The organism is Blastocatellia bacterium, assembly GCA_025055075.1.
Taxonomy (GTDB): Bacteria; Acidobacteriota; Blastocatellia; order HR10; family HR10; genus HR10.
In genome coordinates this window covers 57,672-115,342 of the sequence record JANWYV010000013.1, presented here as the reverse complement: position 1 = coordinate 115,342, position 57,671 = coordinate 57,672, and the positions used below count along the sequence as shown (strand labels likewise).

The window sequence follows — 57,671 nt, the reverse complement described above, 5'->3', positions numbered from 1 at the left end:
CGCAGAATCTCCTCTGGGCTGAGCCGCACGGCTTCGGCTCGCTCGCCGATCGCCGCAAGTCTGTCCGACCGTCCCCCATCGGAAGACGCGCGCTCGCTCCCTCCGGCCACCGAAGGCACGATGGTGATCTCATCCCCTTCTCTCACCGGCGTCTCCAGCTCCTGCAAATACCGCACGTCTTCATCGTTGACGTACACGTTGACGAAGTGGCGTAGCCGCCCGTCTTCGGTGAAGAGATGCAGCCGCAAGTCGGGATACTGTTCGACCAACTGGGCGAGCGCTTCCCCCACGGTCCGCCCCTCGATCTGAAGCACATCGCTCTCAGCAGCATATCGCCGCAAAGCAGTCGGCAGTGAAATCTTGACCGGCATCGTCTCCTCCTTTCTGCGAGGACGCCATGCGCCCTCGCGCGAGATCATCCGATGAGAATCTCCTCCTGCTCGAACCGCGAACGATCCTCGCGCAATACCCAAGAGTGCACGCTCTCAGAGGCCGCCGCTCGAACCGAGACGATGAGGTAGGAGTACCATGGCCACGCATGTTCAAGATCATAGGCGGACGGGCGCGCCTCAGCATCCGGATGCGAATGGAAGAAGCCGAGGACTTCGCGCCCACGAGCACGCGCCTCGCGTTCGAGCCGCAGCAGTTCTTCCGGGGCGATGGCATAGCGGTTGCGCGGTGAATCCCGTCGCGCATTGGGCGTCAGGCGAATTTCCTCGACGACCTTCGCCTCTCCCTCAACATGTCCGAGCAACACGCCGCAGCCCTCCTCGGGATAGGCGTGCTCCCCATGCCGCTTGATCACCTCCAGTTGTTCGATCGTGAGTCGAATCATAGCTCCTCCCAAAAGCGCTCGCTCAAGTACTTGTCCCCACTGTCGGGGAAGACCGTGACGATAACGCCTCGTCGAAGCGTCCGCGCGATGCGAAGCACACCGGCCAGAGCCGCTCCCGAAGAGACGCCCACCAACATCCCTTCTTCGCGCGCCAAGCGCCGCACCATCGCATATGCCTCTTCGGTCGCCACCTCCAGATTCACGTCCGCCAACGTCTTATCGTAAATGCCCGGTCGAATGGCCGTCGGCATATGCTTCAAGCCCTCGATCCCATGAAACGGCCCATTCGGTTGCACCGATACGAGCGTGATCCCAGGGCACAGCTCGCGCAGACGACGTCCGGCTCCCACGAATGTCCCGCTCGTACCCAAGCCAGCGACAAAATGCGTGATCCGTCCTTCCGTTTGCTCGAAGATCTCCACGCCCGTCGTCTCGTAATGCGCGCGCCAATTGGCCGGATTGTTGTACTGATCGGCGTAGAAGTATCGCTCTGGATGCTCGGCTGCCAAACGCCGCGCCATACGGATCGCTCCATCAGATCCCTCCCGAGGATCGGTGAAGATCAGCTCAGCTCCTAAAGCGCTCAAAATACGCTTTCGCTCCGGCGTCACGTTGGCCGGAATGGCCAGCGTCACCCGATACCCCTTCACCCGCGCGATCCACGCATAGGCGATGCCTGTGTTGCCCGAAGTCGCATCGAGGATGATCTTCTCCGGGGTCAACTGTCCCGTGGCCTCCGCTTCCCGAATGATCCAAAGTCCCGCCCGATCTTTCACCGATCCCCCGGGGTTGTACCACTCCGCTTTGGCGTAAATCTCCACGCCGGAGAATTCACTCGCGATCCGCGACAACCGAAGAAGCGGCGTCCGCCCAACTAGCGACAGCAGATCGGTCGGCCGCTCCCATTCGCGCCAGATCGCCCGATGGCCCTCCAACGCTTTCGAGGCTTCACTCGCTTTCCTTATGGGCGATCCTCGCCACATGTTCGTTCGATGCCCATAAAAAAACCCACCGCCGGAATCTCTCCGGCAGTGGGTTCTTTCAATCCCGATACGGTGTCGCGTCCGGCTCAGCTCACGAACGCCACCGCCGGAGAGCCACTCCTCGGCCAAGGACAACAACACATGACCATCCGGCGGTCATTCCACTCCTTCCTTTGCGAGCTAAGCCTACGCATGCGCCTCATCCCACAGGCCGCGCGAATCGCAAGGCTCAGAATTTTTCACAAGCTCCACCTCTCTGTCAAGCCCCCTCGCGACTTCCATTGAGCCCAGCGGATCAAAGGGACTCCTTCGCGCTCGCTCGCGCGCAAGGAGTCCACTCCCTCACTGAGGGACATTCACGCGCTCGCGCGGCGGCGCGTTTTTGACGTACTTCTCGAACCAGGCGAGCATCTCGTAGATGACGTGCTCGACCGATTCGCGCGCAACATAGCCGTGCGATTCGTACGGGAGCATGACCAAGCGAACTGTCCCCCCGTTGCCGCGAACGGCGTGATACAGGCGCTCGGATTGGATCGGGAACGTCCCGGGATTGTTATCCGCCTCTCCGTGGATGAGCAGCAGAGGCTCGTTGATCTTGTGCGCGGACATGAGCGGCGAGACCTTGATGTAGAGATCGGGCGCTTCCCAAAGCGTGCGCCGTTCGTTTTGGAAGCCGAAAGGCGTCAGCGTGCGATTGTACGCTCCGCTGCGAGCGATACCCGCGCGAAACAGATCTGAATGCGCGAGTAAGTTCGCCGTCATGAAGCCCCCGTAGCTGTGACCGGCGACGCCCACGCGATCGGGATCAGTCACGCCCATCTCGACAGCTTTGCGAATCGCCGCGCGCGCATTCATGACGATTTGATCGAGGAACGTATTGTTGACCGTCTCCGGATCGCCGACCACGGGCATGGCCGCGTTATCCAGCACGGCATACCCGGCCAAGACGAAGAACAGATGCGACGCCCCTTGAATCGTCAAGAACCGATGGGGCGAACCAGCGACCTGGCTGGCGACCGTCGGATCGGTGAACTCGATGGGATACGCCCAGACGACTGTCGGCAAGCGCGTCCCCTCTTTGTAGTCGGGCGGCAGATAGAGGGTGAACGAGAGCTGCACCCCATCTTCGCGCTGGTAGGTGACCAATTGCTTTTTGATCTTCCGAAGCTGCGGCGTCGGATCTGGAAAGCGCGTGAGCGCTCGGAGTGCGACCGTTCCTCCCGCGCGCAGCGTGCGGACGTAATAGTTCGGTGGATCGGTGGACGTCTCCCGGCGCGTGAGTACTTCCGTGCCATCATCCCGCAGCACGGCGATGACCATCTCGTAACTCTGCTCATCGCACCGGAAGAGGCGCTCGGTCGCGAGCGTCTTCAAATTGAACCGATCCAGGAAGGGCCGTTCGCCCTCGGGCGAAGCTCCAGCACCAATCAGGAAGATCCAATCGCCATCCTGTTGAATCACGCGCTGGCCATTAGGCAGCGTGCGAAGAACGGGGGTTCCAGGATCGTTGTACCGATCCTGCACATTGAGGCTCCAGATCAAGCGCGGTACCGCTGTCCGATCATCAGGCGTGATCAGGAAGGTGCGCCGCCACCGGCGATTGCGATCGTAATCGCGCACGAAGGCCCATCCGCCCTTCTCTCCCCATTGAATGCCGGCGAACCGATGTTCGAGCTTCAGCACCTCGATCGGAGGATTGGTGAACGGCGCGCTGAGCATCATCAAGCGATCCCGATGTGGGACGCGCTTGCGCGGATCGCCTTCATCGAGGGCTTCGACCCATACAAGCGTCGCCGGCTCAGTCGGTCGCCAGGCATACTCGCGCGGGCCGGTCGGCACGCCCTCGATCGGCACGTGCTCTTGCAGCGGCAGACTCGCCAGTCTATAGACCATTCGGCCCGAGCGATCCCAGACTTCGACCTCTTTCGGGAACGCCGTATGCGGCACCAAATACGAATAGGGCCGACGCACGCGCGCAACAAGGAGATATTGCCCATTGGGAGAAGGCTCGACCGTTTGAAAGATATCGGGCGAGCCAATGCGCGCAAGGCGCCCAGTATCGCTTTCTACCAGGGCGAGCTGTGCTCTAGCGTAATATTCGAAGAGCACCTCATCATGCGGCGTCCGCAGCAAGTCTTGATAGGTGCGCACCGGGGTGGGACGCCCGGCTCCCTCTTGAACGTTCGGCCCGAGAGGAACAGCAGGCGGCTCCGGCGGCCGTCCTCGCCCCTCCGGGATGAGTTGAATGAGTAACGTGCGACCATCGGGCATCCACTGGAACGGTTCTCCATAGGCGGCGTTGATCTTCGCCTCGACGAGCCGACGAATCCGTCCCGTCGCCGTCTCACCTATCCACAACTCGATCCCATTCTCCAACGTATTCAGGAAGGCGAAGTGTCGTCCATCCGGGCTCCAGCGCGGAATGCTCGGACGCGCGCCCGAGGGGAGCGCGACCTTCATGCTCGTTCCATCAGCGATCTTGACGATCGTGAGCGAGGCGATGTACGGATCGCGATGCGGCCCATTCGTCTTGGGATTGATTCGAAGGCCGGCCAGGCGCAACATCGGCTGCGCCAGATCCGCAATCGGCGGATATCGCACGCCCTCGATAAGCATCATGAAGTCGCGCGTCGGGCTGACGGAGACCTGTGGCGTGACCGGCGCATGAAGCACCTCCAAGATCTCCGGCGGCGGTTTCTTGTACGTCTCCGGCGTCTGCCCGCGCGCAACGCCGAGGAGCCAGAGGCTCAGGCTCACCAACAGCGACAGCACGATCCCCATCACTCGACGATGGGCGAATTGGTTCTTCCACATCATGGCTCACCCCTCCAAGTTTAAAGTCTGCTTGCGCGCTAGGCTCTTTCGAGCCCCATGATTGTATGTTCCCCGATTTCCGAAAGGCAAGGCAGAGCGATAAGGTCTGCTTGTTCGAGCCGCGCCGTCGGCGATCCCACCTCCGCTACGCGCGCGGTGATCTCATCACCGCTTACGACGGCTCCTCGAGCCGCTGGAAAAGCCCCCCCTCTAACTCCTGCTGCATCCACGTCGCATGGGCCGCCCTTCGATCGGCTGCGCGATTCAGGATCCATCCAAGCAGCAGAATGAGCCCGAGAGCCACGATCAACCACTTCGGATGCTTGGAGAGCACATACAGGATGGTGAGGAACACGCCGAAAATCGGCATGGAGAGGAACGCGAGCGTCACCTGCCGCGTCTGGGTCATCTTCGCCGGTTCCTGCGAGAACGGGAACCCACCTCGATAAAACAGGAACGCGATGCCGAGGAAGATGTAGCTGAGCGCAAATCCCAGCACCGCATACAAGAAGGCATGCCACGGTTTCCAGAACCAAGCGAAGGAGGCGCCGATGAGAAGGAAAAGCGGCAAGAGGAGAAAGATGAGAAACGCCTTCCGGACGCCAGCGAAAAAGCGCACGAGGTCTCGCACGGGCGTCACGCGAAAGAGCCACGCCGCCGCATGCTCCTGCGAATAGGGCAAAAGGGCCTGAAAATTCATGATGAGAAGCGGACCAACAAGCAGCGTGAAGAACGCCGTCGAGGGGAATCTCTTGCTCGGAAGGAAGGGATCGGTCAGGCTCTTCTCCGCGATGCCGAGCGCGATGAAGGCGATGGGAAAGCCGAGCGCCGGGTACAGGCGCAGCTTCAGCGCGCGATCCCGTCTGAGCATCCGCCGGATGAGATAGAAGGCAGCACGCTCTTCAGGACTCCTCGCCACGAGCCGTTCGAGAGCGCGCGCGATCCGCCGACGAATCGGGGAACGAGCACGCCATCGTTCGGCCGTCGCCGCGCGCAATCGCGCCAGATGGAACGAATACTCCAAGGAGAAACTCCGCAGGCCCGCGCCGACGAGGACGCCCGTCATGAGCATGCCCCATCCCGCCCAGAGCATATAGTCGCGCTCCCACTGCCCTAGCCCGATCTGCACTAAGCTCGCAAACCATCCCGGCGGCGTCAGAAGGATCGCCCGGCGACTTTCGGCAAGTCCCTCTTGTTCCCAATACGGCATCGCGCGCAGGATCACCTGATAACCGAAGATGACGACGAACGAGAAGACAATCTGCACGTAAACGAGCACGTCCTTGAATCGCTCGTAATTGATGACGCGCAAGAGGGCGCCATACAGGAGCACGATGAGCATCGCCGAGAAGAGGCTGGCTAAAAGCGCTACCGGAAAATACGCGAATGGGAAAGACCGCTTCTCGGCGTCCGAGAACGCACCCAGCAACGCCGGAAAGACATTGAGCGCCGAGCCGATCAGCAGGACGTAAAACAGGAGATTGCTCAATTTCGCCGCGAAATACGTTCGAGAGCTGATCGGCCGATGCCCCAGAATCTCGTAGTCGTCAGGACTGACGATCGTCGCCCCGAATTCGGAGAGGACGATGAAGGCGACCATCAGCATCGAATAGGCGAGGAAGATGAGCGAATAGTGAAACAGCTCGAGCGTTCGAAAGGTGAAGAGCGCGAAGATCAGGCTGAAGATCCCATAGATCAAGCAGGTCATCAGCAAAGGAGAGCGCATGTCCTGACCAGCGGACAAGGCGCTCTGGCGCCGAAAGTCCAAGATCAACGAGACGTGCAACAGATGCCAATACTGGTGGGGATCAATCCCCAAACGGCGCGCCAGCCGCTCCAACCACGCGATCAGCCGAGGACTCATTTTTCCATCCCCAGGACGCTTCGAGCGAACGCTTCCGCCACTTCTTCGATATCCGAACTGTAGGTCAATTGCTTGAAGATATCTTCGAGCGTCCCCTGACGCGTCAGCTCCTTGAGCTGCTCGACCGTCCCATCGGCGACGATCCGCCCCTTGTGAATGATGATCACTCGCGTGCACGTCCGCTCGACGACATCCAAGATGTGCGAACAGTAGAAGATCGTCTTTCCCTCAGCGGCCAAACGCCGAAGCAATTCTTTCAAGAGCAAGGCGCTGTGTGCATCCAGTCCCGTGAGTGGCTCATCGAGAAAGAGCACCTTCGGATTGTGAAGGAGCGCGGCCGAAATGAGCACCTTCTGCTTCATCCCCTTCGAGTAACTGGAGAGCCGTTCGTGCATGAAGGACTCCAGTCCGAACAGTTTCAAGAACTCCTCGATTCGATAATCGAGGACCTCCTCCGAGAGGTGATACAAACGCCCGACAAGTTGCAGGTACTCGTAGGCCGTCAAACTCTCGTATACTCCACCCGTCTCCGGAACATATCCAATGCGCCGCTTCACTTCGATCGGATCCTTCAACAGATCGAGACCGTCAATGACGATCGTGCCATCGGTCGGTCGCAAGATGCCCGTGAGCATTTTCACCGTCGTGCTCTTGCCCGCTCCATTGGGGCCGAGATACCCGACGATCTCTCCCCGGGCGATCGTGAAGGAGATCCGATCCACGGCCAGCACGCCATCGTATCGCTTCGTCAAATCAACGACCTCGATCATCGGTCCGCTCATCTCTCCATGCCTCCCGCAGAGCCCTCGCGCCTTGCCATTCTACCACGTTCGCTCGGAGAGCCAATGGGAGTTCCTCCACGCGACTTTCTGGGTCGCGTCCGATCGCATGCCCGCTGATTCAGAGGAGTCGCATCGGCATGACGACGTAGAGATACCGTCCCTCTTCCCCGAGCGGGCAAAGCCGCGCAGGACTTTGCCCATCCCGAAGGGCGATCTCCACCTCCCCACTCACGACACTCAAGAAATCCAACAGATACTCGACATTGAATGCCACATCTATTGGCTCCCCATCGTATGCGCACAACAATTCTTCCGTAGCTTCCTCGTCCTCGGAGGCCGACCGCGCCGTGAGTACCAGACGCCCTTGGGAGAAACTGAGCCGCACTCCTCGGCTGCGTTCGTCCGCCAAAATAGCCACCCGACGACAGGCTTCGCGAAGACTCTCCGCCGAAACGACAGCTCGCGCTGCTGCTTCCTTCGGGATCACTAATTCGTAATTCGGGAATTGTCCGGTCAGCAACCGAGACACCAACTCCCGTCCTGCCACCCGAAAGTACACGTGGTTCGTATCCGCTGCGAACTCAACGGACGCCTCTTCTTCCGCATGCTCAATAAGCCGACTCAGCTCGCGCATCGTCTTCTTCGGAATTAGGCACGTGTTCCGCGACATCGGTGGCTCAGCCGTCTCCCATAACGCCAACCGGTGTCCATCGGTCGCCACCAACCGCACTCCACCATCCCACCACTCCGTTTGCACTCCCGACAACGCATATCGCATCTCCTCCATCGTCGTCGCGAAGATCACGCGCTCGATCCCCTGTATCCACTTTCCAGCCGAAAGCGCGCGACCTTCCTTCGGGAAAGTCGGGACATCGGGAAAATTCTCCGCCGCGAGTCCAGAGAGCCGAAACCGCGCTCGCCCGCACGTGAGCGTCACGCGCTCCTCCGTCCCTGAAAGCTCGATCGGTTCCTCAGGCAATGCCCGCACGATGTCAAAGAGTTTCCGTGCCGGCAGGCATACAACTCCATCCTCTCCCACTTCCGCCTCGCACTCCAACTGCATGCTCACGTCCAAATCCGTTCCCGTGAGTCGTACCTTTCCTTCCCGCGTTTCCAATCGGACGTATGCCAAGATAGGAATCGTATGCCTTCGCTCAACCACCGTTTGCACGAGTCCAAGCTCCCTCTGAAAGGCCGATTTAACGAGCTGTATGTGCATGGCTGCTTCTCCCTTTCTCTAGAGATCTTTAGAGATCTTTTTAAAAAAAGAAAAGATAGATCCAGTAGTCGTAGTAGGCGCTGTGGAAATGTGGATGACTTTCGGTAAGTCCATTGAATTATTGCGCTTACATGATTTTTGGCTTGTGGAAAATGCTGTGGAAGAACTGTGGACGCCTGTGGAAGAATGCCCACTCCAAGGAGTTTCCACAAATTTCCACAAGCCATCCACAGGTGGGGGATGTGGAAAACCATAGCAAGTCTATTTCAATCTATCAATTAGGCTGTTGATAATCCTGTGGAAATCTTCTCGCTGCTCGTACAGCTCGCTGATCTTGTTGATGCTGTGCAGTACGGTCGTATGATGCTTCCCGCCGAATTCCCGACCGATCTCCGGAAGGCTCGCCTTGGTTAAGCGCTTGCACAGGTACATGGCGATTTGCCTGGGCTCAGCGACCGAGCGCGAATTATTCTTCGATTTCAGATCGGAAACTCTCAGGCCGAAGTAGTCAGCCACCGTCCTTTGAATCAATTCGATCGTGATCGTCTTTTCTTCCTCTTCCTCTACGAGCCCACGAAGTGTCTCTTGAGCAAGCCCGAGGGTGATGGGACGCCCGGTCAGTGACGAATACGCGATCAGGCGAATCAGGGCGCCTTCCAGCTCGCGAATGTTCGATTTGATCTTGCTCGCGATGAAGAGTGCCACATTGTCCGGAAGGGTGATCTTCTCCTGCTCGGCTTTTCGCTTCAGGATCGCGACCTTGGTCTCCAGATCGGGAGGCTGAATATCGGCGATCAGACCCCACTCGAACCGGGAGTGGAGTCGCTCTTCGAGCGTGGGGATCTCGCGTGGGGGACAATCGCTAGTGATGACGATCTGTTTCTGCGCGTCGTAGAGCGCGTTGAACGTATGGAAGAATTCTTCCTGCGTGCGCTCCTTCCCGGCGAGGAATTGGATGTCGTCAATGAGCAACACGTCTATGTTCCGATACCGCTCGCGAAAGGCCAGGGTCTTATCGTAGCGAATAGCGTTGATCAGCTCGTTCATGAAGCGCTCCGAGGAGACATAGGTGAGGCGCAGGTGTTTGTTCTTGGCCCGAATGGCATGGCCAATGGCATGCATGAGATGCGTTTTCCCCAATCCCACGCCGCCATAGATGTAAAGAGGATTATAGGCTCGCGAAGGCGCTTCGGCTACGGCCAAAGCCGCGGCATGTGCAAATTGGTTCGAGGAACCGACGACGAAGGTGTCGAATGTATACCGAGGATTCAACGGCAACTCGACCGGCTCCAGGTCCACAAATCGCGTCGCTGGAGGGACGATCAGATCGCTCTCCTCTCCTTCAAAGAGCGAGAGCCCGACGTGATTCTTCGAGACGTCGTCTTTTGGCGTCCATTCTGGGACTTCTTCTTCTCCCCTGACGAGGAACCTGATCGAGTGATTCTCCAGGCGAAGCTCGGCAAGCGCCTCCTCGATCACATCCATGTAGTTGTCCGTGATCCAGTCTCGGAACATCGCATTGGGCGCTTCGACGATTATCGAGTTCTCTTTCGCCTCGCGAAAAACCAACGGCAAAAACCAGGTGCTGAAGCTATGGTGATTGACCCTCTTCTCTATGGCCGAAAGCAGCGCATCCCAGATCTGGCGTGACATAGGCTCCACTCCTTGTCGAAGTTTTCGCTCCAGCTTTGCGCAGCAAGAGAGAAATCTTGGGGTCGGGCCGACCGCCTCGACCCAATTGAAGGACCGCGAGTAATTTGATTTTTCCACAATTTTTCCACAACCCCAGAAATCGCAGCCTCAAATTCGACTTTAATCATATAAGTGCCTCTATTCTCAATAACTTACCCTGTTGAAAACCCGCCAAAGAGTAGCACAAAATCGCTCGTTTGGCAAGAAAAATCCACAGGTCGCCCAAAAATTTTCTTGACCTGGGAAGGCAGGCCCTATGGCCTTCGTAGCAGCACTTGGCAAAAATCTAGGAGACCGTACGGGAGAAGCGGCCTTCTCCTAGGGGGGGAGAGCATCACGGGCTTGGCCGATAGGCCTGAAGGATTCGGCGTCCTTCCTCACTTTTCGGATCAATCGTGCGCAGATGCTTTCTCCCTTTCATAACCCAAATCGCGGCGATCTCGCCATCTTTCTCGACGGCGTGATAGGTGATCTCCTCGTCTTGGGTCGCCATTGTTTCCTGCTCGTGCCTCTCTTCCATGGCTCATTCCCTCCTTTCGAATCCTCACATTGTGAGCGGGATGGCGTCCTGCGTCAAGCCGCTATCGTGCGGCTTCGACCTCTCCGGCGGCATGGGCCATATGCTCGGGGGACTTCTCTTGCACCTCCGCGAGAGTCGTGATGCTCCCTTCCCACTCGGCGCCTTCGTCCACGCGAAGGATTGGCGTCGAGACATCGCCACGGATGCGCGCCGTATTCAGAAAGTGCACCTTTTTTTTGGCGATGACGTTACCGATGAGCGTTCCGCCGAGAGTGAGGATACCGACTTCGACATCTCCCTCGATGACGCCCTTTTGGCCGACGACCAGCTCTCCGTCGGAGACCACTCTTCCTTTAATCCGTCCATGGAGGTGCAGGACGTCAGAGAATCTCAGATCGCCGATGACCTCCGTCCCTTCGTCGAGGAATCCGCGGACTTCCACAGCGGGCTCTCTTCGGAATCTCATGATGGAGCATCTCCTTTCCGAAGGATGAGCGTGTAGAGACGTTCGAGATCGGTAGCTGAGTAGTATTCGATCTCGATCTTCCCACCGGTAGCCCCGGGGATGATCCGCACCTTTGTTCCCAAGTATCGGCTGAGCCGTTCGGCGGCTGCACGAAGATGCGGATCCAAGGGCGCACGCTCTCTCCGCGCGCGAACCGGCGGCGCTGCGTTCAAACGTCGCACGAGGGCCTCGGTCTCGCGCACGGAGAGTCCTCGAGCGACGATCTCATGAGCCAGCTGCTTTTGGAGTTCGCTCGAAGAAAGCCCGAGAAGGGCTTTCGCATGTCCGAAGGAGATCTTCCCTTCCTCGATCAAAGCTTGGATGTCGCTCGGAAGGCGGAGCAATCGCAACGAATTGGCGATCGAGGTGCGATCGCGGCCAACGCGCCGAGCAAGCTCTTCCTGCGTCAGACCCAGCTGTTCAATGAGCCGCTGATAGGCTTGCGCCTCTTCGATGGGATTGAGGTCTTCGCGTTGAATGTTCTCGATGAGCGAGAGCTCCAGCACCTGCTCCTCGGGGACATCTCGAACGACGGCCGGGACTTTCAGCAGTCCTGCCAACTGAGCTGCTCGCCATCGGCGTTCTCCAGCGATGATCTCATAGCGAAGCCCACGGCGGCGCACGAGGATCGGTTGTACAAGGCCATGAGCGCGGATCGAGTCCGCTAGCTCGCGCAGGCGATCTTCGTTATAGCGCGTGCGGGGTTGGTGCGGGTTCGGATCAATGAGGTCAATGTCCAACTCGGTGATCTGCTCCGTCGTCGCTGTCTCACCAAGGAGCGCTTCAAGTCCCCTGCCGAGTGCCTTTCGCGTCATGATTGAGAACCTCCAGAGCGAGATTTCGATAACTCTCCGCTCCACGGGAGCGATCGTCATAGAGGATGATGGGTTTGCCGTGACTCGGGGCTTCGGCCAAGCGCACATTGCGCGGGATGACCGTTTGAAAGACCTGCGAGCCGAGAAAATCCCTGAGATCGGCCATGACTTGATGGGAGAGGTTTGTCCGCTCGTCGTGCATCGTGAGGAGGAACCCCTCGATTTGAAGGCGGGGATTGAACTGCCGTCGGATGCGGACAAGCGTATCCCACAATTCCGAGACGCCTTCCAATGCGTAATATTCGCACTGGATGGGCACGAGCACCGAATCGGCGGCGGTCAAGGCATTGAGCGTGAGGAGTCCGAGCGAGGGCGGGCAGTCAATGAAGATGAAGTCGTACTGATCTCGGATGGGATCTAGAGCGTCGCGAAGACGGTATTCGCGTCGCTCTAAGTCCACAAGCTCGACTTCGGCGCCGGTGAGATTGCGTTCCGATGGCACGAGCCAAAGCGTAGGGATTTCCGTCGGATGGATGAGGTTGGCGATGGGCTCGCCGAAGATAAGGGCATGATAGACCGATTTCCGGATGGTACCTCGTCGAAGTCCGAGCCCGGATGTGGCATTGGCCTGGGGGTCGAAATCCACAAGCAGCACGCGCCGTTCCAAGGCAGCTAGGGCAGCCGAGAGATTAACGGCCGTCGTGGTCTTGCCCACGCCTCCCTTTTGATTCGCGATGGCGATCGTGCGACCCATCGTCGCGTCGGCGTGAAGATAGCACAAAATAGCGAGGTTGAAAAGCCGAATTTTCTGTTCCACGTGGAACCGTGCGCGGCTGGCGTTCCACGTGAAACCCCTCAAGGAGTCGACTGTTCAAGGAGAAGCATGCGCCGTTTGTGAGCATAGGGGATGGGGAGAGAGCGCCAGGTCCATCTGGGACCAGCATGACGCCTGACGGTTCGCTCCAAATCGCTCCCCCCAAGGAGGAGGACCTGCCGACATGCTTCAGCGAAAGCCAGAAGTTCCGGGACTCGCTCCGCCATACGCTCAAGCGCTCGACAAAGGAGCGCGTCGAAATCCCGACGCTCATAAGCCTGGAATCGTTCGCAAACGACCTCGACGTTCTCCAGACCGAGTCGGCGGATTGCTTCCGAGAGGAAGATGGCGCGCCGTCGGTCCTTCTCAATCAAAATCACCTCCATGTCTGGCCGCACCACCGCCAAGGGAATCCCAGGAAATCCCCCTCCCGATCCCACGTCGGCGATCCGCCGAACCGAAGGGAGTAGGAATTCCCCTACGTACAGCGACTCCACATAGTGAAATCGAGCCGCTTCCTCGGGCTCGGTGATCCGCGTGAGATTGATCCGCTCGTTCCAATGAAGCAAGAGTTCGTAGTGCTCGCCAAGCTTGTGACAGAGCGCTGCTGAGAGGGAGAGACCAAATCGCTCCGCCCACGCGAGCGCGTGAGCGCAAAACTCTTCCCGTTTACGCCCGGGCTTGCTCACGCCGTGATCGCAGCTCAAGATAGATGTTCAAGAGCGTCAAAGCCGCAGGCGTCATGCCCGGAATTCGACGCGCTTGTCCGAGCGTCCGAGGCCGAATCCGCGTCAGCTTCTCCACAACCTCCCGCGAGAGCCCCGAGATCTGACTGAAATCCAAGTCTTCAGGGATCACCCGCGTCTCCATCCGCTCGAGCTTCTCCGCCAACTGATACTGGCTCTCGATGTATCCGGCATATTTCAAATCGTTCACTGCCACTCGAAGCGCTTCTCGATCTGTGTGCTCCCGCAATCCTTCGGACAAAAGAATCGCGACGTGTTCGGCTTCGACCTCGGGACGACAGACGAGCTTCGCCAAAAGCGTCGGTTCATTCAGCCGAATTCCCGTTACCTCACTGAAACGTTGGAAACCCGGTGTCTCACTCTTGATCTTCGTATTCCAGAAGTATCGCTTCAGCGTTTCTATGCTCTCCCGCTTTTTCGAAAATTCGATATAGCGATCTCCGCTTATCATGCCTATGCGATAGCCAATTTCTGTGAGTCTCATATCGGCATTGTCGTGTCGAAGAAGCAGGCGCAATTCCGCTCGCGATGTGAACATGCGGTATGGCTCGTCTACTCCTTTCGTCACCAGATCATCAATGAGGATGCCGATATAGGCCTGGGAACGGCTGAGCACCAGAGGGTCTTCGCCGCGGACGCGCAATGCGGCATTGATTCCAGCCATAATGCCTTGAGCAGCAGCCTCTTCATATCCGGTCGTCCCGTTGATCTGGCCGGCATGGAAGAGGCCGCGAATGCGCTTGGTCTCCAGCCAAGGATGAAGTTCGGTCGGATCCACAAAGTCGTACTCGATGGCGTAAGCCGGGCGGATGAACTTCGCGCGTTCTAGTCCGGGGATCGTTCGCACGAATTCTAGTTGCACTTCGACGGGCATGCTGGAGGAGATGCCGTTTGGATAGATCTCGTCGGTGTAATAGCCTTCGGGCTCGAGGAAGATCTGATGCCGCTCCTTATCGGGGAACTTCACGATCTTGTCCTCGATGGAGGGACAGTAGCGGGGACCGATGCCGTGGATTTGTCCGCTGTAGAGGGCCGACTTCTCGAGATTCCGGCGAATGACCTCGTGGGATTTCGGGGTCGTGTAGACGATGAAGCAGTCAATGAGCGGTTGCGTGATGGCGCGCGTGGTGAAGGAGAACGGCTGCGGAGGATCATCGCTCGGTTGGCGTTCGGCTTGGGAGAAGTCGATCGTCCGACCGTCGAGGCGTGGTGGGGTGCCTGTCTTCAAGCGCCCGATGCGGAAGCCGATTCGGCGCAGGGTCTCGGCCAGCTGCAGCGAGGGCTTTTCGCTCAAGCGTCCGGCGGGAAAAGTCAATCGCCCGATGTGGATGAGGCCGCGCAAGAACGTCCCGGTTGTGAGGACGACGGCGCGAGCTGCTAGGGCGCGTCCGTCGGCTAAGAGGACGCCGTAGATTTCTCGACCATCGGTGAGCAAGTCGGCGACTTCACCCTCGATGATCGAAAGGCCTGGGGTTTGGCGCAGTTGCCGTTGCATTTCCTGACGGTATACGGTCCGATCGCATTGAGCGCGGGGGGATTGGACGGCTGGGCCGCGGCTACGGTTGAGGACGCGGAAATGGATACCGATGCGATCGGTGACCACGCCCATGAGGCCCCCGAGGGCATCAATCTCGCGCACGAGGTGGCCTTTGGCGATACCGCCAATAGCTGGGTTGCAGGACATTTGAGCGATCAACTCCGTCGAGAGCGTGACGAGAGCGGTTCGGCACCCCATGCGAGCGGCCGCGTGAGCGGCTTCGCAGCCAGCATGTCCGCCGCCGACGACGATCACATCGAAGCGATCGGTGAAGTTCACGGCCTTCATTTCCCAATGCAAAAAGTCGAGAAGATTTGATCGAGGATATCTTCGATCGTCACCTCGCCCGTGATCTCCCCCAAATGGCGCAACGCGTCGTGCAATCCCACGAGCGCGACCTCTTCCGAGTATCCCTCCTCGAGCGCGCGGTGCGCCTCTCGCAGGCGCTCGCACGCTGCGACGATCAACCGGTGATGGCGCGCATTAGTGAGTATAACATCCTCGGGCTGAAACGCGCTACCGGACGTGATGATCTCCAGGATCCGCTGTCGCAACTCGTCCAGTCTTTGACCCGTCAGCGCAGAGACGCGGCAGAGCGGAGCAGTGGCCTCGAGCGCTCGAACCGATTGGGGATCCAGCCGTTCGGGAAGATCGCATTTGTTGATGGCGATGAGTCGTGGGACCGATGCGGTCGCCTCCAGGACTGCGCGATCATCCGCATCGAGGGGTTGCGAGCCATCTAGGACGACGAGCACGAGATCGGCGTCGGCGATAGCCTGTCGGCTGCGTTCGATCCCCAATCGCTCCACTCGATCGCTCGCCTCGCGCAAGCCCGCCGTGTCTACTAGGTGCACGGGGACGCCCGCGATCGAGGCCGTCTCAATGAGCATGTCGCGCGTCGTGCCTGGGATCTCGGTCACGATGGCGCGCTCGCGTTCCAAGAGGCGGTTGAAGAGGCTCGATTTCCCGACGTTCGGCTTTCCCACGATGGCCACATGGATGCCTTCGCGGACGATGCGTCCGGTGCGGTATTGAGCGGCGATAGCGTCCAGTTCGGCGATCGCGCCCTCGAGCCGCGCCATGAGAGCGGAGCGGCTCTCAGTCATAACGTCGTCCTCGACGAATTCGACGGCCGTCTCCATCTGCACGATCGCGTCCACGAGGGCTTGTCGAATGGGATGGAGGCGTCGGGAGAGGCTCCCCTGCATCTGCCGCAAAGCGACGCGGGCTTGGGTGATGGTTTGCGCTTCGATGAGATCGCGGATCGCTTCAGCTTGGACGAGGTCGAGGCGCCCATTGAGGAACGCGCGGAGGGTGAACTCTCCCGGTCCAGCAGCGCGCGCCCCGCGTTCGAGCACGAGCTCCAGGACGCGTCGCAGCACGACGGGGCTTCCGTGACAACTCAGCTCGACGAGGTCTTCTCCCGTGTAACTGTGCGGTCCTGGAAAGAAGGTGACGATGGCCTCATCCACGAGGTCGCCCGTATGGGGATCGCGAATCTCGCCGAAGGTCGCCCGGCGCGGCGAGAGGTCTGCGCTCTCGCTCTTGGGATGAAAGATCATTCGCGCGATCTCTCGCGCCGCGGGACCGCTCAAGCGGATGACGCCGATGCCGCTGCGTCCGGGCGGCGTCGAGATCGCGGCGATTGTGTCCTCAGATGGGTACATAGGCCTTCTCCTCACGCGCCCGTAAGGATATTTTGTCCTCGGGCAGGGAAGACACGCAAAACGTCACTTGCGCCCCCCACGCTCGGAAGGGGGCGGGCTTTATAATGACGCAGACGCGCTGAGGGCAATTCGACGAAAGGGATCAGCTTTTGGTCGCGACCTGAGGCTTCTTATCTCGCCGTGTCGTCTCGGCAGCTTCAGTGGGGGGTGGGAGTGCGCCGAGTGCCCGATTGATGAGAAGCTGCTGGCCGATGCCCACCAAGTTGCTGAACATCCAGTAAAGAACGAGTCCGCTCGGCGCTCGCCAGAAGAAGAGGTAGGTGAGCAGGATGGGCATCAGGTAGGCCATCATGAAGCGTTGGACGCGCTGCGCGGGATCGTTGCTCGGCATGGGCGTCAGAAGCGTCGAGGCGATCATCGAGACGCACATGAGGATCGGCAGAATGTGCCACCGATCGGGCGAGGAGAGATCATCAATCCATCCCACGAAGCGCGCCTGGCGCACATCGAGGCTAACCGTCAGCAAGACGAACATCGCCCAGAAGATCGGCAGTTGCAGCAGCAGCGGCAGACATCCGGCCAGAGGATTCGCCTCCTTCATGAGCCGCAGTTGTTCCATCTGCAGCTCCTGGAGGCGAGGATCATTCTTCTTCAAGCCCTTCATCTTCTCCTGCAATTCGCGCATCTTGGGCTGTAGCGCGCTCGCCTTCCGCATGCGAATGGTGGAGGATCGGCGCAAGGGATAGAAGAAGAGGTTGAGCACGATCGTCACGACGATGATGCCGACGCCGTAGTTGCCCGTGAGCCGATGTACGCCCTGCAGCGCCGGAAGCAGAATCCAGGTGATGAGGGGCTTTACGACCGAGGAGAAGAACCCGTAGTTGATGACCTCTTCGAGCGCTACGCCGCCCAACTGCGCATCGAGCGCCTCCAGGACCTTCGGATCCTTCGGCCCGGCGAACACCGTGTACTCCTGCGGTCCGCTCACCGGAAGCGACAAGGCGACGAACCGACGCGTGATCTCTTCCTCCTCGATTGTCTCCTTTCGCTCGTGCGTGGAGAAACTCACCCCTGCAGCGGGAGTCTTGGGGATAGCGACCAAAGCGAAGTAGTTGTCCTCAACGCCGGCCCAAGTGATCGGGCCTTGAGGGGATTCCTTAGACGCTTTCTCAGCCGGGACGCGCACGGTCTCTTCGCGCGCGCGCACGATAGCGATCGGCGGGGTCTTCGTGTAGGTATCGCTCCGCTTAATGCTCTGATCGCCGAAGTTCGGCCCGAGGACGAGAGAAAGATCAAGCGGGCGTCCCTCGCGGTACGCCGAGATTGAGAGGCGAAAATCATATCGGTCGCCGAAAAACGTGAATGCTTTCTGGACTCGAAGCCCACGCCCCGGATCCTCATAAGTGAAGGTGAGCGCGCGCGTCTCGCCTTTTCCAATGCGGAGCACGGTCTCTTCGGACGAGAGGGCGTAGGTGGCCTCTTGCAATTGGCGATCGAGCGCAGCCTCTTGGCTTCGCAGGGCGAACGGGCGGCCCAGTTTCTCAACGACATCGCGCTCTTGAGGGATCAACTCGAGCGGCCGCCGATCGTCGCCGAGCAGAGGTTGTCCATTTGGTCGGTGATGAATGTTCCAGCTTCGCGCGACGGCGCCTCGATTCGTGAAGATGGCCGTCCAAAAGGGCGTCTCAATGCGAATCTCTCGTTCCGGAATGTTCGCGATCGGCGCGGCGGCCGGAGGTTCTGTCGGCACCGCACGCTTTTCTTCCACGCGTGCCGGCGGTTGCGGTTTCTTCTCGGGCATCGTCGGTTGCGGCGGCGGTGGCGCGAAGAAGTAGTACCAGATGGCCAAGATCGCCGTCGAGAGGACAAACGCTAACAGCACGCGCTTTTCCATCGAAGCTCACCTCGAGTGGGACAGGAGTTCCCTCGTCTCGCGCGACCAGTGGGGGACCGGATCATAGCCCCCCGGATGGAAGGGATGGCAGCGGAGCAGTCGTCGGAATCCCATCCAGGCCCCGCGCCAGAAACCAAAGCGCGCGATGGCTTCAGCCGTGTACTCCGAACACGTCGGGATGAAGCGGCACGCGGGGGGCAGCATCGGCGAGATGCCGAATTTGTAGGCCTTGAGCAAGAAAATGGCGATCCATTTCATAGCGCGATCGGCGAGGGAGCAAGCGTGACCTCGGCATATCGTGAGCGAAGGGACTCACGTCCCAGCTCTGCGCAGGAAGACGTTTCCGGCGGGGGCATCGCCCTCGGACTCGGCGTTTCGCTCCTGCGCTCGCGCAGGTTTCGGGTCACGCGCTCGATGAATCGGAGAAACTCGGCTTCGACGGCCCAATAGTCGGCTTCGCGAATGGCCTCCTTCACATTCACCACGAGGTCGAGTGGGCAGGGGAGTCGTCCTTTGTTCTTGCGGAAGACCTCCCGAATCAGGCGCTTGGCTCGATTCCGACGCACGGCCTTGCCGATCTTTCGCGAGACGGCGATGCCCAATCGAGATCGCGGCTCTTCGCTCATACGCGCGAAGATGGTGAATAGCGGTGAGCTGTAGCGCTTGCCTTCAGTATAGACCTTCAGGAAATCCCGTCGCCTCTGCAAACGCTCCGACTTTCGGAATCGCTCATCCGGCATGCGCTCCCTATCCTCGACCAAGGGTCGCGTCACGGCGCGAGCGCTCTCCCTTCAATAATGCTCCGGCGTGAGTCGGTATCGTCCCTTTCGCCGCCGCCGTTGCAAGACCTTTCGCCCGGCTTTCGTGCTCATTCGCGCTCGGAATCCATGGGTCTTAGCTCGGCGCCGATTGTTCGGTTGGTACGTGCGCTTCATCGCGTGTTTTCCCCCTCAGGACCATCGCATCGCCAAGTCTCCAAAGTCCAAGAGAATACTCGAATTCCGGCGGAGTGTCAACCGAGCGCGCCGATCGGCGCGCTCTTTCCCGAAGGACGTGTTGGTGCGCTCCGGCAGCAGGATATGTCGTCCTCGTGCGCATCGTCTTCAAAGCGCGCTCCGATTCGCGAGGCGAGAGGGAGGGGGAAGATTGATTTCGCGCGCGGGACTAGCATACAATAGCCGAGCGATTTTCCACGCGATGAGTGAGGAGGAGGAGATGAGAAACGCAGCGTCTGGCCTCTTGCCGCGCTTGCGGTGGGGGTCGTCGTGAATGGAGAAACTCGACCGCCTCAGGTGGGAGGCCGGGCTAGCGATTGAAGCATTCGGCGTACGCGTGGGCATTCGCGCAAACCATGCGCGCGCGTTGGAATGTGTCCGGTCACTTTTGCCTCCGGGGTGGAAGCTGGCGCGCACGCCAGTGGTGGAGCATTTGTATTCGCTCATTCTGCAAGAGGCGCAGGCGGAGGGGCGCGTGCGTCGGTATCATCTCGTCTATTCGGGAATAACGCGTTTGGCGCGGACGTTCGATTTGGAAGAAGCGCTGCGCTTCTTTGAATTGGACCTGCATTTCTACATCGCCGAAGCCGCGCCGCGGCATATCTTTGTGCATGCGGGAGTGATCGGATGGCGAGGCCGAGCGCTCCTTTTGCCGGGGCCGCGAGGGAGCGGAAAGAGTCATCTGGTCGCGGCGCTTGTGCGGGCTGGAGCGAGCTATCTATCCGATCGCTTCGCCGTGCTCGACCGGCGCGGGCGCGTGCATCCCTATCCGGTCCCAATCGAGTTGGCGCGCTCGACCGATGGGAAGCTGGAGAAACATGCGGCGGAGGACCTAGGAGGAGAGACGGCACGTCGTCCACTTCCGATCGGACTCATTGTCTTCACGCGATATCGAGCCGGGGCGCGATGGCGACCGCGCGAGCTTTCACCCGGAGAAGCGGGGGTGGAGTTGCTGCGACATGTGTTCTCCACAGCGTGGATGCCGCAGTTCGTGCTCGGGACGCTCGGCGCGCTCGTCGAGCGCGTTCCCGTCATGAAGAGCGCGCGAGGGGAAGCCGAAGAAGTGGCACACGCGCTGTTGGCTCTTTTGGAGGAAGTGCGATGAAGGAGCGACCCAAAGCGCGGCGCCAGGATTTGATCCAACAAGAGGTGGGGGAGGAACTGCTCATTTACGATCAAAGGCGGCATCGCGCCTTTTGTTTGAATCCGATGGCCGCGCTGGTCTGGCGGCGCGCCAACGGGCGACGCACGATCGCTGCTTTGAGTCGCATCGTCGAGCGCACCTTCAAGGTGCCCGAAGGCGAGTCGATCGTGCGCTTGGCGGTGAACCGGTTGGCGCGAGCGCGCCTTCTGGAGAACTGGCAGCCTTTTCTGAACGACCCGCGCTCGCCATCCCGGCGAGAGGTGATGCGCCAGATCGGACGATGGGGGCTTTCGGCAGGCCTCGCCCTCTTGCTTCCCACGGTCAAAGCCATTCTCGCTCCGACGGCGGCTCAGGCGGCAACGTGCGTCACCCCGGCAGATTGCTCGCGACGGCGTCCAGGACAATGCGGGCAGTTCCCATCCCTGTGCTGTGGAACGCCAGGTTGGAGGTGTCAGCTTAGTATTCTCGATCTCCCTAACCCTCGTCCGATATGTGTATGCTTACCGCCCTTTGGGCCATAGGAGCCACGGCTCACCAGAAGCGCCTAGGGACGAAGACGGTATCGTTGGGCTTGAGTTCTACATCGGGACTGTGGCCGCGGATGATCTTATCGAGGTCGGCGCGCAGGATCTCGACGCTGCCATCGGCCCGTCGGCGTTTGATCTGAATCTTACTCCGCTTGGCGAATTCGCTCGGGCCGCCAGCGTGAATGATGGCCTGTGAGAGCGTGAGTCCAGGGGTATACTCGATGGCTTGCGGCGTTCGGACTTCGCCCGTGAGGAAGACGTATTCTCGAGGCGATTGGACTTCGAGGATGTCGCCGGGCGCGACAAGCGTCGTGTACTTCTCGAGCGTCGTGAGATCCACGGTGAGGGTCGTTGGACGCCCTTCGCTCCACCGCGTGAGCGTGACGCGGCGCGCCGTCGGACGCACGCCCGCGCGCGCTAGGACTTCGATGAGTGGGACGCGCTCGCGCCTGAGGATGAATGGTCCCACCGCTCCCACGTCCCCGAGCAGATAGATAACGTGGCTGCGATACTCCTTGACGGCCACCGTCAGCTCGGGGTTTTCAAAATATCCGTTTCGCAAGAGTCGCCGCAGCTCTTCCTCAATTTCCGCCGTCGTCTTCCCCGCGACCGAGACGCTCCCCAAGTAAGGGAAGAAGATGTGCCCACCCGAGGAGACGCGATACTCGCGCGGCAGTTCGGGATCATTCGCGAGCGTGATCTCCAGCACATCTTCCGGCCCCACGAGATAGATCTCCGTGAGCCGTGACTCGGACGCGTCCATCGGTACGGAGATCGGCTTTCGCGAAGCGGCCTCCTGGTGCCATGGTGCGCTGAAGGTGTGCGGAGAGGAGAAGAGAAGCGCACCGAGCGAGGCGAGCACCCATTGGCGGAGCCTTCTCTCAAGTCGTCGTGCGCGCATGGTCGTTCAAAATCGTCTCGCTGCCGTCCCAGGGATCCATCGGCCCAGGACCACCCCCATTTTAAACCGACTCCGCTCGAAGGAGAAGGGGGTGATCGTCGAACCCCGCTCGTAAAAGATATAGCCGACTTGCACGGCCAGAAGCTCGTGCAGGCGAAACGTGATCTCGGCGCGCGTTCCCACCAACCGATCCGTGCGTCGCACGCCGACGAATTCCCAGAGAGGCACTCCGCCGAAGCTTGAATCGAGGCCGATGGGGACGGGGAAGCTCAGGCGCTGCGCCTCCGCTCCGATCGCCCACGTGAGCCGCGGCCCGATGCGCTGCGTGAGAGTGGCCGAGAGGCCGGCGGTCAGCGCGAAGGCGTTCCCCTCTTCGGGATTGAAGGCCGAGAGTACGGTCGTGCGCATACCGCTTATGGAGAGCGTTAGCCGATGGCCGAATTCGCGTTCCAGAGCGACTGCCAGATATGGACCGAAGAAGTTACGAGCCGCGCGGGGGAAGCGATGGCGGCGCGCGGCCACTTGTACCTCGGCGCGCAGCGTGGGCATTAGGCGACTCCGCAAGGTCGCGCCCACTTGCAGCAATCGTGCGTCGTTCAATCGTGGATCGCGCGCATTCTCGGCCCGACGGGAGTGAGTGCGCCCGATCTCCACGTCGAATTGAAGCGTGTGGCGCGGACGCCAGCGGCGCGCGTACGCGAGGGCGACCGTCAGCGTCGTGTAGTCGAAGAAGAGGTCATCGGGACGAGGGGGACCGGAGAGCTCCACGCGGTTGAGGCCGATGTGGGCGCTCAGGCGATCGCGTTCGGTCACCGCATATTCCGCGCGCACGGCGAGATCGTTCCGCCAGAAGGGCTTCGCGTTGAAGAAGATTTCGCGCCCGGGATCGAATTCGAGCGTGTCGAAGGTCGCCTTCGTCCAATGGTCGCGAACGGCGAGCGTCACCGCTGGCCCCAAGCGCGTCGTGAAATCAACGTCGAGCCGATGCGCCACATTCGACGAGGGCAGCTCTGCGATGCGAAGCACGCGGATGAGCGGAGCGTAAGTCAGGCGGAATCCGCTGCGCAGTGCGGGGACTTCCAGATCCACTCCGGGAGCGATGGCGAAGATGCCGTTTCGCGCGCCGCGCGTCTCCGCGAGGGTGAGGAAATTGCTGTCGCCTTCCAGCCCCACCTCCAACGTGGGACGCAAGAGCGCTCGGCCGAGCACGATCCCCCCGCGCAGATAATCGCGCGCGATGGAGCGGCCGGGCGCGAAGACCGTCACATCGCTTCCCGGCGCCGTCACAGGCAGTGGCTCCAGTTCTTGAGCGGGCTTCTTCGATTCCGGCCGCGTGGCTGAAGGGCTCGATGGCGTTTGCGCGAACGGAGATCCGAGGCGGACCAGGAGAAGGACGACACCAGCGATGGCGAGCTTTCGCATCATACCGTACTCAGGTCGAGCGGGAGCTCTGGTCGCGCTCCGATTCCGAAGCGCTCATGGGAGGCGCTTGACCAACCTGCTCCGAAAAGAGGCGGATCTCCACGAAGCTCGTGCGACGGGGCACGACCATGAGGATCGTCGTCACGGCGATGATCGCAGCGACCTGCCCAAGAGCCAGGAGCGTCAGCATCGGCGTCGCATCTCGAAGCAAGAGGGCGCTCGCGCCCAAACAGAACGTCAGGAGATAGATCGTTCCGACGGCCTCCCGCTCGCTCATCCCCAGCTCCACGAGCCGATGGGACAGATGCGAACGATCGCCTCGATAGATCGGCCGTCCTTCGCGCCATCGAATCCAGATCACCGAAGCCATATCGTAGAGGGGGAGTCCGAGCACGATCACGGGCATGAAGGGGGCGAACCATTCATTGCGGATCTTCTCCTCGGGGGCGACGTAGGAGGCCAGGACCGTGATGACACCGAGGACATATCCGATCAACAAGCTCCCAGCATCCCCGAGGAAGATGCGCGCGGGGGGGAAATTATGTGCGAGGAAGCCCGCCAGCGCGCCGATGAGCGCCGAGAGGAAGAGGCCGATGTAGAATTCCCCAAGCGCTGTTGTGATGAGCCAAAGCAAAAGACTGCAGATGAGAGCGACGCCCGTGGCCAGCCCATCCATGTTGTCGAGCAGATTGAAGGCATTGGTGATGCCGACGATCCACACGAGCGTCGCCAGTGCCGCCAACCATGGATAGGCCTCCAAGAGCGAGACGCGCACGCCCGCCGCCACGATCAATGCTGCGGCTATCGTTTGACCGATCAGCTTCGCCCACGCCGGAAAACGTGGACCAGAGAGGTCATCGGCCAATCCCGTGATGAGGACGACGACCGATCCGGCCAAGATCACCCAGAGCGTCGGGAGCACGAGCGCAAGCGTGTCGAACTTGGCGAGCACTTCAGGAAAGAGCCGACGCGCGAATTCCTGCTGACGCAGCAGCGGCAGAGCGGCGAGATGCCCACCGATCACCGCGAGCAGGGCCAGGAACACGGCGACTCCACCCAGAAGCGGCTTCGGTTCCCGATGCTGCTTATGCGCGCCCGGATAGTCCAAAATGCCGATCGCGAGCGCCACCTTGCGGATCGCCAGGATCAACCCGTTCGAGAGAATGAAGGCGACTCCCACGATGTAGCCATAGGCGAGAAGCTGCTCTCGACTCATGTTGGCCAGCGCATCCTAGCTGGGCTCTGCCCGAAGGCGAAAGCGGCCTCACGACCCGCGCGCGCCGTGTGCAGAGCGCGATCCCGACGAGCTGGTGCGATCACCCGATTCGCGGCGCGGCAGATCGAGAAACAGCGCGATTGGCCGGCTGTAGGCCGGCGTTTTCAATTCTACGCCCAGAAGCGCGGCGAGCGTCGGCGCGATGTCCGTCATATTGACGACCGGAGCGCGAGCGCCCCGTCGCACGCCTCGTCCCCAGAGGATGAGCGAAGCGAACATTTGCGGGCGGTCGGGCAAGTATCCGTGCGTGCCGCGATAATTCGGACGCGCGGGACGAAGGGCTTCACCGCGATAATCTCCTCCCAAGGCGCAGAAATCGGCTCCCTCTAAAAAGAACGCGGCCGTGGGCGCCGCGCCGAGTCGCTCCAGCTCTGCGGCTTCGATCACCCGCAGAAGCGGCGAGCCTGGCCGTTGCACCCATTCCTGGAAAACCCGCCGTATGGTCTCGCGCGCGGCCTCATCCGAAGGATCGCGCAAGATGATCGCAGCCGATCCGCCGTTCGGCCATACGGCTGCGCGCCATTCGACGATGCGCCCCTCCGAATCGAATTTCACCAAGCCCGCTTGCGCGAGCACCACGCCCGGATGAAATTCCCGCTCCACGGGCATGAAGCCGTGATCGGAGACGATCACCACGGTCGTGTTCGCTTCCATCCCCGCGCGTCGAATCGCGTCTAAGATTCGTCCAACGCGCGCATCCTGCTTCTCCAGCTCGGCATACGCCTCTTTCGAATGCGGGCCCGTGCGATGCTGCACGCTGTCCAATTGGATGAGGTGCAACAACAGCAGATGCGGCCGATAGCGCGTGAGCAAATGCACGGCGGCTTCTACGCGCAGATCGTCATCTTCCAAAGCATCGGGCTTCCCCACCGCGCGCAAGATCTCTTCCACGATGCCCGCCGGTCGCGAATGCTGCGCGACGAGCGCCCATGCGGGCGGTCCACCTTGAGCCGCTCGAGGATCGAAGATCTCCGGGATATTGTGATCAATCTCCGCTTCCACTGTGACGGGCCAACTGATAGCCGCCGTGCGACGCCCGGCGCGACGGGCGGCCACCCATAGCGGCTCGCTCCGAATCGCCGAGGCCCACCAATACCACCGACCCGTTTGCGGCGCCGTCGGCTCCTCGAAGATGCGATTGAAGTAGATGCCATGATCGCGCGGACGCGCTCCCGTCACCATCGCCGTGTGCGATGGATACGTCACCGTGGGATACACGCCGATTACGGCGTCGGCAAACGCTCCTTCGTTGCGCAGCCGACGCAGCGTCGGGATCTTCAACCCATAGCGATCCGGATTTCGGTAGTAATCGGGCACCAGGCCGTCAATCGAGATCATGACGACATGGGCTTCCGCAGATTCGGAGGCGACGGATCGCGGCCTGTGGAGAGGAAGCCCGCACACGAGCAGAAGCATGAGCCCGATCGCGAGCGCTCGCCCAAGCCCGCGCTTCCTCCAAAGCCGCGGGAAGAACCACACCCTCGTGCTCTCAAGCGCGGCGTTCGCTCGAGCGCTGATATACGGCTGATGCTGTTTCATCGCGTCCTCCTCTTTCGCTCTCGCGTGATGCGTCGTGCTCCCGGCGACATTCCTACGCCCGTCCTATTTCACCGCAAAAAGGGAGCGGGAGGCAAGCGCGAGGGATCGTCCTTGGGACGCTCATTGCTCATTGGGGGAGGGAAGCGCGACATCCACCCAAATCGGGCGATGATCAGATGCCGTGACTTCTTGAGCGACCCCATGGCCGAGCACGCGCAAATTCTGCACGTAGATCCAATCGAGCGTCATGCGGATGAGCAATCGCTGATACGTCCATGCAGATCCGGGGAGCGCCGGAGAGAATCCGGCGTGTCGCAGCGCGCGATCCAGCGCGCGCCGGTCTCCTCGCGTGAGCGTGTTGAAGTCGCCGAGGATGAGGCGATGAGGCGTCGCCTGTCGAAGTGCGCTTTGAAGAGCGGCCTCGACTTGTCGCACCTTCAGCTCGACGGGCACGAGTGCTTGAACGTGCAAATTGTACAGACGAAGACGCGTGGCGCCGATCGCAATCGTAGCTCCAAGAGCAATGCGGGGCAGGTCATCAGGGCGTCGCTCTTGTGGCAGCACGATGCGCTCGACATCCAGGATAGGATACCGACTGAGGAGAGCGAGCCCGATCTCCCGATCGCCTCTCTTCTTACCGGGGAGATAGACGTAGTTCAGCTCCAGACGTTCGGCCAGAACGCGCGCTTGGCTTGTGCGCGGATCGCGCACGACCTCCTGCAGAGCGAGCACGTCAGCGCGCGAGAGTTCCGGGTGGCTGCGAAAGGTCGCGAGGATCTGCTCCAACTTTCGGCCCAAATGGATGTTGTAGCTGACGATTCGAATCGTCGCGGGCGCCTCGCCCGACCAGCGACTGAATTGCCCGTGCTCTTCGAGCGAAGGGGAGACGCGCCCTTGTCTCCCTCCCTGAGCGACTTCTGCGCTCAGCCAGGTCGGCGGGAGCGACGGGGAAACTGTCGCTTGTCCCCAGAGAAGAATGACGAGCAGCGCCCATCTGCGCATAAGGTCCCCTCGAACCATCCCCTTCATCGAAGCACGGCGGGAAGCGCCGATTCCGTGCGCTTCGTCAGCACTGCGCGGCAATGATAGGGATCCTCCTCCTCTGAGAGCAAGAGCGCGTGATTGGCTAAAATATACTGCCGGCAATTCCCAAAGGGAGGGCACGAAGATGTGGGAGCGAGCACTCCGAGCGGCTCTCGCACTTGGACTCGGTGCGGCCATGGTCCTCGGAGCCCCTATCGCCCGCACATGGAGCACGACATCGTCCGCGCCTCAAGCGTTCGAGAAAGCACCGCAGCGCGGCTTGCGCTGGTGGGGGCGCGTGGATGGACGCGACATCCTCTGCATTCGACGAGGGACCGTATGGGTCATCCATGAAGAGGGCGAGCCGATCGTGGACACCGATTTCCGATTAGAGCGACCGCTGCCGGCCGAACCAGTGACCGTGAGCGTGCGAAAGATCCGAGGGCGCGGGCGCGTCGAAGTTCTCGAGCAACCCTCGCGAGAGAATAATTTCACGGCTCGCATCCTCATCGAAGACAAGAAGAGCGGATCGGATCGGTACGAGATCGAGGTCTTCTGGTGAGATCAGCGGCCTCCAACACGCGCTCGCAAAGCGCGCGAATGTCCTCGACCGAGGGATCACCTTGCACGATGGTGGCGGGTCCGCGAGGCCCCCAGCGCCTCGGGTCCGTGGCGATGAAGAGGGCGATCACAGGAGTCCCGACCGAGGCCGCCAGATGCGTGACTCCGGAATCGTGGCCGACGAAGAGATGGCTGCGCGCGAGGACAGCAGCCAGCTGAGGCAGCGGCGCATTCGTCACTCGAACCAGACGCGGCGATATCCCCGCGCGATCTCCCGCAGCATGAAGTGTCCAAAGTGGCTCGACGACATCGCGATCGGCCGGCCCTTCGATGAGGAGGAACGCGCGATCTGACCGATCGAGGGCTTGAAGGAGCCGAGCGAACCGATCCACCGGCCAACACTTCCGCCGACTGCCGCTCCCAGGGTGAATCGCGATGAGCTGAAGGGAATCGTCGGTCGCTTCGATCCCGAAAGCCCGAAGCATTCGCTCGGCGGCTTCGTGATCCTCCTTCAAAAGGGCGAGGCGCGGGGTGCGATCTTCGGCGGCGATCCCAAGAGGGGCGAGCGTGCTCAGCAGATGATCCACAGCATGCTCGGAACCTTCGGCAGGCGGTCGGCTGCTCGCGATGATCAAACGCGGCGCGCATTCGCCGTGGCCAAGACGGGTGAGCGCTCGCCGGTACGCCTCATCGTTGTGGCCGAACCAGGAGATGATCACGTCGAAACGGCGCAAGTAGGTAGCGAGATCTTCGGGAAGCTCTCCGGTGAAGGCGCGATAGAGACCGAGGGCTTCAATCGAGACTACGCGGCTGATGGGACTGCGTCGTTCGAGCAAGCCGTGAGGGACAAGCGATCCGGCCAATTCCATGTACGCTCCGGGAAAGCGCTGGGCGAGCGCAGCGAGCGCCGGAAGCGTGAACAGGCAATCGCCCAAGGCGCCGACATGGATGATGAGGATTCGCATTCGGCTCCCCGATTGGACCGATCAACGTGCCGCGTAGACGATCTTCCCCCCCGCGATCGTGTAGAGGACTTCGACCTGAGCGATCTCATCCGGTGGAATGGTGAAGATATCGCGAGAGAGGACGACCACATCAGCGAACTTACCGACCTCAATTGATCCCTTCACGGTCTCGGCGAATTCCGCGTAAGCTCCCCAGACGGTGTAGGCTCGGACGGCTTCTTCGACCGTGATCTTCTGCTCGGGGAACCACCCGTTCGGATTCTTCCCATCCAGAGTCTTTCGCGTCACGGCCGCGTAAATGCCCAGCAGGGGATTCAAGGGGGCAACTGGCCAATCCGATCCGAACGTCACGCGCACGCCGGCGTCCAGAAGCGATCGAAAGGCATACGTCGTCTTGCAGCGCTCGCGCCCGATGCGCTTTTCGGCCCAACGGCCATCGTCAATAGCGTGATAGGGCTGCATGGAGGCGATGACGCCGAGTCGCGCCATGCGCGGGATGTCTTGCGGGCGGAGATGTTGCGCGTGCTCGATGCGAAAGCGCCGATCGCGCGGACCGTTCTCGCGGATGACCTCTTCGAAGATGTCGAGCAATAGGGCATTGGCCTTGTCGCCAATAGCGTGAATCGAACATTGGAATCCGGCCCGATCAGCCGCCGCGATCCGCTGCTTCATGATGCCTTCCGGGAACATCTGGCCATGGAGCAAGCCGCTCGTCTGCGGAGCGTCCGTATACGGCTCGAAGAAAAGCGCCGTCGTCGAGCCGAGCGAACCATCAACGAAACCTTTGAAGCCACCGAATCGCAGCCACTCATCGCCAGGGCCTTCGCGAGCGATCACCTCGCGCTGTCGCTCCCATTCCGGAATCGGCGTTCGCGCGTACACGCGCACGGTCAGCTCTCCCCGTTGGCGCGCGCGCCGATACACGGGCCAATGCGCCCATTCGGTGATGTCCTGGATCGAAGTGACGCCGACGCGAGCCGCTTCGCGAAGCGCGGCGCGAAGGGCTTCGTCATATTCGCTGTCGCTCGGCTCCGGGATCACGCGATATACAAGCTCCATGGCCGCATCCTTCAAAATGCCCGTCGGCTCGCCAGTTTGCGGATCGCGCACGATCGTCCCTCCTGGCGGATCCGGCGTCTCGCGCATGATGCCTGCTCGGCGCAGGGCCAGGCTGTTTGCTAATCCCATGTGGCCATCCAATCGCGTGACGAAGACCGGCGTGTTGGGCGTGTGCGGATCAATCCATTCCTTGCGCGGCAGCGGAGCCCCCGGCCACAGCTCGTGATCCCAATTGCCGCCGGTGATCCATCGTCCCGGCGGAAGCGCCTTCGCGCGCTCGGCGATTCGGCGAGCGAACTCCTGCGGATCGCGCGCATCGCGCAGATCCACGCTCAGCAATTGGAATCCGCCGTTCACAAAGTGCGTGTGGTTGTCTATGAATCCGGGAAGCACGAGCCGTCCTCGCACGTCCAAGACATGCGTGCGCGAACCGATCCAGGCGCGCACCGCTTCCGCTGAGCCGACGGCCAGAATGCGCCCTCGACCGATCGCCACGGCCTCCGCGTGCGGTTGCTGGGGATCGCCCGTCCACACCCGCCCTCCCAGCAGGACGAGTTCCGCTTCTTCTCGAAACGCTCCGATATCGGCCATGAGAAGCATCGTAAGCAGCATCATCACAAAGCTCCGCATCAATCCTTCCTCCTCACTCGCTCGGTAGTGTACCCGGAAGGCCCGCGGAGGAACAAGCGCGGACGTTTCGCTGGCGACATCTGTCGCCGAAGGGACCGATTTCTTGACGCGCTCGCCTTCGCCCGAATATACTCACGCCGTCTCGACGGACGACGGAGCGGACGATGCGCAGATTGAACAAACGGTGGATGTTCGTGGGATTCGGGATCATGGCCCTTGCGCTGGCTGTGGGGATCGGCGCTGGGCTCGCGACGCCCTTTCCCGAATTGCATTTGCCGGAGCGAGACGTCCACGCTTCGATCACGATCATGCAGAGCATCCGCGGAGAGTACACCTTTCGCGTCATCTTCACGAACAACACGCGCGTCTTCCTGATGCTCACGGTGGGGATTCTGACCGGGGGCTTACTCTCTTTGGCCGAAATGCTCTTGATCGGATATTTCATCGGGATACTTAGCCAGATCTCATCTCAGCAGGGGACGCCGCTCGTGGTGACGCTGGCTGCGCTGCTGCCGCATGGGATTCCGGAGCTGGCGGCCTTCGCTACGGTCGGCGCGTTGGGCGTGCATTTGGGATTTCGCGTCTACATGGCCGCACGAGGTCAGCATACAGATTGGTGGCAAGAGGTGCGGACTTATGGCAAAGTGGTCATCGTCGCTTACGTGGTGCTGGTCCTCGCGGCGTTGATCGAGGCGTACATCTCCCCCAGCCTCGTCGCCTATTTCATGCGCGTGACGGCTCAATCCCCGTGATCGCGCGCGCCGAGGACATCAAGCCCCTTCCTTCGCGCGTTCGCCCGGGAGAAGTCGGCGCAATTCTTCTAATTCCGCGCTCAGAGCGGCTACTCTCTTCCACAAGTGGGGCAAGCGGCTCACGTGCGCGTACTGTTCTTTGAACTCGCGCATCGGGCGAGCGGGCGTGCCCCAGACGAACTCGCCGGCGCGAATCTTCTTCCCCGAAGGGATTCCGGCTTGGGCGCCGATGATCGCTCGCTCGCCGATTCGCACGTGATCGGCGATGCCGACTTGACCTCCGATCTGCACGCCGCGCTCGATGTAGGTGCTGCCGGCGATGCCCGTTTGCGCCGCGATCACTGAATCTTCCTCAATCGTCACGTTGTGAGCGATCTGGACGAGATTGTCGATCTTCACCCCTCGACCGATGCGCGTCGCTCCCAACGTGCCTCGATCAATGCAAACGCCCGCGCCGATCTCCACGTCGTCTTCGATGATCACGCTCCCGACCTGCGGGAACTTCCGATAGCGTCCCTCGACGAGGAAATACCCGAAACCGTCGCTGCCGATGACGCTCCCGCTATGAATGATGACGCGCGCGCCGATGTGCACATCGTGATAGATCGTCACGTTCGGATGCACGATCGCCTCCTCGCCGATCGTGCTCCGCGCGCCGACGTAGACGCCCGCACCGATCTGCGTGCGCGCGCCGATGCGCACTTCGCGCTCCAGGACGACATACGGGCCGATGGTCACGTCTTCGCCGAGGATGACTCCTTCGCCGAGGATCGCCGTCGGATGAATGCCCGGCGCCGGACGCGAAGGCGGATGGAAGAGGAGAACGACATCGGCGAACGCGCGGCGCGGATGCGCGACGACGATGAGCGTTCTGCCGGGCAGATGGAGGCCTTCTGGGACGATGAGGCATCCAGCGCGCGAGCGCTCCGCCATCGGACGATGCGCCTCGGAATCCACGAAAGCGATCTCATGCTCGGTCGCCGCGTCCAAACTGGCCACGCCGGAGATCTCTCGCTTCGCTTCGCCGATCAAACGCCCGCCGACGAATTCGGCGATTTCCGCAACCGTTTTTCCCATGGGCTCGCTCCTTCGGAAAGCTCAAGGCGTGTGAGGGAGGCGGCGGTCAGACTCTTCGGAAGCGCGTCCGAGAGTCTCGCGCTCGCCGTTTCGCCAGAAGAGGACAGTGAGCGTCGCGCCCACGATCTTCCCCCCCAGATCCCATTGCAGATCATTCGGACAATCGTGCGGGCTCCAGATGCGCCGACCCCCGAAGTAGAGTTCGTCCCAGAGTTCGATGATCTCGTAGATCCCCGCCGCCGAGAAACTGAGCGAGACCGCTAGCGTCGCGATCCATCCTCGAGAGAGCGAGAGTCCCTGTCGGCGCATGACTTCTGCCAAGAGCCAGATGAAGGCCGGCACGCTCAAGCCCGATCCCATCATGTGGGCGAACTCATCGTATTGCACGGGGCCGAACGGTCGCCCGTACATGTGAAAATGATTGCCGAGCAGATCCACTTGCACGGCCAGAAAGAGCGAGCCGAGCACCCACCAAGGGACTCGCGCTTTCCACGCCCAGCGCGCGTACGCGGAGCCCGCGGCCAGCAATCCGAACGTGAGGAGCGTCCCGGGCAGCCACTTCGTGTACGCGAGCTTGAGCAAAAAGTACGCAACGGCGATGAGGAACGCCCCAATCAGTATCCCATGTCCGACGCGTCCCTGTCTCACAGGCGAGGTCATAGCCCATCCCGCTTGATCGGCGCATCTCCGGTGAGGACGATCACTTCGCCTTCGCTCCTTGTCTCGAGAGCCCATTCGGCCTCCTCGCGCACAAACGGGTGGGGATCGCGACGCGCACGCTCCAGAAGCGGACGCGAGCCCACCGGATCGAGCACATGGAGCGCCCACAGAGCATGCCCGCGGATGATCTCGTCGGGATCTTCGGAGACGAGGTGCTGCAACTGGGGGATCGCCTCGACGTAGCCGGTATTCGCGGCGACGATGGCCGCATTGCGCAGCAGGCCTCGGCGCTTCGCTCGCCGCAGGGCCGTGCCGCGAAATCGCGCGCGGAACGCCTCGTCCGAAGCGATAGCGAGCACGTCCGCCAGCGCGAGCGTTTTCCCCACGCCCGCTTCGGGATGGAATTCCGGCCAATCGGTGATCGGCACGCGCGCGTTGTGGGGGCAGACTTCTTGACAGACATCGCAGCCGAAGAGCCAATCTCCGAGCTTCGGCCGCAACGGTCGTGGGATCACGCCCCGATTCTCGATCGTGTGATAGGAGAGGCACAGGCGCGCGTCCACCGAACCATCCCGCGTAATGGCATTCGTCGGACAGTAGCGCCAGCAATCGAACAGACTCATGCAGGCGCGCGTCTCTTCCTGATCCGGGACCAGCTCGACATCCAACAGGATCTCGCTCAGGAAGACCCACGAGCCGAAGGCCTCCGTGATCAAGCACGCGTTCCAACCGATGCGGCCCAAGCCGGCGCGTCGCGCCAATGCGCGCTCGAGCAACGGTCCGGCATCTGTGAACCATCGAGCGCGGATCGGACGCCCGAGGAGCCGTTCGATCTCCGCCACAAGCTGTCGTAGTCGAGCCGGGATGACGTCGTGATAATCGCGCCCCCAGGCATAGCGCGCGATGCGTCCGTGTCCGCGCGGGAGGGGATCGAAATCGCCGCTATAGTAGTTCACGGCGAGCACGAGGACGGACCGCGCTTCCGGCCAGACGCGCCGCGGATGCGCGCGCACCGCAGCGCTGGTATGCATATACGACAAATCGGCCGCTCGCCCCTCGCGGAGCCATCGGTGATATTGCGCCTCGTCCTCTTCGAGGGGGTGGACACCGGTGACCCCCACGCCATGAAAGCCCAAGGCGCGCGCTCGTTCTTTGATCTCGCGCGTGAGCTGTTCCCGCGTCATCGCCTACGCCTGAGCGGAGGCCCCTTCGATCGAAATATTCGCCCGCTGCGCCTCACGTTCTCGCGCTCGGCGAAGAGGCGGAGCGCGAAGGATCGGCCATCCCCGATCGCCGCTGAGTCGAGCCGCTCTCACTGAGGAAGGCACCGCTTGCGTTCCGTTCGCTCACCCATTCTCATCCCATCCCCCGCGACGCCCGCCTTTGGAAGTTCCGTCGCCGCCAATTCTACCAGAAGGGGCGTCTCCAGAGGGAGCCTCGCTGGTCAGCCACATCGGAATCGGGTATATTGAGTGAGCCGCCGAAAGCCCTCTCCGTCGCATGCGGCGTCGAATGCGGGGACTTTCGGAGCGCGCCGAAGGGGATTCGCTCGCTGGACCAAACGCATGAGCTCGGCCGAGAAGAAACCATTCGCCGATGAGGTCGAACGAACGTTGCGCGAGATCGGGCGCGCCGATCTCGTCGTGGGCATCCCCAGCTACAACAACGCGCGCACCATCGGACACGTCGTGCGCGCGGTGATGGCAGGATTAGCGAAATACTTCCCGGATCACGTGGCCGTGATCGTCAACTCCGATGGCGGGTCCAAGGACGGGACGCCGGAGGTCGTGCGACAAACCGCTCTCGGCGACTATCGCACGGTCCTGGCCGCGCATCCGCTTCGTCCCATTCATCGGCTGACGACGCCGTATCGCGGCGTGCCGGGCAAAGGCAGTGCCCTGCGCCTGGTCTTCGAGATCGCCGTGCGACTTCAGGCGCGCGCGTGCGCCGTCGTGGATGCCGACGTGCGCAGCATCACGCCCGAATGGATGGATCTGCTCCTCAGCCCCGTCGTGCGAGAGGGCTTCGACTTCGTCGCCCCGCTCTATCGGCGGCACAAATACGACGGCACGATCACGAACTCCATCGTCTATCCCCTCACGCGCGCGCTCTACGGCAAACGCGTGCGCCAACCGATCGGCGGCGACTTCGGATTCTCCGGACGGCTGGCCGCGCACTATTTGGCCCAAGACGTTTGGCATACGGATGTCGCGCGCTTCGGCGTGGATATTTGGATGACCACGACGGCGATCACCGGCGGCTTTCGAGTGTGCCAAGCCTTCTTGGGCGCGAAGATCCACGATGCGAAAGACCCGAGCGTGGATCTGAGCGGCATGCTCATGCAGGTCGTCGGATCGGTCTTCGACCTCATGGAAGCGAACTTCCCCATCTGGGCGCGCGTGCGCGGCTCGGAGCCGGTGCCGACCTTCGGCCTGGAGTACGAGGTGGGCCTGGAGCCGATCCGCGTCAACGTCGAGCGTATGCTCGGCATCTTTCGCTTGGGCGCCGAGGAGCTGAAAGACCTCTGGCAGCGAATTCTCTCGGCGGCGACCTTTCGTCAGGTTCAACAGCTCGCCGAATCGCAAGACGTGGCGTTTCGCTTCCCTTCGGACGTATGGGTCGCCGTCATCTACGACTTCGCCCTCGCGTTCCATCGGCGCGTGATCCATCGCGATCATCTGCTGCAGGCCCTCGTGCCGCTCTATCTCGGGCGCACGGCGTCCTTCGTGCTGGAGACATCCGAGAGCACGGCCGATGAGGTCGAAGCCGTGATCGAGGCCTTATGTCAACACTTCGAGGAGCGAAAACCGGAGCTGGTCGCGCAATGGGAGGGACCTCGCGCTGCGGGATGAGCGAAAGAGCGGTGACGCGAGCGCCCGGCAGAAACATGCGCTCTGCGGAGCGCGCCCATGCGGAGCATCGCCCCTCGCTGAATTCGCGCGAGGGAAGGCAAGGGAGGAGGAGCCTATGTTTGAAGCTTTGAAGACGGCCTTGGTTGGGACATTCCACCGCTTCGAGGAGCGCGCGCTCGCTTTTCTTCCCAACTTCTTCGCCTTGCTGATCCTCATCTTCGCCGGATGGATCGTCGCTGCCCTCGTTCGATCGTTGCTCGGGCGAGCGCTGCGCGCCATTCGCTTCGATCACTGGTGCGAGGAGATGGGGATCACGCAAGTCCTGCGGCGGGCGGAGATTCGACGCGCCCCTTCGCAGCTTCTGGCGCGCGCCGTCTTCTGGCTCTTGTTCCTCGTCTTCCTCGTCGTGGGACTGGAGGAATTGGAGATCGCTCTGGTGAATCGCATGCTCGCCGCCATCTTCAGTTATCTCCCCCGGGTCGTGGCCGCACTGCTCATTCTCATCGTGGGATTCCTGGTGGCGAATTTCCTGGCACGCGCGGCCCTCTTGGCGGCTGTGAACGCTCATCTGGCCTCGGCGCGCCTACTGGCTGGTGGCGTGCGTCTGCTGATTGTCGCCATCGCCTTGGCCATGGCGCTGGAGCAATTGGCCTTGGCGGCCCACATCGTCGTCGCTGCCTTCTCCATCTTCTTCGGCGGCGTGACGTTGGCGCTGGCCATCGCCTTCGGATTGGCGGGGCGCGATCTCGCCCGCGATGTGCTGCGCCGACAGTTCACCCCTCGACGCGAGGACGCTTCGGATGAGCTGTCGCACCTCTGAGCGCGAAGGGCCGGAGGATGTCCTTCGTCGAAGGGGACGCATTACGACGCCTGGAGAGGCGCTTCTGGCGCGGGCGTGAGTTTCCGCCGAAAGATCTCCACGAGGGTGAGCGCGACGCTCAAAATGACGGGCCCGACGACGACGCCGATGAACCCGAAGACCTTCACCCCACCGAGCACGCTGAAGAAGATGAGTAGCATGGGCAAGCGCGTGCGCCCGCCGATCACCCACGGGCGGATGATGTTGTCCGCGGTGCTGATGACGAGCGTTCCCCATAAGAGCAGAAAGAGCCCTTTCCCGAAACTCCCCTGCGCGATCAAAACGACAGCGGCCGGAACCCAAATGATGGCCGCTCCGACCACCGGGAGAAAAGAGAAGAAGAACATCGTCGCCCCCCAAATCGTCGGCGAAGGCAATCCGACGATCCAGAAAGCGATCCCCCCCAAGGTCCCTTGAGCCAACGCCACGGCGACCCCCCCATACAGCGTCGCCTGAATCATCTCTTGCATCCGCCCGAACACTTCCTCCGCCTCCGACGTCGGCAGGGGGACCGCACGCTTGAGCTTCGCCATGAGCGCCGCGCCATCTCGGAAGAGGAAGTACATGGTGAAGATCATCAGCCCCAGGTCGAAGACGAACGAGGAGAAGCGTCTGACGACTTCGGCGGATCGAGAGGCCAAATAGCTGGAGAGGCGCTGCAGGTTGTTCAAGATGAGAGCGCGAAGGTTCAACTCCGAGAGATCGGCGTGCTGGGCGAGCCAACTCAATGAGCGTTCCAAGATCCGACCTCGCTCCGATTCCAAACGGAGCGTCCACGCGCCGGAAGCGATGCGCTCTTCCACAAGCCGGTACGCGGCGATGAGTTCCCCAATGAGCGCCATCACGATCAGCGTGGCTGGAACGATCACGACAGCCAGCACCAATAGGGAGGAGAGCAAAGCGGCCACATCAGCATTCCGAACTAGCCGGATCACGCGCCGATGAATCGGATAGAAGACGATCACCAGAACGATCGCCCATATGATCGGCGAGAGGAAGGGCGCGAGCATCTGGAAGAAGAGGTATCCGACCCCGAGAATCAGGGCGATGAGGAACGCGATCTGAACGGTCTCCCGCTTCATCGGGAATCCGCGTCGGGGGGCAAGGCCGCCAGGATTTGTTGAACGTCAAACGGATAGTCCAACCGCAGGATGCGCGTCCGCCCTTCGGCCAACTCCGCGATGAGCTCCTCGACCAGCAGATCAATGGCGCGCTGAAAGTCCCGATCCATGGATCGCACGCCGTCGGGAATAAGCCATTCGTCCACAAGCGGGACTTTGACCAGGAGCGTGTAGGTGCCGATCCATTCCTTGATGAGCGCATCCAGATGGAGGCGCCGCCCGAATTTGTGGCAGTAATACGCGTAGTTGTCTAGGACCGAGCGGTCGCACACGACGACGTCCGCGCGCGCGGAAGCTTCCAATTCCGCCGCGATGTGACGATGCAAGATCCATAACTGCCCGGCCTCGGATGTCGCCTCGTTAATCGGGAATGGGCTCCGTCGCGCCATCTCCACCACCAATTCGACGCGCCGCCCACGCTTCTGCAACTCCGTGCACAGGGAGAAAGCGAGCGCCGTCTTCCCGCAGCCATGCGAGCCGATGATCGCGATCTTCATACACGCGATAGCATACATGGACACTTTTTCCTTGACAACGCACGGGCGCGCGATCTATAGAGATTCCGCCCCTCGGAAGGGAGAGTCGGGCGAGGTCAAAGACTTATGTCGCTGCGAACGCGGGACGTGTTCGTCATGTTTCGCCGCGGGAAAGACGGGCGCGGCCGAGAGAACTTCCCCTCCAGGGAAAAATCCCCCACAGGAGGCGATCTATGAACCTGCGTCGGACGTTCACTCTTGTCGCGATTTTGGCATTGCTCCTGCCCTCTTTGGGCATCAGGGGCGGACGCAGCGCCGGGCAAGCCGCTCCAATCCTGATTCGAGGCTTGCGAGACGAAGTGCGCGTCATTCGAGACCGGTTCGGCGTCCCCCACATCTTCGCGCGAAACGATCACGACGTCTACTTCATGATGGGCTACGTGCAGGCACAGGATCGGTTCTTCCAAATGGATTTCTTGCGCCGCGCTGCTAGTGGGACATTGGCCGAATTGCTCGGTCGTGGTCCCAATGATTCGGTGCTCGCGCAGGACATCCAACTGCGAGTGCTCGGATTGCGGCGGGCCGCCGAGGCCTCCTATTCCGTGCTCTCGGCAGAGGCTCAAGCCGTTTTGCAAGCCTTCGCCAGCGGCGTCAACGCCTTCCTGCGCGATAATCCCCTGCCGCCGGAATACACGGGTCTGGAGTTGACGAAGGCCGCCATTCCAGAATGGACGCCCGTGGACAGTGTCGTCGTCGGCAAATTGCTCGCGTTTCAGCTTTCGTTCGGCTTAGACGACATTGATTTCACCCTCCGCCTGGCAGCCTATCAGCAAGCTGGACAGGCGTTCCGCTTCGATGGAACGAAGCTCTTTTTCGAGGATATCTTCCGAAGCGCGCCGTTTGATCCTTCGATCTCTATCCCCGAAGCCCTGCAAGCCTCGAGCGCTCAGCGCACGGTCGGACGCTCGATCAAGAGCGATTGGAGCCAGCAGATTGGAGACATCACCCGTTGGGTGAGTCCGGAGACGATTCGCGCTGCCCGCGAGTACTTGGAGGAGATCGCCAACTTGCCATTTCTGCAGAACGCGCTCGATCGAACGGGAGCGCCTCTGGGAAGCAACTGGTGGATCGTGAGCGGCTCCAAGACCGACACGGGCTTTCCCATGCTGGCTAACGATCCGCACCTGGGGCTCGGCGTGCCTTCGATCTTCTACGAGATGCATCTGGTCGTCGAGGGATCGAATCCCATGAACGTCATGGGCGTATGCTTCGCTGGAACGCCCGTCGTTGTGCTCGGGATGAATGAGCGGATCGCCTGGGGAGCGACCACGAATCCCATGGACGTGACCGATGTCTACGAAGAACGCGCGATCCTCGATATCTCCACGCAGTTGCCGATCGCGACGATCTTCCGGGATCAGCGTCGGCGGATCGTCGCTATTCCCCAAGTGTTTCGAGCGAACCGCCCCGGCAATGGGACCGCCGATGATCTGGAGACAATCGCGCCGGGGACATTACCAAGCGGCGTGAGCGTCCCGTCGGCCGCTTTGGTCATCCCAGAGCGCAACAATGCGCCGATCGTTCGCGTGGTGAAGACCGATCTCACCGATTTCCGCGTCCTGAGCGTGCAATACACGGGCTTCGGGCCGACGCGGGAGTTGGAGACGTTTCTCATCTGGCATCGGGCGAGGAATCTGGACGATTTCAAACGCGGGCTCCAATATTTCGATTTCGGCTCGCAGAACTGGGCTTACATGGACGTGGACGGCAACATCGCCTATTTCACCAGCGGCGAGTTGCCCTTGCGCGAGGATTTGCAGGAGGGACGAGTGGATGGCCTGCCCCCCTTCTTCATCCGCAATGGCGCGGGCGCCATCTTCCGACCAGATGGAAGCATCGAGCAGATTGTGAAAAATGATTGGGTGCCGCTTCAGACGCGCCAACCGGGACAGGCCGTGCCCTTCGAGATCTTGCCCTTCGAGGAGATGCCGCAGATCGTGAATCCCTCGAGGGGATTCATCATCAACGCCAACAACGATCCCATCGGCACGACCCTCGACAACAATCCGCTCAATCAACTGCGGCGCGGCGGGCGTGGGATCCTCTACCTGAGTCCCGGCTATAGCATCGGCCCGCGCATGGGGCGGATCGTGCGCCTGATCCAGCGGGAGTTGGATCCGGCGCGAGGCGGCGATGGACGCATCTCGCTCGAGGATATGAAGCGGTTCCAAGCCAACGTCCAAATGCTGGATGCCGAGGTGTTCGTGCCCTATATTCGACAAGCGTTCGCGAATGCGCGCGACAGCGCGGCTCCCGCTCCACTGGCTGCTCTGGCGCGAGATCTCCGCGTGGCCGAAGCCGTGGATCGGCTCTCCCGATGGGACTTCAGCACGCCAACGGGCATTCCCGAAGGGTACGATGCTTCGGATGTGGACGGGATTCGACAACCGCCTACTCCGGAGGAGATCGCCGCGAGCGTAGCCGCGACGATCTACAGCGTCTGGCGCGCGCGCATCATCGCCAACACCATTGATGCGACGCTCGCTCGCGTCGGCTTGCGCGAGTATCGGCCTGGCGGATCGCTGGCCGTCGTCGCCCTCCGGAACCTGCTCGACAATTTCCCCCAAAATCGAGGGCGTGGGGCTTCGGGGTTGAATTTCTTCGATGCTCCGGGCGTTGATCTCTCGCCAGAGGCCGAGCGCGATCTCCTCATCCTGAGGAGCTTACAGGAAGCGTTGGACCGGCTCGCCAGCGACGAGTTCCGCGCCGCTTTCAATAACTCGACCAATCTGGAGGACTATCGCTGGGGCAAGCTCCATCGCATCGTCTTCACGCACACGCTAGGAGATCCCTTCAACATACCGCCCGCTGGTGGATTCACTCACCTGGCCCCTGCCTTGCGAGGCGTGGCCGTAGATGGCGGCTTCGAGGTTGTGGATGCCTCCGGACATGATGCCCGTGCCGAAGGCTTGAACTCCTTCATGTTCGGCGGCGGAGCAGCACGCCGATTCCTCGGCGAAGCTCGTCCCGACGGCATTCGCGCTCTCCAAATCATCCCGGGAGGTCAAAGCGGTATCCTGGGTAGCCCCCTCTACGCCAGCCAGCTCAGTCTGTGGTTGACCAATAGCTACCACGCCCTGTGGTTCACCCGCGAGGAGGTCGAGCGGAACAAAGTCTCCGAACAGATCTTCCGCCCCGGTAGCTAAAACCAACTCGCTGAATGACCGCAGGGGGCCACCCCGGCCCCCTGCCCCTCTCCATTCTCCTCAGGTCTGGCCGCTTCTATTGGCGCCACCCTCTTTGAAGATCGCTATCCTCTTCGAAGCGCTCACACCCCTCGTTTGAAGCCAATCCTAGTTTCCGAGATGGAGCCAGAACAACGCTCTCACTCCATGGAACGAGAGCTGTCGCAATCCTCTTTGAAGCGAGTCCTGGTTTCCGAGACATCATCCGGCGGGGGGATGACCCCCTGCTGGTTGTGTCGCAATCCTCTTTGAAGCGAGTCCTGGTTTCCGAGTTCTTGGGTTTGCGTGGCGGCCTCGGGTGGCGTTGAGTCGCAATCCTCTTTGAAGCGAGTCCTGGTTTCCGAGGAATTAGCGTCGAGCATAAGGTTGGGGACACCGGGCCGTCGCAATCCTCTTTGAAGCGAGTCCTGGTTTCCGAGGTGAAGGTGGACCATAAAATGGGCGTGAGTGGCAGCAAGATGTCGCAATCCTCTTTGAAGCGAGTCCTGGTTTCCGAGCATGTGGTGGAGGGGCACACACTATGCGAGCACACACTATGCGTCGCAATCCTCTTTGAAGCGAGTCCTGGTTTCCGAGATGTGTTCGTGCCCCGCGAGCTCTGGCCCATGGAGTTCTCGGGTCGCAATCCTCTTTGAAGCGAGTCCTGGTTTCCGAGTTGGTCGTTCGGCCCAAGAGGCGCTTCTCTCCCGACCAGAAGTCGCAATCCTCTTTGAAGCGAGTCCTGGTTTCCGAGTATGGATAGGGACAACAAGGAATTAGTGTTCGTCGTGAAGCTGTCGCAATCCTCTTTGAAGCGAGTCCTGGTTTCCGAGAGGAAGTTCAGAACAATGTTGGGGTTAAAATCGTCGTCGAGTCGCAATCCTCTTTGAAGCGAGTCCTGGTTTCCGAGCCAGCGTCCCTAGCTGAGGAAGTCGCGACGGCCATAAAGAGTCGCAATCCTCTTTGAAGCGAGTCCTGGTTTCCGAGGGGCGGCACCCGATAATTCGGGATCACGGTGTGGTAGCCGAGTCGCAATCCTCTTTGAAGCGAGTCCTGGTTTCCGAGGGAAACTGTTGGCTGGCCTCCTGCACATGGTTGTGGGGTGTCGCAATCCTCTTTGAAGCGAGTCCTGGTTTCCGAGGTCGCTGGGATCGCCTCCCGCGAGCACGCGGGAGGCGAGTCGCAATCCTCTTTGAAGCGAGTCCTGGTTTCCGAGGTTTTGGGTTCCCCACTGAGCTGGTGGGGAACCTGATTAAGTCGCAATCCTCTTTGAAGCGAGTCCTGGTTTCCGAGCTGGAGGGTGGGCCGCGTGCCCACCCTCTTTACTCCCGCGCTGTCGCAATCCTCTTTGAAGCGAGTCCTGGTTTCCGAGATTTACCACCCAGATATCGACGTCGTGATTCAAAAACTACTGTGTCGCAATCCTCTTTGAAGCGAGTCCTGGTTTCCGAGAGCGGGGGGGTTTAGTCTTAGCGGCTCAATGGGTTAGGAGGCCGAAAGTGATAACCCCTGTTACCCCCTCAGAAAAAATGGCCTCGGAGATGCCCTTCGGAGAGGGCTTTTTTCCGGATAAAAGACTGAAGCTGCTCAGCTTAGCCTCTCGGTGATAACCCCTGTTACCCCCCTTCGATCTTGAGCCTTCCCAGGTCCAGGACTCATTGCTGATTTTCAAACATCGGGCTGTCATGAGGCAGCCTTATTTTTATCACAGCTTTGGGATCGAAGTCAATGAGTGTTTTCTGGAGGAGGAATCGAGCGGGGATTCCGCGCGGGCTCGTTGCCTGATCTAGGGGCGGAGGAGGTCCGACGAGGAAGGGCCCTGGGGGAGGGAGGCGACCGGAGGGCTACCACAGCTCGCTTGGCGATACTCGCGAGGGGTCAATCCGGTCCAGGCTTTGAAGGCTTTAGCGAAATGGCTTTGGCTGGCATAGCCGATGCGTTGGCTGATCTCCAACATCGAGAGATCGGTCGTGCGCAGCAGCCGCGCGGCTTGTTCCAATCGCACCCCCATCAAATAAGCGTGCGGGGTCATGCCCACCACGCGCTTGAACAAGCGGGCGAAGTGAAAAGTACTCATGAAGGCCGCGCGCGCCATGTCCTTGAGGCGTACGTCCCCATCGAAGTGGGTGTGGATGAATTCGATGGCTCGCCGCAGTCGCCGATCCACAAATCCGAAGCGGGAGAATTCCAGATCGAGATTTCGTCGGACGGCGAAATGGTGCCGAAACAGATGGACGAGGATTTGGTCCACAAGCGCATCCAGGATCATGTCGTGTCCGACATCAGCCTGTTGCAATTCTTCCCACACCGAGCGCCACAAGGTGGCGAGCCGTGGATCTGCGACGACGTGCTGATGGAACGTGAACTCTTGGCCGATGCGCGTCAATCGGAGTCGGGCCGCCACATCGGCGATGAGAGCGGGCGGGAGATAGAGTCGGATGATCTCCGGATCGCGGCAACGGAGGCTATGGCGCGTCGCGGGATTGAGCAGGGCGGTCATTTCCGGATGTAGGTCGAACCGCTCGTGAGCGACCAGCAAGCGCCCGCGTCCGTGCAGGAGGCCGTAGAGCGTATAGGCCGTCGGGACGGTCGTCGTGAGCGCGAGCGCGGTGCGGCGAAGGCCGTGGAGTTCGTATCGGGGCGTGGTGCGGATGAACACGCGCTCCGATGGCGCTTTATCGTCAGGCGCGTGGTGGAAGCTCATAGGAAGACCTCATGCAATGGGCCGGAGGCGCTGTGGCGCGAAGGTCTCCCTGAACGTTCGGGCGCGAAGCGGAGCGCCTCCGCATCCGGATCGTCACCTGCCGAGGAGCGCGAGGCGAAAGGTGGAACATGCCGATACTCCGTTTCACTCGGCGGAACGGGCGCGCGTCCGATCGGCGGCGATTTGGGCAAGTAACTCCGAGAGGCGCGCGACGAAAGCCGAGCGCGGGAGCACGAGATCGCATCCGGCGCGATGCGCGTGCTCTTTCAGATCGTCGCGGACATGGGCGACGTAGCCGATCGTCCGAATGTGACGGAGCGTCGCATCGGCTTTGATCTCGGCGATGACGCGCATGGGGTCCAATCGTTCGGCTTGCAGATCGAGGATCACCGCGGCGGGCGCCTCCCGTCGCGCGCGTTCGAGGACTTCGTCCGGCGTCGTCGCGCGTTCCACGGTGAGCCCCAAGGATTGGGCCGCGGCCCGGAGGCGGGTGAGAAAGAGCAAATCCGTGAGGGCGAGCAACACGTCGGCCATCGTCACCTCCGGATGCATTTGGGATTTCGGCGCATGGCCTGGAAGCGCATCGCATCCGAGAGCGTGTAGACGCCACGCTCCTGCAATGGAGTGAGCAAGCGGAGGAAGAGGTGCGCGGTGGTCCACGCATCGGAGCGCGCGCGATGCCACGTCGGCATCTCGAGGCCCATGTACTGAGCGACGGTCGGAAGCCGGTGATTCGGCAATTCGGGGAAGAGCCGACGGCTGAGCGCGAGCGTGCAAAGGTGCGGCGGCCTCAGCGACAGCGCGCAGGCCCTTTGGAATTCGGCGTCCAGAAAAGCCAGATCGAAGCGCGCGTTGTGGGCGACCAACACGCGCGATCCGACGAACGCCAGCAACTGGTCGGCGATCTCGCAAAAGCGCGGGGCGCGAGCGACCATCGCTGGCGTGATCCCAGTCAACCGCACGATCGTCGGGGGAAGCGGTTGCTCCGGATTCACCAGCGTCACGAACTCGTCGAGAATGCGCGTTCGACCGTCACGGGCGGCGACGCGGAAAGCGGCGACCTCGATCACACGATTGGCCGTCGGTCGCAACCCGGTGGTCTCGACATCCAGGACGACGTACTCCGTCTCCTCGAGCGAGCAGTCCGCGCATGCCTCGGGCGGAAGTGCGTCTTGAGGGCTCGCCGGTGGCCGCAGCTCCACCCAATCGTCATCCCGCAGGATCAGATGGGGATCGTCCGCGAAGAGGCGACGCATCATCTGGCGCATGAACGCGGCGGGGACGGTCCGAAAGCAAAAGACTTCGCGTCCGAACACGTGCAGTGGGATCGCTCGACCGCGCGCTTTTAAGAGCGCGAGGATGCGCTCGCGAATCGCCACGTCGCTCGGCGCATGGGCGGCGGTCATAGCGAGAACGAGTGTAGCATAGCTTCGGACGACGGCGCGAGAGTGCTCGCTTGAACCGATGGCGATCGAGATGCTATGCTTACGCGCACGCGCCGACGCCACAGAGGAGGAGCGAACGATGCGAAGGCTTGGGCTTGGGGTCTTCCTGTGGGTTGCGCTCGCGCATCCGACTTCGGCGGAGCCTTGGGAGCTTCGACGGCTGGGCTTCACGCAAAATTTCAATGCCATTCACTTCCCGACGAAGGACCACGGATGGATCGTCGGCGATGAGGGGCTGATCCTGCACACGGCGGATCGCGGCGTGAGCTGGCAAGTCCAAACGTCCAGCGTGCGCACGAATTTGAACGACGTCTTCTTCATCAATAAGCGGCGCGGGTGGATCGTTGGCGATGGGGGCGTGATTCTCACGACGACCGATGGGGGACAACGTTGGGCCTCGGTCGCCAGCGTCGTCGAGCAGGATCTCTACAGCGTTTGGTTCCACGACGAGAAGCGGGGGTGGATCGTGGGCGCCGATGGCATCATCCTCTTCACCGATGATGGGGGACGCAGTTGGATGCATCAGATCAGCGGCACGGACGAATACCTCTATCACCTCCATTTCGAGAACGAGCGGATCGGTTGGGTGGTGGGCTCGCGCGGGACGATTCTCCACACGGAGAACGGGGGGCGAAACTGGGTGAAGCGTTCCAGCGGGACGCAGAGCGATCTCTTCCGCGTCTACTTCCGGGATAAGAGGCGGGGATGGATCACGGGCTCAGGCGGATTGATCTTGCACACGACCGATGGGGGGAAGACCTGGGTGCCCATACCGAGCGGCACCGAGAAGATCCTGCTTGGCCTCACCTTTCGCAAGAAGGAGGGTTGGATCGTCGGATGGGATGGGACGATCTTGCATTCCACGGATGAGGGGAAGACGTGGACGCGCGTGCCCGTCCCCACGAACGAGCGCATCTACGCCATCGCGATGCGCGACGATCGGGAGGGATTTGCCATCGGACGGCGAGGCTTGCTGCTCGTCTATCGCCGTCGGTGAACGCTCAGATGTCCAGGTACACTTCGGCGATCCACAGACCGTCTCGGGATTCGACCTTCAATTGGTGGAGGGTCGCCGCTTTGACGTAAATCCGTCCCTCGTGTCGGGTGGGATCGAACGCTTCTCCAGTGAGGCGAACGCGGACGTGTTCTGAGGAGAGCGCCTCAACAACGACATCGGCGAAGGCCAGCTTCTCGGCGTCGAAGAGGTAGAGGATCTCGTTGAAGAGGTCCACGAGCAAATACTCGTAGCCCTCAGCGCGGACTTCCAGCTCGCGGGTCAAGCGCGGCGCGATCGTCGCGGGATCATACATGAGATGGAAGAGCGCGCGCACAGCTTGTGCGAACATCTCTTCCGGAGTTCGACCCCACGCGCGCACGCCGATGTCAGCCGTGTGATCGAGGATCTCGAATCCGGCGCTCATGCGAGGGCTTCCGCTCAAAGGTGAGGGCGTTCATGTGAGCGCGGGGAGAATCGAGAGCGCTTCCTGCAACTTCCGAATGACGCGGCGTTCGACTTCCGGCAAGGGCCCTTCCAGCGCGCATCCGGAGGCGTTGCGATGCCCCCCACCACCGAAAGCGCTCGCGATCTTCGAGACGTTGACCGTTCCCTTCGAGCGCAAGGACGTGCGATAGATGCCCGGAGCGATCTCCTTGAAGAAGGCGACGACCTCGACGCCTTCGATCGCGAGGGGATAATTCACGATACCCTCGCTGTCCTCTTCGCAGGCTCCGGCCTGCCGCAACATCTCCTGCGTCATCACCATCCAGGCGATCCGCCCGGTCTCATCCCGCTGCAGGGTCGAGAGGACCAATCCCGTGAGCTTCATTTTGCCGAAGGGGTGATTGTAGAAAAGCAAGCGCGCGATCTCCGATGGATTCGCGCCGTGCGCGACCAGCTCGCGCGCGATCTTGAACGTGCGCTCCGTCGTGTTGGGGAATTGAAACGAGCCCGTATCGGCCAAAATGGCCGCGTACACGCACGAGGCGATCGCCGGCGTCACGCGCACGCCGAGCGCTTTGCAGAGATTGTAGATCATCTCGCCGACCGCCGAAGCCGTCGAGTCAATCCAGTTGATGTCGCCGAACAGCTCCGTCGTCGCGTGATGGTCAATGTTCACCAGGAACTGCTCCTCCAGATCGAGCAAGCCGGGCCGATCCACATCGCTGCACTCGATGACGAAGACAGCATCATAGCGTTTGTCGAAGCGGGTGATCTGAAGGATGCGATCCGCCCCCGGCAGCTCCCGATAGGCGCGCGGGATCGGATCGCGCATGCCGACGGTGACGTCCTTGCCCAAGCTCTCCAGAATGTGCATGAGGGCGAGCGAGGAACCGAGCCCATCTCCATCTGGCCGCGCGTGCGAGGTGATGGCGAAACAGTGCTTCGCTTCGATCAACTCGACGACCTGACTGAGCATATGCAAGACATGCAATTATAGCGGCCTCCGCCTATGCGTCAAGCGGGCATGGCGAAGATCGCGGCCTATCGAGATCGGGCGATCTGTGTCGGTCGAAGTCCCATGCCGCGATCGCAGGAGTCCAGTGGAGTGCGCTCCGTTCTCCAGGCCCCCTCGGAAACGAGACCGGTGTCTCCTCTCGCTGACGGACACGCCATTTGGAAAAATCGCCCTTGACAAGGAGCGCGAGAGTAATACAATCCAGAACTGACCACAATGTGGAGGCGAACGCTATGCGGATTCTAAGATGGAGACGAATCTCATTGGTTCTCGCGCTCTCGCTAGTGATCGGCGGCTCATGGACCTCCGGTCGCTGGGTCCCTCCCGCGGTAGTCCGTGCGGATGTGAATGCTCTCCTCAGTTCCGCCATTTGCGGCCTCCCGGCTGCTTTGGCGAGTGCGGTTCCTCAGGGACAGCAGGTGACGATGAATCCGAATTCCAGCCTCGAGGTCACCTGTTCGACTTCTCTGACAGTGCAAACCTCTCGGGATCGGAAGCGCGCTACGCTCACCTGTGCGCCGGAGCAAGGATCTTCTGGACCAGATAGACCGCGGCCGGGGCAGCCTTGTCCACCGAGCGTGCATGATCCGGACCGATGGCATCCCCCTGTGGGTCCTGGAGGATGTTACTACGGACATGAGCATGGGGATCCGCCTCCCAGTTGGGTCTTGTCCTCGCGCTTCCCGCCGATGTTCACGCATCCTGGGAATACGCCCGGAGAGAACATCTACAAGCACACGAGCTTCAAGGGATTCTTGCTCCAGAAGGGAGGCGTCGAGGTGTATGTCATCATGCACTTGGACACGAACCCCAATGGCCATGCCTCGCGCTTTCACTCCTATCAGGTGTGGGCGCGAGATTTAGCGGGAAACGTGAGCTATTGGAACCAGTGGGCGGACTTCGGGGAAGGGAGCAACACGGGTCCAAATGTGGTGCCGGTTGTCGCATGCGGAGGCGATCATTCCATTCGTCCCGTCATGATGGTGAACTTCCCCCACTGCTCGCTGAATTTCGAGACCTGGTATAGCCGAGCGGGAGCAGCGGAATGGGCTTGGGATCTGGGGTTCAGCGTCAAGCCACAGTACTATCACGGTCCTCGCGTGGGCCAAAGCAGCAATCCTGATCTGCAAGCGATGAACACTTGGCTCCCCACGGGGCTGCTGAACGACGAGCGCCGCATCGAGGTGGCATGGTATGACTTCCGTCCGCATCCGACAGGTACGTTCTACGCCACACAATTCGGAGAGATCGTCTCCGGACCGAGAGACCGCCGATGTGGGACGACGCGCACGATCGGCAACCGAAGTTATACCGTCCTGTGCCTGCAGCAGTACATCGCTCCAACGATGAGGACCTTCGCCTTCCCCGGCAACAGCGTGCAGCGAACCTATGATGTGACGGGGGTGGTCTTGCCGAACTGAGGCGAAGACCAGCTCGCTGCATTTCTGAGACAACACGGAGGTGAACGATGAAAAAGTGGACAGTTTCGGTTCTTCTCATCGTTGGCTTCAGTTGCCTTCTTGTACCGCGTGCCGCGTGGCCGCAAGGAGGCGGGGTTTTGAATGGCAACTTGAACAAGAGCTACCCGAATCTCACGCAGGCCTTTGCGGATCCGAACCTGCAGCCGGGACATACGCTTTTGGTCGTCGGCACGATTACTGAACCGGCGCCAGTGATCATCCCGCCGGGGTGGTTCGGCACAATCATCGGCTCGCCCGCCTGGCCTGGGACGATTCAACAATCGGCTCCCGGGACGTGCGATCCCACCTGGGGCGGAGGAGTGAACTGCATGATTGACGCCAGACAGCGCGGGGGGCATGTGCGAATCAGTGGATTGCGATTTCGCGTCCCCAATGGCGCGACGGCCATTCAAGCTATTGGATGGCCCAATCCCACCCCCCAACCCTTGACGATTGAGCGATGCCGCTTTCAGGGAGCGACGCCCACAGCCGTCTTCAGCGGCATCGTCGTCGGGGTTAACGGAGGACCTGGCGTTACATTTCGCATCGAGCGGAACATCATCAGCGGACGGATCGGCGATGCGGCGATCGCCATAGTCGGAAATAACACGAATGCCAACGTGCAGATTCGGTGGAATCAGATCACCATCACGGACGCTTCCGCTCCGAACTTATTGGGGGTGGGAATTGGTCTGACGGGCCTCACTGCTGGGGGGAACATCGTCGTAGAGCGGAATCGGATTGATGGTGGAGGCTCGACGGCGGATGCGCTGGCGGGGATTGCGCTCGCTCCATTTGTCACGATCCCAACCACAAGCGGAGCGCCCGGCGCTATCGTGCGGCGAAACACGATCCTCAACTTCTCAGATACAAACGTCACCTCGACGCCGTTCCCTCCTCTTCGAGGGACAGGGATAGCGCTGGACAGCTCTCCAGGCGCGCGGATTGAAGCCAACGTGATCCGAGATAATGCCGATGGTGTCGCCGTTGATCCATTGACTGCGAGTAGCAGCGCAGGTCCACCGGCCGCGAGGGTCAACGATAATAATATCACGTGCACGAATGTGCCTGGGTGTATAGCGGCAGGTTCTCGAGGCTTGGTCTTCAATGGCCCAACATACAACCTGAACGCGGAGAATAACTGGTGGGGAACCTCGACGGGGCCTGGGGGCGGCACCGGATGTACAGGAACAGGATTGCCGGTCTTGCCCGCATGTGGAACTGCAGCCGGACAAGTTGACGTCGCGCCGTTCCGCAGCAGCGCGAATCCCAACGCAGGAGCGTGAGCGTTAGGAAGCACAGGGCCTCCCCTTCGCCTCAGGTGGGGAGGCCTGTGCGTCATCTTTTTTTTGAGCAGCGAGGCGCTCTCTGTGGCCGCTAGGCGTTGCTCTAGTAAGGGAAGATCCGTTTCGTTTGTGGATTAGTGGAAGCGCTGGCTGATGCGTTGACGCTCCATTCATCCGACGCTTCACGGAGAGAGGTTAGTCCGGCCGCCGGCCAACTCTCTCGTGCCGCCGTTCAGCCGCTTTACCCAAGCGTTTATTCCTACGCTCATGTCGGGACGTCGAAGATTGCCTTGATGGCGCGGGCGGGATAGACTTTCGCCGAAATTCGCCGAAAGGGGAGGGTCGTATGATCGTACGAGGGCCATATCCGGAGATCACGATTCCCGAAGTGCCACTCACGTCGTTTGTGCTCGAGCAAGCGGAGCGGCGGGGGGAGAAGCCAGCGCTCATTGACGGACCGACCGGACGCGCGGTGAGCTATCGCGAGTTGGCCGAGTCGGTGCGGCGCGTGGCTGCCGGCTTATGGGCGCGCGGCTTCCGCAAAGGTGATGTGTTGGCCATCTACAGCCCAAATCTCCCCGAATACGCCATCGCGTTTCACGCCGTCGCGTTAATCGGCGGGATCAACGCGACGGTGAATCCGCTTTACACGACGGAGGAGGTGGCGACGCAACTTCGAGATGCGGGGGCGAAGTACTTGCTGACCGTCCCGCCGCTTGTGGAGAAAGCGCAGGAAGCGGCCCGTCAGGCAGGTGTTGAAGACGTTTTCGTCATCGGTGAGGACTCGTGGCGCGATCTGTTCGGGGATGCTGATCGCGTGCCAGAGGTCTCGATCTCCCCTCGCGAAGACGTCGTGGCCTTGCCCGCCTCCAGTGGGACGACGGGCTTGCCCAAAGGCGTCATGCTCACGCACTACAACTTGGTCGCCAATATCCGTCAGGTGGACGTCGCCTTTCGGGAAGTGCGAGAGGAGGATGTCATCATCGGCGTGCTTCCCTTCTTTCACAGCTACGGCCTGCTGGTCCTCATGAACTTCATGCTCTGCAAGGGGACGACGATCGTGACGATGCCGCGGTTCGAGCTGGAAGTGTTCTTGCAAACGCTCCAGGATTATGGGGTGACGCGCGCTTATTTGGTGCCGCCGATCATTCTGGCGTTGGCCAAGCACCCGGTGGTGGATCGGTACGATCTCTCGAAGCTGCGGGTCATCATGTCGGGGGCCGCGCCCTTGGGCGAATCCGTCGCGCGAGCATGTGCGGAGCGATTGGGATGTCTCGTGCTGCAAGGCTATGGGTTGACAGAGGCGAGCCCGGTGACCCATGCCAATCCCGAGGATCCGGCGCGGGTCAAATTGGCTTCGATTGGTCCACCCATTCCCAACACGGAATGTCAGATCGTGGATCCGGAGACGGGAACGCCGTTAGGCGTCGGTCAATTGGGGGAGTTGTGGATTCGAGGCCCACAGGTGATGAAGGGCTATTGGAAGCGCCCGGAAGAGACGGCGCGTACGATCACGGCGGACGGGTGGCTGCGCACCGGCGACATCGGCTACGTGGATGAGGACGGGTATTTCTACGTCGTGGACCGGATCAAGGAGCTGATCAAGTATAAGGGCTTGCAGATCGCACCAGCCGAGCTTGAGGCGGTATTGCTCTCGCATCCGGCGGTCGCTGATGCCGCTGTCATTCCCAGCCCTGACGAAGAAGCCGGAGAAGTGCCGAAGGCCTTCATTGTGCTGAAGGCTGAGGCTTCGGCGGAGGAGCTGATGGCCTACGTGGCCGAGCGCGTGGCGCCGTACAAGAAGATTCGTCGCGTGGAGTTCGTAGAGCAAATCCCGCGCTCAGCGTCAGGGAAGATCCTGCGCCGCGTGCTCATCGAGCGAGAGCGAGGGGGATCGGCATGACCAATCGTGACGTCGCGGAGATCCTGCGACACATCGCTTTCCTCCTCGACATGGAGGGCGTGGAATTCAAGCCGCGCGCGTATGAGAAGGCCGCCTATGCCGTGGAAGCGCTGGAGGAACCGATCGCGGAGCTGTACGCGCGGGGGGGGATAAAGGCCCTAGAGGAGATCCCTGGGGTCGGCAAAAGCATCGCGCAGAAGATCGAGGAGCTGCTCGTGACGGGGCGGATGGCGTATTATGAGGAACTGCGGCGGAAATATCCGATTGACCTCGTCTCGCTCATGGGGATCGAAGGCGTGGGGCCGAAGACGATCCGCGCTCTCTACGAGGCCTTGGGGATCACCAATCTCGACGAGTTGGAGCAAGCAGCACGACAGGGACGCATCCGACAACTCCCGCGCTTTGGCGAGAAGACGGAAGCGGCCATCTTACGGGGCATCGAGTTCCTGCGCCGACGCGGAGGCCGGTTCCTCCTCGGCGAGATCCTGCCGCTCATGGAAGACGTGTGCGCGCGGCTGGCCGCCTTGCCGGAGGTCGAACGCGTGGAGATCGCGGGGTCCTTGCGGCGTCGGAAGGAGACCGTTGGTGATGCCGATCTCTTGGTTATCTCGCGGCGTCCCGAACGGGTGATGGAGGCCTTCGTCTCTCTGCCCGAGGTGGAGCATGTCCACGAGAAAGGGGAGACGCGCAGCCGAGTGAAATTTCGGAACGGGCTGGACGTGGACCTCCGGGTCGTCCCTCGGGAGAGTTTCGGCGCGGCGCTCCAATATTTCACCGGGAGCAAGGAGCACAACATCGCGTTGCGACGGATCGCCGAGCGAATGGGGCTGAAGCTGAACGAATATGGGCTGTTTCGCGGGGAACGTCGCATCGCCGGGCGAACCGAGGAAGAGATCTACGAAGCGCTGGGGCTGCGTTACATCCCGCCGGAGCTGCGCGAAGATCGAGGCGAGATCGAGGCGGCGCGTGAGGGACGATTGCCGCGCTTGATCGAATACGGGGATCTGCGCGGCGATTTGCAGGTACAAACCAACTGGACCGATGGCGCGAATTCGATCGAGGAGATGGCGCTCGAAGCCCGACGGCTCGGCCTCGAGTACATCGCCATCACCGATCATACGCGCAGCTTGGCCATGACGCGCGGTTCGGACGAAGCCAAACTCCTCGAGCAGATCGCGGAGATTCGCCGCTTGAACCGCAAGCTCAGGGGGATTCGAGTCCTCACTGGCGCCGAGGTCAACATCCGCAAGGATGGGACGCTCGACATCCGCGACGATGTGCTCGCGCAATTGGACGTCGTTGGCATCGCCGTGCATTCGCATTTCAATCTGTCGCGCCAGGAGATGACGGAGCGCATCGTGCGCGCCATGCGAAATCCGCATGCGGATATTCTCTTTCATCCGACCGGGCGCATCCTGCTCAAGCGCGAGCCGTACGATGTGGACATGGACGAGATCATCCGGGTGGCCCGGGAGACGGGGACGATCTTGGAGATTGATGCCTATCCCGAACGCCTCGATTTGAAAGACGAGCACATTCGCAAGGCCGTCGAAGCGGGGGTGAAGCTCGTCATCGACTCGGACGCGCATCATGTCGGCCATTTTCGGGTCTTGGCTTATGGCATTGCGCAAGCGCGGCGCGGCTGGGCGCAGCGCGAGGACATCCTGAACACGCTCCCGTGCGAGGAGTTCCTGGCCCATTTGAAAGATGGGCGGCAGCGGCGTCGCCGACTATGACTTCGAGTCTGAGCGGGCGTAGGGAGGGTTTGGTCCGAGGCGGAACGGCTGTAGGGGGAAGCCGTGAAGGCGAGCAAAGCGCGGTCAGCTTGACCCTCAGGGCGGAAAGGGGTATACTCTGCCATGCAACGGGGCTTCTGCAAAGTTGGTGATGGTGGGCGAAGTTAGAGCCAACACGAGAACGTTTGGGAGGCCGATGCGAGGGACCTTATCAAGGTAGGCCCCGCCGGAGAAGCGGGGAAACCGACGATAAGGGCTAGGCCGCCCACCTGGAGAAATCCAGGTTCAACTGTCGCCACCACACGGCCCAGCGGAAGCCCCGAAGATTTTTTGCTTCAAGAGGGGATCGGTATGCGCGTGCTCGTGATCGGGGACATCGTCGGGCGCCCGGGACGTCACATCGTTCGGGAGAAGCTTCCGGAGTTGAGGCGGCAACTGGAGATCGAATTCGTTGTCGCCAATGTGGAGAATGCCGCCGGTGGCTTCGGCGTCACGCCCGAGGTGGCGCAGGAGCTATTGGCCGCGGGCATTGACGTGATGACGTCGGGCAACCATATCTTCGACAAGAAGGAGGTCTTTCAGATCATCGAGACTGAGCCTCGGCTCTTGCGTCCGGCCAATTACGCGCCGGGCGTGCCCGGGCGTGGCGTTTGGTCCGGTCGCTCTGCGCGCGGGCATCCGATCACGGTGATCAATCTGCAAGGGCGCGTCTTCATGTCCCCGAGCGATTGTCCGTTTCGGACCGTTGACGCTCTCTTGGCCGAGATTCGCGAGCCACGGATCATCATCGTGGACATGCATGCCGAAGCGACGTCGGAGAAGATCGCCATGGGGTGGTACTTAGATGGGCGGGTGAGCGTCGTCTTTGGTTCGCACACGCATGTGCCGACGGCTGACGAAAGGATCTTGCCCAGGGGCACGGCGTATATCACCGATCTCGGCATGACGGGACCGTATGATGGAGTCATTGGCATCAAACGGGAGCAGATTCTAGAACGGTTCCTGCATGGTATGCCGCAGCGGTTCGAGGTCGCTTCCGGCGACGTGCGCCTCTGCGGCGCCCTCATCGAGATCGACGAGACGAGCTATCGCGCCACGCACATCGCGCGCGTGATGGTGACGGACGGGAGCACGCTGTCGGAGGCAGCGCGGTGAGCTATCTTGCCTCCTTCGACGGGACGAAGTACAATCCCACTTTGCGAAACCATCCAGGGGGAAAGGTATGAGAACGATTGGTCTCATGATCGCCCTGCTGAGCCTTGGGGGATGGGCTTCGGTCTGGGCGCAAGGACAGACCCCGACGCAATCGCCGCCGCAATCGCAAGGAGCGACGCCGGCGCCCGTTCCCGTCGGACGCATCGCCGTGATCAACACGAACGCGTTCTTCGCCGATGATGGCATTCAGCAGCTCCTTCAGCAAGCGCGGCGGGTCAACGACATGTTCAAGGATAAGGAGGCGGAGTTGAAGGCCCTCGAGCAGCGCGTGGAGAGTTTGCGTCGAGAGTTGGAGACACAGGGGCCGAACCTGACCCCACAAGCGCGCGCCGATAAGCAGGAAACGCTCGAGCAGCTAGAACGCGAATACCAGCGGAAGAAAGAGGATGCCGAGCGCGCGTATCAACGGGCTCTTCGGGATGCCATCGGGCCGGTGCGCGAACGGATTGGGGCTTTCCTGGAGACGTACGCCAAGAGTCGAGGGATCACCATCGTCTTAGAGGTCGCCAATCTCGTGCAGGCGGGGGGGCTCGTCTACGTGGATCCGGCGGCCGACATCACGCGCGATTTCATCAATGAGTACAACAAGGCCAATCCGGTGACGACGTCCTCTGCGCCTTCATCGGCGGCGCCGGCCTCTTCGAGCGTCGAGCGCCCGGCTTCCGGAGCTCGATCGAGTCCGGCCTCTCAAAGGACCCCTCCGCGAAGACCGTGAGGGCGAACGTTCGCGAGCGCGGAGGAGCTTCTCGTTGAGGACAATCGCCGCGTCGTCCGCACAGTGCGTGGGAGACCTATGGAGACCGTATTCGATGCCGTGCAGATTCAGCAGTTCCTTCCGCATCGGTATCCCTTCCTGCTGGTGGATCGCATCATCGAGTTCGAACCGCGGAAGCGGATCGTCGGCATCAAGAACGTGACCCTCAATGAGTTCTTCTTCCAAGGCCACTTCCCGGGGGCTCCGGTCATGCCCGGCGTCTTGGTGATCGAAGCGATGGCGCAGACGGCCGGCGTGCTCATGTACCATGAAGTGGCCGATGCGAGCAATAAGCTCGTCTTCTTCACGGGCATTGACAAGGCCAAGTTCCGACGACCCGTCGTGCCGGGCGATACCTTGCGCTTGGAGCTGACGGTCCTCAAGCTGAAATCCCGCTACATTCGGTTGCGGGGAGAAGCGTATGTGGATGGGCAGTTGGTGGCGGAAGCTGAGATCACCTCGTCGCTGGTCGACATCAACGCCGTCCGCAAGAACGCTGCCGCACTTCAAGTCCCCGCGTTTCAGGCGGACGCCTCGTCCCGTGTGGACGATACGTCGGGGGAGGACGCATGAGCGTCACCATCCATCCCACGGCCATTGTGAGTCCGCGCGCGGAATTGGGCGAGGACGTTCACATCGGTCCTTATGCCATCATCGGCGATGACGTGATCCTCCACGACCGCGTGCGCGTGTCCGCGCATTGTGTCATCGAAGGGCCGACCGAGATCGGGGAAGAGACCGTCATCTTCCCCTTCGCTTCGATCGGGCAGATCCCCCAGGACCTGAAGTACAAGGGCGAGCGCAGCCGCGTCGTCATCGGTCGGCGCAATCGCATTCGCGAATACGTGACGATCCACCGCGGGACGGAAGGCGGCGGCGGGCTCACGATCATCGGGGACGACAATTTGCTCATGGTGCAAGCGCATGTGGCGCACGATTGTCGCGTGGGCAATCACGTCATC

Annotated in this window: 52 protein-coding genes, 1 other RNA gene and 1 CRISPR repeat array (2 of these 54 cut by a window edge); of the genes, 17 read left to right on the top strand and 36 right to left on the bottom strand. The window is 61.2% G+C overall.

The genetic code is table 11. From position 1 onward, the window contains the following. The 19 genes from moeB to rpmH form a co-directional block, all read right to left on the bottom strand. Positions 1-371: the 5' portion of a molybdopterin-synthase adenylyltransferase MoeB gene (gene moeB / locus NZ746_03640; protein MCS6816455.1), read on the bottom strand. Its footprint begins 1,108 nt before the window's first position; the window shows 371 of its 1,479 coding nt (coding positions 1-371); it begins with the start codon at positions 369-371; the stop codon falls past the left edge of the window. A 44-nt stretch (positions 372-415) separates the two neighbouring features. Then, positions 416-835, bottom strand: a complete 420-nt coding sequence (locus NZ746_03635; GenBank protein MCS6816454.1) for a M67 family metallopeptidase — start codon at positions 833-835, stop codon at positions 416-418. Further along, positions 832-1,770 (bottom strand): cysteine synthase family protein, encoded by a 939-nt coding sequence (locus tag NZ746_03630; protein ID MCS6816453.1) that lies wholly within the window; start codon positions 1,768-1,770, stop codon positions 832-834. The genes NZ746_03635 and NZ746_03630 overlap by 4 nt, the downstream gene beginning before the upstream one ends. 390 nt (positions 1,771-2,160) lie before the next feature. Then, positions 2,161-4,635, bottom strand: a complete 2,475-nt coding sequence (locus NZ746_03625) for a prolyl oligopeptidase family serine peptidase (protein ID MCS6816452.1) — start codon at positions 4,633-4,635, stop codon at positions 2,161-2,163. A 169-nt stretch (positions 4,636-4,804) separates the two neighbouring features. Then, positions 4,805-6,496 (bottom strand): hypothetical protein, encoded by a 1,692-nt coding sequence (locus NZ746_03620; GenBank protein MCS6816451.1) that lies wholly within the window; start codon positions 6,494-6,496, stop codon positions 4,805-4,807. Continuing rightward, complete coding sequence (locus tag NZ746_03615) at positions 6,493-7,278, bottom strand: ABC transporter ATP-binding protein (GenBank protein ID MCS6816450.1); 786 nt, start codon at positions 7,276-7,278, stop codon at positions 6,493-6,495. The genes NZ746_03620 and NZ746_03615 overlap by 4 nt, the downstream gene beginning before the upstream one ends. A 118-nt stretch (positions 7,279-7,396) precedes the next feature. Then, entirely contained in the window at positions 7,397-8,497 is a 1,101-nt protein-coding gene (dnaN, locus tag NZ746_03610) for a DNA polymerase III subunit beta (protein ID MCS6816449.1), read from the bottom strand. Between the two features lie 261 nt (positions 8,498-8,758). Continuing rightward, a complete protein-coding gene (dnaA, locus tag NZ746_03605) occupies positions 8,759-10,159 on the bottom strand; it encodes a chromosomal replication initiator protein DnaA (protein MCS6816448.1) in 1,401 nt (466 codons plus the stop codon). Positions 10,160-10,523: 364 nt separating this feature from the next. Then, positions 10,524-10,709, bottom strand: coding sequence for a hypothetical protein (locus NZ746_03600; protein ID MCS6816447.1), 186 nt, complete (start codon positions 10,707-10,709; stop codon positions 10,524-10,526). Between the two features lie 61 nt (positions 10,710-10,770). Further along, positions 10,771-11,175, bottom strand: coding sequence for a polymer-forming cytoskeletal protein (locus tag NZ746_03595; protein MCS6816446.1), 405 nt, complete (start codon positions 11,173-11,175; stop codon positions 10,771-10,773). After that, the gene (locus tag NZ746_03590; protein ID MCS6816445.1) at positions 11,172-12,029 is read right to left on the bottom strand and encodes a ParB/RepB/Spo0J family partition protein; all 858 of its coding nucleotides are present in this window, start codon (positions 12,027-12,029) and stop codon (positions 11,172-11,174) included. The genes NZ746_03595 and NZ746_03590 overlap by 4 nt, the downstream gene beginning before the upstream one ends. Further along, a complete protein-coding gene (locus tag NZ746_03585) occupies positions 11,998-12,783 on the bottom strand; it encodes an AAA family ATPase (protein MCS6816444.1) in 786 nt (261 codons plus the stop codon). The genes NZ746_03590 and NZ746_03585 overlap by 32 nt, the downstream gene beginning before the upstream one ends. Positions 12,784-12,884: 101 nt before the next feature. Beyond that, positions 12,885-13,532 carry a 16S rRNA (guanine(527)-N(7))-methyltransferase RsmG gene (gene rsmG / locus NZ746_03580; GenBank protein ID MCS6816443.1) on the bottom strand — a complete coding sequence of 216 codons (648 nt, stop codon included), beginning with the start codon at positions 13,530-13,532 and terminating at the stop codon, positions 12,885-12,887. After that, positions 13,513-15,414 carry a tRNA uridine-5-carboxymethylaminomethyl(34) synthesis enzyme MnmG gene (gene mnmG / locus NZ746_03575; GenBank protein ID MCS6816442.1) on the bottom strand — a complete coding sequence of 634 codons (1,902 nt, stop codon included), beginning with the start codon at positions 15,412-15,414 and terminating at the stop codon, positions 13,513-13,515. Before mnmG ends, rsmG begins: the two co-directional genes overlap by 20 nt. Continuing rightward, positions 15,411-16,793: a tRNA uridine-5-carboxymethylaminomethyl(34) synthesis GTPase MnmE gene (mnmE, locus tag NZ746_03570; protein ID MCS6816441.1), complete on the bottom strand. Its 1,383-nt coding sequence runs from the start codon at positions 16,791-16,793 to the stop codon at positions 15,411-15,413. The genes mnmG and mnmE overlap by 4 nt, the downstream gene beginning before the upstream one ends. 142 nt (positions 16,794-16,935) lie before the next feature. Beyond that, positions 16,936-18,687 (bottom strand): membrane protein insertase YidC, encoded by a 1,752-nt coding sequence (gene yidC / locus NZ746_03565; protein MCS6816440.1) that lies wholly within the window; start codon positions 18,685-18,687, stop codon positions 16,936-16,938. Between the two features lie 6 nt (positions 18,688-18,693). Further along, positions 18,694-18,945 (bottom strand): membrane protein insertion efficiency factor YidD, encoded by a 252-nt coding sequence (gene yidD / locus NZ746_03560; GenBank protein ID MCS6816439.1) that lies wholly within the window; start codon positions 18,943-18,945, stop codon positions 18,694-18,696. Next, positions 18,942-19,460, bottom strand: a complete 519-nt coding sequence (rnpA, locus tag NZ746_03555; GenBank protein ID MCS6816438.1) for a ribonuclease P protein component — start codon at positions 19,458-19,460, stop codon at positions 18,942-18,944. Before rnpA ends, yidD begins: the two co-directional genes overlap by 4 nt. 18 nt (positions 19,461-19,478) lie before the next feature. Next, positions 19,479-19,622, bottom strand: a complete 144-nt coding sequence (gene rpmH, locus NZ746_03550) for a 50S ribosomal protein L34 (GenBank protein MCS6816437.1) — start codon at positions 19,620-19,622, stop codon at positions 19,479-19,481. Positions 19,623-19,956: 334 nt separating this feature from the next. On the opposite strand from rpmH, the gene NZ746_03545 reads away from it, so the two are divergent. Together NZ746_03545 and NZ746_03540 are read left to right on the top strand one after the other, a co-directional pair. Beyond that, positions 19,957-20,787: a hypothetical protein gene (locus NZ746_03545; protein MCS6816436.1), complete on the top strand. Its 831-nt coding sequence runs from the start codon at positions 19,957-19,959 to the stop codon at positions 20,785-20,787. Further along, positions 20,784-21,347 carry a PqqD family protein gene (locus NZ746_03540; protein ID MCS6816435.1) on the top strand — a complete coding sequence of 188 codons (564 nt, stop codon included), beginning with the start codon at positions 20,784-20,786 and terminating at the stop codon, positions 21,345-21,347. Before NZ746_03545 ends, NZ746_03540 begins: the two co-directional genes overlap by 4 nt. A gap of 10 nt (positions 21,348-21,357) precedes the next feature. Here the strand turns inward: NZ746_03540 and NZ746_03535 are convergent, their stop codons facing one another. From NZ746_03535 to NZ746_03515, 5 genes are all read right to left on the bottom strand, one after another. Then, positions 21,358-22,116: a polysaccharide export protein gene (locus tag NZ746_03535; protein ID MCS6816434.1), complete on the bottom strand. Its 759-nt coding sequence runs from the start codon at positions 22,114-22,116 to the stop codon at positions 21,358-21,360. A gap of 144 nt (positions 22,117-22,260) precedes the next feature. Further along, on the bottom strand, positions 22,261-23,679 hold the full coding sequence (locus NZ746_03530) for a hypothetical protein (GenBank protein ID MCS6816433.1): 1,419 nt from the start codon (positions 23,677-23,679) through the stop codon (positions 22,261-22,263). Between the two features lie 7 nt (positions 23,680-23,686). After that, on the bottom strand, positions 23,687-24,892 hold the full coding sequence (locus tag NZ746_03525) for an undecaprenyl/decaprenyl-phosphate alpha-N-acetylglucosaminyl 1-phosphate transferase (protein MCS6816432.1): 1,206 nt from the start codon (positions 24,890-24,892) through the stop codon (positions 23,687-23,689). A gap of 48 nt (positions 24,893-24,940) precedes the next feature. Beyond that, the gene (locus NZ746_03520; protein MCS6816431.1) at positions 24,941-26,491 is read right to left on the bottom strand and encodes an ectonucleotide pyrophosphatase/phosphodiesterase; all 1,551 of its coding nucleotides are present in this window, start codon (positions 26,489-26,491) and stop codon (positions 24,941-24,943) included. Positions 26,492-26,611: 120 nt separating this feature from the next. Then, the gene (locus NZ746_03515; GenBank protein ID MCS6816430.1) at positions 26,612-27,493 is read right to left on the bottom strand and encodes an endonuclease/exonuclease/phosphatase family protein; all 882 of its coding nucleotides are present in this window, start codon (positions 27,491-27,493) and stop codon (positions 26,612-26,614) included. A gap of 166 nt (positions 27,494-27,659) precedes the next feature. On the opposite strand from NZ746_03515, the gene NZ746_03510 reads away from it, so the two are divergent. Next, positions 27,660-28,076 (top strand): hypothetical protein, encoded by a 417-nt coding sequence (locus tag NZ746_03510; GenBank protein ID MCS6816429.1) that lies wholly within the window; start codon positions 27,660-27,662, stop codon positions 28,074-28,076. Here the strand turns inward: NZ746_03510 and NZ746_03505 are convergent. Continuing rightward, positions 28,021-29,040, bottom strand: coding sequence for a hypothetical protein (locus NZ746_03505; protein MCS6816428.1), 1,020 nt, complete (start codon positions 29,038-29,040; stop codon positions 28,021-28,023). The genes NZ746_03510 and NZ746_03505 overlap by 56 nt on opposite strands. A gap of 21 nt (positions 29,041-29,061) precedes the next feature. After that, positions 29,062-30,729: an amidohydrolase gene (locus tag NZ746_03500; GenBank protein ID MCS6816427.1), complete on the bottom strand. Its 1,668-nt coding sequence runs from the start codon at positions 30,727-30,729 to the stop codon at positions 29,062-29,064. Positions 30,730-30,893: 164 nt separating this feature from the next. On the opposite strand from NZ746_03500, the gene NZ746_03495 reads away from it, so the two are divergent. Then, positions 30,894-31,481 carry a stage II sporulation protein M gene (locus NZ746_03495; protein ID MCS6816426.1) on the top strand — a complete coding sequence of 196 codons (588 nt, stop codon included), beginning with the start codon at positions 30,894-30,896 and terminating at the stop codon, positions 31,479-31,481. An 18-nt stretch (positions 31,482-31,499) separates the two neighbouring features. Here the strand turns inward: NZ746_03495 and lpxD are convergent, their stop codons facing one another. The 3 genes from lpxD to queG are packed head-to-tail and all read right to left on the bottom strand — an operon-like array spanning position 31,500 to position 34,402. Further along, complete coding sequence (lpxD, locus tag NZ746_03490) at positions 31,500-32,558, bottom strand: UDP-3-O-(3-hydroxymyristoyl)glucosamine N-acyltransferase (GenBank protein MCS6816425.1); 1,059 nt, start codon at positions 32,556-32,558, stop codon at positions 31,500-31,502. 21 nt (positions 32,559-32,579) lie between these two features. Then, complete coding sequence (locus NZ746_03485; GenBank protein ID MCS6816424.1) at positions 32,580-33,218, bottom strand: DUF2238 domain-containing protein; 639 nt, start codon at positions 33,216-33,218, stop codon at positions 32,580-32,582. Further along, positions 33,215-34,402, bottom strand: a complete 1,188-nt coding sequence (queG, locus tag NZ746_03480; protein ID MCS6816423.1) for a tRNA epoxyqueuosine(34) reductase QueG — start codon at positions 34,400-34,402, stop codon at positions 33,215-33,217. The genes NZ746_03485 and queG overlap by 4 nt, the downstream gene beginning before the upstream one ends. 381 nt (positions 34,403-34,783) lie before the next feature. On the opposite strand from queG, the gene NZ746_03475 reads away from it, so the two are divergent. Together NZ746_03475 and NZ746_03470 are read left to right on the top strand one after the other, a co-directional pair. Next, on the top strand, positions 34,784-36,070 hold the full coding sequence (locus NZ746_03475; protein ID MCS6816422.1) for a glycosyltransferase: 1,287 nt from the start codon (positions 34,784-34,786) through the stop codon (positions 36,068-36,070). Positions 36,071-36,185: 115 nt separating this feature from the next. Then, positions 36,186-36,890 carry a hypothetical protein gene (locus tag NZ746_03470; protein MCS6816421.1) on the top strand — a complete coding sequence of 235 codons (705 nt, stop codon included), beginning with the start codon at positions 36,186-36,188 and terminating at the stop codon, positions 36,888-36,890. Between the two features lie 41 nt (positions 36,891-36,931). Here NZ746_03470 and NZ746_03465 read toward each other — a convergent pair whose 3' ends face one another. After that, positions 36,932-38,011 carry an AI-2E family transporter gene (locus NZ746_03465; GenBank protein ID MCS6816420.1) on the bottom strand — a complete coding sequence of 360 codons (1,080 nt, stop codon included), beginning with the start codon at positions 38,009-38,011 and terminating at the stop codon, positions 36,932-36,934. Next, entirely contained in the window at positions 38,008-38,547 is a 540-nt protein-coding gene (locus NZ746_03460) for an ATP-binding protein (protein ID MCS6816419.1), read from the bottom strand. Before NZ746_03460 ends, NZ746_03465 begins: the two co-directional genes overlap by 4 nt. Positions 38,548-38,759: 212 nt before the next feature. Between NZ746_03460 and NZ746_03455 the strand changes: the two genes are divergently transcribed. Continuing rightward, complete coding sequence (locus NZ746_03455) at positions 38,760-41,732, top strand: penicillin acylase family protein (GenBank protein MCS6816418.1); 2,973 nt, start codon at positions 38,760-38,762, stop codon at positions 41,730-41,732. 122 nt (positions 41,733-41,854) lie between these two features. Next, positions 41,855-43,202: direct repeats of the CRISPR family, unit length 37 nt; unit sequence GTCGCAATCCTCTTTGAAGCGAGTCCTGGTTTCCGAG. Positions 43,203-43,536: 334 nt separating this feature from the next. On the opposite strand, the gene NZ746_03450 is transcribed toward NZ746_03455, so the two are convergent. The 3 genes from NZ746_03450 to NZ746_03440 all read right to left on the bottom strand — a co-directional run bounded on the left by NZ746_03450 (position 43,537) and on the right by NZ746_03440 (position 45,962). Continuing rightward, on the bottom strand, positions 43,537-44,454 hold the full coding sequence (locus tag NZ746_03450) for an AraC family transcriptional regulator (protein MCS6816417.1): 918 nt from the start codon (positions 44,452-44,454) through the stop codon (positions 43,537-43,539). A gap of 144 nt (positions 44,455-44,598) precedes the next feature. Continuing rightward, positions 44,599-44,988, bottom strand: a complete 390-nt coding sequence (locus tag NZ746_03445; protein MCS6816416.1) for a response regulator — start codon at positions 44,986-44,988, stop codon at positions 44,599-44,601. 2 nt (positions 44,989-44,990) lie between these two features. After that, complete coding sequence (locus NZ746_03440; GenBank protein MCS6816415.1) at positions 44,991-45,962, bottom strand: 3'-5' exonuclease; 972 nt, start codon at positions 45,960-45,962, stop codon at positions 44,991-44,993. A 16-nt stretch (positions 45,963-45,978) separates the two neighbouring features. Between NZ746_03440 and NZ746_03435 the strand changes: the two genes are divergently transcribed. Next, the gene (locus NZ746_03435; GenBank protein ID MCS6816414.1) at positions 45,979-46,896 is read left to right on the top strand and encodes a YCF48-related protein; all 918 of its coding nucleotides are present in this window, start codon (positions 45,979-45,981) and stop codon (positions 46,894-46,896) included. Between the two features lie 4 nt (positions 46,897-46,900). Here NZ746_03435 and NZ746_03430 read toward each other — a convergent pair whose 3' ends face one another. Both NZ746_03430 and NZ746_03425 read right to left on the bottom strand, forming a co-directional pair. Further along, positions 46,901-47,320, bottom strand: a complete 420-nt coding sequence (locus NZ746_03430; GenBank protein MCS6816413.1) for an archease — start codon at positions 47,318-47,320, stop codon at positions 46,901-46,903. Between the two features lie 30 nt (positions 47,321-47,350). Continuing rightward, the gene (locus NZ746_03425) at positions 47,351-48,331 is read right to left on the bottom strand and encodes a bifunctional oligoribonuclease/PAP phosphatase NrnA (GenBank protein ID MCS6816412.1); all 981 of its coding nucleotides are present in this window, start codon (positions 48,329-48,331) and stop codon (positions 47,351-47,353) included. Between the two features lie 449 nt (positions 48,332-48,780). Between NZ746_03425 and NZ746_03420 the strand changes: the two genes are divergently transcribed. The 9 genes from NZ746_03420 to lpxA form a co-directional block, all read left to right on the top strand. Beyond that, positions 48,781-49,776, top strand: coding sequence for a hypothetical protein (locus NZ746_03420; protein MCS6816411.1), 996 nt, complete (start codon positions 48,781-48,783; stop codon positions 49,774-49,776). A 137-nt stretch (positions 49,777-49,913) separates the two neighbouring features. Then, positions 49,914-51,101: a hypothetical protein gene (locus NZ746_03415; protein MCS6816410.1), complete on the top strand. Its 1,188-nt coding sequence runs from the start codon at positions 49,914-49,916 to the stop codon at positions 51,099-51,101. Between the two features lie 346 nt (positions 51,102-51,447). Beyond that, positions 51,448-53,004 (top strand): 4-coumarate--CoA ligase family protein, encoded by a 1,557-nt coding sequence (locus NZ746_03410; GenBank protein ID MCS6816409.1) that lies wholly within the window; start codon positions 51,448-51,450, stop codon positions 53,002-53,004. After that, on the top strand, positions 53,001-54,740 hold the full coding sequence (gene polX, locus NZ746_03405; GenBank protein ID MCS6816408.1) for a DNA polymerase/3'-5' exonuclease PolX: 1,740 nt from the start codon (positions 53,001-53,003) through the stop codon (positions 54,738-54,740). The genes NZ746_03410 and polX overlap by 4 nt, the downstream gene beginning before the upstream one ends. A gap of 131 nt (positions 54,741-54,871) precedes the next feature. Beyond that, a non-coding RNA gene (gene ssrS / locus NZ746_03400) (6S RNA) lies at positions 54,872-55,061 on the top strand. Positions 55,062-55,091: 30 nt separating this feature from the next. Further along, positions 55,092-55,895: a TIGR00282 family metallophosphoesterase gene (locus NZ746_03395; GenBank protein ID MCS6816407.1), complete on the top strand. Its 804-nt coding sequence runs from the start codon at positions 55,092-55,094 to the stop codon at positions 55,893-55,895. Between the two features lie 67 nt (positions 55,896-55,962). Continuing rightward, a complete protein-coding gene (locus NZ746_03390; GenBank protein MCS6816406.1) occupies positions 55,963-56,670 on the top strand; it encodes an OmpH family outer membrane protein in 708 nt (235 codons plus the stop codon). Between the two features lie 78 nt (positions 56,671-56,748). Continuing rightward, on the top strand, positions 56,749-57,282 hold the full coding sequence (fabZ, locus tag NZ746_03385; GenBank protein ID MCS6816405.1) for a 3-hydroxyacyl-ACP dehydratase FabZ: 534 nt from the start codon (positions 56,749-56,751) through the stop codon (positions 57,280-57,282). Continuing rightward, a protein-coding gene (gene lpxA / locus NZ746_03380; protein ID MCS6816404.1) for an acyl-ACP--UDP-N-acetylglucosamine O-acyltransferase crosses the window boundary here: on the top strand, positions 57,279-57,671 show its 5' portion. The gene runs 387 nt beyond the window's last position; only the first 393 of its 780 coding nucleotides appear in the window; its start codon is at positions 57,279-57,281; its stop codon lies beyond the right edge, outside the window. The genes fabZ and lpxA overlap by 4 nt, the downstream gene beginning before the upstream one ends.

Bases quoted from the DNA above. Each gene is read 5' to 3' on its own strand.
- NZ746_03635 (MCS6816454.1), bottom strand. From the start codon at position 835: ATGATTCGACTCACGATCGAACAACTGGAGGTGATCAAGCGGCATGGG.
- NZ746_03625 (MCS6816452.1), bottom strand. From the start codon at position 4,635: ATGATGTGGAAGAACCAATTCGCCCATCGTCGAGTGATGGGGATCGTG.
- NZ746_03620 (MCS6816451.1), bottom strand. From the start codon at position 6,496: ATGAGTCCTCGGCTGATCGCGTGGTTGGAGCGGCTGGCGCGCCGTTTG.
- NZ746_03615 (MCS6816450.1), bottom strand. From the start codon at position 7,278: ATGAGCGGACCGATGATCGAGGTCGTTGATTTGACGAAGCGATACGAT.
- dnaN (MCS6816449.1), bottom strand. From the start codon at position 8,497: ATGCACATACAGCTCGTTAAATCGGCCTTTCAGAGGGAGCTTGGACTC.
- NZ746_03600 (MCS6816447.1), bottom strand. From the start codon at position 10,709: ATGGAAGAGAGGCACGAGCAGGAAACAATGGCGACCCAAGACGAGGAG.
- NZ746_03595 (MCS6816446.1), bottom strand. From the start codon at position 11,175: ATGAGATTCCGAAGAGAGCCCGCTGTGGAAGTCCGCGGATTCCTCGAC.
- NZ746_03590 (MCS6816445.1), bottom strand. From the start codon at position 12,029: ATGACGCGAAAGGCACTCGGCAGGGGACTTGAAGCGCTCCTTGGTGAG.
- NZ746_03585 (MCS6816444.1), bottom strand. From the start codon at position 12,783: ATGGGTCGCACGATCGCCATCGCGAATCAAAAGGGAGGCGTGGGCAAG.
- mnmG (MCS6816442.1), bottom strand. From the start codon at position 15,414: ATGAAGGCCGTGAACTTCACCGATCGCTTCGATGTGATCGTCGTCGGC.
- mnmE (MCS6816441.1), bottom strand. From the start codon at position 16,793: ATGTACCCATCTGAGGACACAATCGCCGCGATCTCGACGCCGCCCGGA.
- yidC (MCS6816440.1), bottom strand. From the start codon at position 18,687: ATGGAAAAGCGCGTGCTGTTAGCGTTTGTCCTCTCGACGGCGATCTTG.
- yidD (MCS6816439.1), bottom strand. From the start codon at position 18,945: ATGAAATGGATCGCCATTTTCTTGCTCAAGGCCTACAAATTCGGCATC.
- rpmH (MCS6816437.1), bottom strand. From the start codon at position 19,622: ATGAAGCGCACGTACCAACCGAACAATCGGCGCCGAGCTAAGACCCAT.
- NZ746_03545 (MCS6816436.1), top strand. From the start codon at position 19,957: ATGGAGAAACTCGACCGCCTCAGGTGGGAGGCCGGGCTAGCGATTGAA.
- NZ746_03540 (MCS6816435.1), top strand. From the start codon at position 20,784: ATGAAGGAGCGACCCAAAGCGCGGCGCCAGGATTTGATCCAACAAGAG.
- NZ746_03535 (MCS6816434.1), bottom strand. From the start codon at position 22,116: ATGGACGCGTCCGAGTCACGGCTCACGGAGATCTATCTCGTGGGGCCG.
- NZ746_03530 (MCS6816433.1), bottom strand. From the start codon at position 23,679: ATGATGCGAAAGCTCGCCATCGCTGGTGTCGTCCTTCTCCTGGTCCGC.
- NZ746_03525 (MCS6816432.1), bottom strand. From the start codon at position 24,892: ATGAGTCGAGAGCAGCTTCTCGCCTATGGCTACATCGTGGGAGTCGCC.
- NZ746_03520 (MCS6816431.1), bottom strand. From the start codon at position 26,491: ATGAAACAGCATCAGCCGTATATCAGCGCTCGAGCGAACGCCGCGCTT.
- NZ746_03515 (MCS6816430.1), bottom strand. From the start codon at position 27,493: ATGCGCAGATGGGCGCTGCTCGTCATTCTTCTCTGGGGACAAGCGACA.
- NZ746_03510 (MCS6816429.1), top strand. From the start codon at position 27,660: ATGTGGGAGCGAGCACTCCGAGCGGCTCTCGCACTTGGACTCGGTGCG.
- NZ746_03505 (MCS6816428.1), bottom strand. From the start codon at position 29,040: ATGCGAATCCTCATCATCCATGTCGGCGCCTTGGGCGATTGCCTGTTC.
- NZ746_03500 (MCS6816427.1), bottom strand. From the start codon at position 30,729: ATGCGGAGCTTTGTGATGATGCTGCTTACGATGCTTCTCATGGCCGAT.
- NZ746_03495 (MCS6816426.1), top strand. From the start codon at position 30,894: ATGCGCAGATTGAACAAACGGTGGATGTTCGTGGGATTCGGGATCATG.
- lpxD (MCS6816425.1), bottom strand. From the start codon at position 32,558: ATGGGAAAAACGGTTGCGGAAATCGCCGAATTCGTCGGCGGGCGTTTG.
- NZ746_03485 (MCS6816424.1), bottom strand. From the start codon at position 33,218: ATGACCTCGCCTGTGAGACAGGGACGCGTCGGACATGGGATACTGATT.
- queG (MCS6816423.1), bottom strand. From the start codon at position 34,402: ATGACGCGGGAACAGCTCACGCGCGAGATCAAAGAACGAGCGCGCGCC.
- NZ746_03475 (MCS6816422.1), top strand. From the start codon at position 34,784: ATGAGCTCGGCCGAGAAGAAACCATTCGCCGATGAGGTCGAACGAACG.
- NZ746_03470 (MCS6816421.1), top strand. From the start codon at position 36,186: ATGTTTGAAGCTTTGAAGACGGCCTTGGTTGGGACATTCCACCGCTTC.
- NZ746_03465 (MCS6816420.1), bottom strand. From the start codon at position 38,011: ATGAAGCGGGAGACCGTTCAGATCGCGTTCCTCATCGCCCTGATTCTC.
- NZ746_03460 (MCS6816419.1), bottom strand. From the start codon at position 38,547: ATGAAGATCGCGATCATCGGCTCGCATGGCTGCGGGAAGACGGCGCTC.
- NZ746_03455 (MCS6816418.1), top strand. From the start codon at position 38,760: ATGAACCTGCGTCGGACGTTCACTCTTGTCGCGATTTTGGCATTGCTC.
- NZ746_03450 (MCS6816417.1), bottom strand. From the start codon at position 44,454: ATGAGCTTCCACCACGCGCCTGACGATAAAGCGCCATCGGAGCGCGTG.
- NZ746_03445 (MCS6816416.1), bottom strand. From the start codon at position 44,988: ATGGCCGACGTGTTGCTCGCCCTCACGGATTTGCTCTTTCTCACCCGC.
- NZ746_03435 (MCS6816414.1), top strand. From the start codon at position 45,979: ATGCGAAGGCTTGGGCTTGGGGTCTTCCTGTGGGTTGCGCTCGCGCAT.
- NZ746_03430 (MCS6816413.1), bottom strand. From the start codon at position 47,320: ATGAGCGCCGGATTCGAGATCCTCGATCACACGGCTGACATCGGCGTG.
- NZ746_03420 (MCS6816411.1), top strand. From the start codon at position 48,781: ATGAATCCGAATTCCAGCCTCGAGGTCACCTGTTCGACTTCTCTGACA.
- NZ746_03410 (MCS6816409.1), top strand. From the start codon at position 51,448: ATGATCGTACGAGGGCCATATCCGGAGATCACGATTCCCGAAGTGCCA.
- polX (MCS6816408.1), top strand. From the start codon at position 53,001: ATGACCAATCGTGACGTCGCGGAGATCCTGCGACACATCGCTTTCCTC.
- NZ746_03395 (MCS6816407.1), top strand. From the start codon at position 55,092: ATGCGCGTGCTCGTGATCGGGGACATCGTCGGGCGCCCGGGACGTCAC.
- NZ746_03390 (MCS6816406.1), top strand. From the start codon at position 55,963: ATGAGAACGATTGGTCTCATGATCGCCCTGCTGAGCCTTGGGGGATGG.
- fabZ (MCS6816405.1), top strand. From the start codon at position 56,749: ATGGAGACCGTATTCGATGCCGTGCAGATTCAGCAGTTCCTTCCGCAT.